This is a genomic window from Paraglaciecola sp. 20A4 (assembly GCF_011378905.1).
In the GTDB taxonomy this organism is placed as follows: domain Bacteria; phylum Pseudomonadota; class Gammaproteobacteria; order Enterobacterales; family Alteromonadaceae; genus Paraglaciecola.
The window spans coordinates 1-49,714 of sequence record NZ_WTPY01000032.1; the positions used below are offsets into that span (position 1 = coordinate 1).

Genomic DNA, 49,714 nt, shown 5'->3' on the forward strand with positions numbered 1-49,714 from the left:
GTCCTCGATTATTATCAAAGACATTATTGTGCGGTGCAGAATTGATATCTAAAAGACGGCCTTTACGAGACGCTTACTATACAATAATATAAAAAGACAAAAAAATAGCCGCGAAATGCGGCTAGTTTAATATTTGAAAGTACGTAAAAATAGTACTTAAATCATACTTAGAAATCGTACTTGTAGCTGACTTTAACCGTTGTGCCGATTGTACGAGTTCTAACTGAAAGACCACTTTGCGTGACTTCTTGATCTTCACCCATAAGGTTTTTAACGGTCAACTTCACGGTTGAGTTAAAATCAGGATAGTAAGAGTAGGTTGCGTCTAGCGAGTGAAAGGGTTGTTCAAATGAATCTTCACGACCATTGATACCTGATGCCAAAATACGCTCACCAAATACGTTGTAAACCAACGAGCCACTGTGGTTGCCATTTGCAGAATCATAACTTAGCTGCATATTAACAACATACTGAGAATGACCTGTCATCCGTTTAGAGGTATTGGTTAAGTTACCCGCTGAAGCGGCGTCAATCTTGACTTCAGAATCACTCAAGGTGATATTACCTGATGTGAAAAAGCCATCTGCTGCCCAACTCAAATCGTATAACCACTCGGCTTCAACACCATATACTTCAGCTGTTTCGCCATTTGTGAAGCCAGCGGTGTAACTTGAGTCACCAACATTGAGTACGGTTTCAATTGGGTTCGCTATGTCTTTGTAAAAACCAGAAATAGCTAAGTTATCACCATCGTCGAAATATAACTCGTAGCGTAAGTCATAATTTTTTAATGTGGTAGAGCTAAGCGTCGTACTACCCGTAGTGCGAATATCGGTTAATGGATCGTTGTAACCAACGGGCACCACTTCACGTAAATCGGGACGAACTACCGTTTCACCATAACCAAAGCGCAATTGATAATCGTCGCCACCTACATATGTCAAACTAAGCGCAGGGTAGAAATCATCATCATTTACTGTGCCATTAAGAATATCTTCTTCACTGTAATAATTGTCAGAATCTTCTTGAGTGAATATCAAACTCGAGGAAGACAAAGAGACTTGTTTGAATGATTCGTATCTTAAACCACCACTGATCCGCCAGATGCCTTTATAAAAAACATCAAAAGCAGCATACCCCGCATCGATTTTCTGCGCGGCTAAGTAGTCATCAGCTTCTGGCGCAATAGGCTCGTTAAAGTTAATCAACATATTCGAATCAATGAATTCGTCCGTCAGGTAGCTTGTGACCGACAGTATGTCTGATTCGTCATCATTCACAACAATCGACGAATTGCTGTTATCAAGGAAGAAGCTTGACGTTGTATACAGACGCGCTCGGTCTACAAAGTCCCAGCCGCCTTTAAGTTCAACTTCTAAGTTACTGAATGTAATGGGTAAAGTGACATTTCCGCCCCAAGACTTCATATTGTCTTCCATATCAACAAACTGGTAGTTCGCACGCCCCTGAGCACCATCAATAAATGACCCAGTATAGGTACCGTCGTCATATGTATCGGTGAATTCGTACGCCACGTTTAATGGATTTTTCGTTTCCGCGCTCGACTCAGTATATTGCCAATCAACGCCCACTCCCATGTAGTCCAGAAACGTGTGTTGGCCTCGAAATTGGTCTACATCTAGCGTGCGTTCTTCGTAGTTAAAACTATGGGTGCGATCGGCTTCGTTGTCAGCAGCAATCGTAATATTTTGACTCGGGTTTTGTGAAATAGAGATTTCCGATTCATCTTCATTATCTTCGATGTAAATCTTGGTATAGCTGACGGTATGGTTCTTTAACTTGTAACCCACGCTCAACAAACCGTTTAAACGCTCTTCCTCGGTGGTCATTTCTGACTCTTCAAAGGTATCAAAACATGAGTTTTGAACATCTTCTGGGGTTAACAGTTTACTGGAACAGTCACTTGTTGGTGTCGCACTCGTTACCGCACTCGAACGGTCTGAATAGGTCCACTTATTGTCGTAGGCTATGGACGCTAAAAAGCCAATTTGACCGCCTAAGAACGCTTCATCAAAACTATTACCTATAAAAGCCTGGGCCGAGTAATTAGGATCTAACGATTCATCTTTTAGTGTTAGGTTTCGAGGAAGCGATTTGGCTAACGTTTTATTGATCACATTCGCTTGGGCTGCAGCAGTCGTATTACCTGTTATCAAGTTATCTTTAGAGATAATATTCGCTAAGCCAAAGTCACCACGATAATAAGGAATAGCATCGGTTAGTGCCTGAGGGATCCCATTATCATTGCGACTGTATGTGTAGCCGTCTGAGTTGTTACTATTACCTTCGACGCCAACTTGAATCCCTGATACAAATTGAGTCGGTATCGCCTTAGTACGAATATCTACGTTACCACCACCAAATGCGGCTGGCATATTCGGCGAGTACGCTTTTTGTACCGACAAACTTTCTATTACATTTGCTGGGAATATATCTAACGGAATAACGTTACGGGTTAAATCTGGGCTGGGAATGCTCGCGCCGTTCAATCGGGCACTGGAGTAACGCTGGCCTAAACCGCGAACATAGATAAACTTGCCGTCTACCAATGTTAAGCCGGTTACGCGGCGAAGGGCCGATGCGGCATCACTGTCGCCTGTTCGTGCAATTTGTTCTGAGCCTAAAATATCCGCTACGAAAGCCTGATTTTTCCGCTCTTCAATAACAGCTGCAGCCGTTCCCTGAAGCCGAGATCCTGTCGCCACGACCTCTTCCATCACTTGGCTTTCTTGCGCAAGCGCTGTGCCTGTACTAACCAAAAGTCCTAGTCCTACTGCGTAGGCGACTTTTTTAACTTTGTATTGATTGCTCACCTTAAACTCCTAGCTATAAATCGAAAAATAGGCGCTACTAGGCGCCTATTTATCTAATACAAAATTGGTTATTCGTCTGCGGCTGCGTTAGTAAACGCGTTGTTAGCCCAGTTGTACCAATCAGAAGTGGTATCAGTGTCAGATACGGCACCAATGAAGTCTGTTGCTTCAAAGAATGCATCTAGCGTCGAGGCATCAAATGCAGGCACTGTAATGTCAGTACTGGTCGTTAAAGTAGCGAAACCATTCGCTGCTAATACGTCAGCGTTTCCGCCAACCACTTCGCTCGAATCCGACTCAAACCACTCTTGTACTGTGGTTGAGTTGCTGCCAGAAGTAACCGTTTCACTGCCCGTATTCGCCAGTTGCGCACAAGCGGCTACAGAGTTATGAATAGAAACGGTGCCGTTAACAATAACCTCAGCTGCATCGCCGCTATAATTAAGACACCATGTTTGTGTTGCAACAGGCTTAACTAATAATGTGTTGTACCAAGTAGCTGAAATCATATCGTCTAACTTAATAGCGATTGATTCGTCATCATCACGGATAGATAAACCGTCAGTCGTCAATACCGTTACATTGGCGATAATAGGTGCTGACGCAGGTGCTTCAGTTGAAGACGTACCTTTAACACCGTCAGATTCAAAACCGCCGTTACCCATATTGACTGTTACGCCACTGGCATTGACGACAGTACCTTGCTTGATAAGGACATACTGAGCGCGACCTTGCCAACCTGCGTCGATATCTAAGCTATCGTCTTGCGTGTCGGTAATAACAATGTGTTTAAGGTCAACTGCCCCGCCGAATAATTCAATGCCATCATCGAAGCCTTGATAGATATCGACATAATCGATTTCAGTGCCAGAACCTACCGCAAACAAGCTAAGAGAGTTCAAATCGTTTCCTGCTTCTTGGCCTGCTGGCAAGCCACCTGCATAGTGAATTTTTACGAACTTAATGGTTCCGCTGTCGTCAGTGTTGTCGGTACCACCGTAGTAGCTCGTTACACCTTCACTTTCAGCGCTACATGTACTCGCTGAACGCTGCGCGTCAGTACACTGATCAGTTATACCAAAACCGTCAATCATCATGCCGCCCCAATCACCGTATTGAGGACCATTGCCGACTGAATCCAGACGGGTAAATTCATTAACAGAGGTAAATGTAATGGGGTCAGCCAACGTACCTACCGCTTCAATATTCGCGCCGCGATTAACGAGTACGAAAGAAGTGGATTGATTAAATGCAACGGTTGCACCTGCATCTACTGTTAAGGTAGGTCCGTCAGTCACGATAGAACAAGTGCCGCCATCAGTGTTACAGCCCTCACCTATTACCAAAGAACCTAAGAAGTAATGGACGCCGTCGTCGCTTAAATCGGCAAGCGTGACATTTGTTGTCAATGGATTACTCGCACTTACGAAAGCGGTAGAATATGAACAATCTTGGCCGTCGTATGTTCCCTGAACCGTCTCACCACTATCATTTTCATAAGAGGCACAAACATTCGTTGTGCTGTTGCCACCACCCGTTGTTGGGTTCGTTACGCTGTTGTCTACACTATTATCGATAACTGTTGGAGTAACATTGATGTCTCCACCACAACCAGCCAGTAATAAAGCAGTGGCTACTGCTGATGCTTTGAAAAGATTCTTAAATTCCATGGTGCTCTCCGATAAACGAGTGTTTTTTTAATGTGTTTTAAAAATTTGCACGAAGATTACCGTGGCTCGGTGACATTTTTGTTACATATAAAAAGTGTCAGAAAAGTTTAATAAAAGTGTCATGCAAAAACGCAGAAAGAAGCAGCGGGATTCAGTGGGATATTAGAAAATTCTTTTTATTTCAGATAACTAGCGAGATGACACTCGATGAGATATAAAAACCCGAGTGGTGTCATCTTGCAACGTAAGTTAGTTAATCTGTTGTTCGACGGACAATTCAGGAGAGAAAGCAAACGAAAACTCACTGCCCTGGGCCACTTTACTTTTAATACGTAGACGTGAGTTATGATGGTTTAACACATGTTTGACGATAGATAACCCCAAACCTGAACCACCCGTTTTGCGCGAACGCGCTTTATCTACCCGATAAAATCGCTCTGTTAAACGGTCTAAGTGCTTCGCCTCAATGCCGTAACCGTTATCGGTGACAATGTAAGTGGCTTGTTGGTCTATAAGTTTCCATTGCACATGAATGGCACCTTTTTCTTGGGTGTAATGAATAGCGTTAAACAGTAAATTTGAAAACGCGCTGCGCAGCTCCGTTTCTACTCCATAAATGCGCAGATTCGGGTCAACGTCCATGGTAATCGTGTGCTGTTTATTGGCGTTTAATGTATCGGCTTCAAGTTTTATGGTACGCAAGATTTGCGGCACATCGACAATACTTTCTGTTCTACGCTCGCTACTTGCTTCAATACGTGACAGCACGAGTAACTCTTCAATCAAACATTGCATGCGGGTAGATTGTGAGCGCATTTCTTCGAAAGCTTTAGCTAAAAAGGCCTCTGGTATATTTTTCGCACCGGGTAGCGTTTCTAAATAACCATTAATGACGGTTAATGGCGTACGTAATTCATGAGACACATTTGCGACAAAGTCTTTACGCATTTTTTCAATTTGAGTTAGCTTAGTTACGTCCCTTATTAACAACAGCAAGTGTTGGTCACCATAGGGCATAATACGGTACTCAAGTATACGCTGGTCGTTAACTGGAGAAGGTACTTCAATGGGTTTTTCATAATCTTTATTATGATAAAACTCAACAAACTGAGGATGGCGAACCAAGTTATAGATCCTGCGACCTGCATCATCCGGCCAGCGTAAACCTAGTTCGATACGCGCCAAACGGTTACACCAAATTATGGCGGCGTTGGCATCGACTACCACTGCAGCATCAGGCAGCGCTTCTGATCCTTCTCTGAAGCGTTTAACTAATATCCCTAGCTCTTTGCGTTTGGCTCTGTTTCGTCGTTGTAGAGTATAGATACCATCGTAAATATGCTCCCATACACCGTTCACTCTAGGCGGCGTTATTTTTTTACTCTGCCACAGCCAGTGATTAAGACGATAGATATTCCAATAGTGACTAGCAAGCAATAGCAATGCGCCAATAGCTACAGCCAAACTCGGTTCTGAGAAATACCAGCCGAGTAGTATAACCACCAGAAAATAGGCCGCTAAGCGACCTAGGCTTCTAAGCCAAGAGAAAGGGTAATACATGGCAGCAACTGTTCTCCTTTGCAGCCGAGTTTAGATACGAAAGCTAGATGTTCTGTGACTACACCTTTACAGAAAATCGATAACCAGAACCGCGTACAGTTTGGATCATGCTGTCGTGACCGAATCGCGATATTGCTTTACGTAGGCGCCTGATGTGAACATCGACGGTACGGTCTTCCACGTAAACATTGGTGCCCCAAACGTTATCGAGTAATTGCTCTCGGCTGTATACGCGTTCCGCATGAGACATAAAGAAATGTAGTAGCTTGAATTCGGTAGGCCCCATGTCTAATGGTTCGTCATTCGCAGTTGCGCGATGAGAAACAGGATCAAGTTTTAAACCGCTAAACTCAATGAGTTCATCACTGGAAGTCGGCGTAACGCGTCTGATAACTGCCTTGATGCGGGCTACAAGCTCTTTCGGTGAAAAAGGCTTTGTCACATAATCGTCTGCGCCAGAGTCTAAACCTCGTACTTTGTCTTCTTCTTCACCACGGGCGGTAACCATTATAATCGGAATGTCCCGGGTAAATTCGTGTTGCTTTAAACGTTTAGCCAATTGCACACCGCTACCACCAGGCAGCATCCAATCCAGTAGGATAAGATCAGGATAAGGTTCAACCACCTTTTCTAATGCGACATCAAAGTCTTCCGCTTCAATGGTTTCATAGCCAGATTGTTCTAAGACAAATTTTAACATTTCTCTGATCGGCGCTTCATCTTCAACCAGTAATACTCGTTTGGCCATTTTTGTTTTCCTGTTCATGACAAAGTCCGCAATTATTCGTTACCTTCGTGACATATTTATTAAAGTTACCATAAAGAGTGTAATAACCTTGCCTAAATCCACTAATATTTACCCTAATTCTGTCATATTTGTGAAATATACCTCTTATTTTCAGTCACTTGCTTTTCATTACAACTAGATTGCAATAATGGATACTGACTTGTTAATTTTATCTATAGCGCATATTCTTAATTTTCATCGCCTTCATGGATTACCAAATGACTAACGAAAAAAGCACGCTATCAAAGAAGCTTTTGACACGTGTTCTGTCTGTTTATTTTATATTAACCCTGATAGTAACAGTGGGACAAATAGTTACCGAGTATGTGAATGCTAAAAGTCACATAGCAGGCGAATTACAAACCCTAAAAAATACTTTTAGTACTAGTTTGACAAGGGCTATGTGGGAATTAAACATGGCGCAAGCTAAGTCAATTGCCACTGGGTTAATGGAATTGCCTATAGTGGAAGGCGTACAAATACGAGACGAAAATGGACAATATATTGCCAATTTAGGCCGCACCGCTGAACAGCCTCAATCCCCTATTCTCAAGGGAACGGTACAGGATAATATCGGCGGAACATTTGGTTATAGTTTTCCTTTAATATTTGAGTTTTCTGGAAGAACGTCGCTAGTCGGCGATGTCACACTTTACTCAAGTGCCCAAATTATTTTTAGTCGAATTGAAGTGGGTATTTTCTTTCTAATTGGCAATGCCATTATCAAAACTGCCTTTTTGGTGTTTTTGTTTATGAGTGCATTTAGAACGATGCTAACTAACCCACTAAATGAATTACGCCAACAAATATCAGATTTTGATATGGACGATTTAGAATCATCGAAACTGCACTTAAATGTTGCTGAAGATAATGAATTTACCTTACTGGAACATGCATACAACGGTTTGGTTGACGGCATGGCTGACTTTCAGAATCGCTTAAACGGTACGCAAGCAGAATTACGTGAAGCTAACCGTATGCTTGACGATCACAATATTTCACTGGAACAAGAAGTCGCTAAAAAAACCGCTACTTTAAGTAAAATAATGCTCGATTTAGAACAACAAAAAGATGAGCTTATTGTTAATCAACGTGAATTGCGTCAGGAAAACGAAAACCGCCAGTTTATCGAAGATGAATTGCGTAAGCGTAACAATGAATTAGCATCATCCATGAACACGCTCCAATTAGCCAAAGACCAGTTGGTTGAGTCAGAACGTATGGCGTCCCTCGGTGGGTTAGTAGCAGGTATCGCCCATGATGTGAATACACCGTTAGGGGTCGGTGTTACAGCCACCAGCTTTTTGCAGGAGCGTCTAAATACGCTTGAAAAGGCTTACCAAGAAAAAACCTTAACTGGCAGCACAATGAGTACCTTTATATCCGATGCACAACAAACCATCACATTGTTGACCAATAACTTGAACCGCGCATCCAACTTAATATCTAGCTTTAAACAAGTTGCAGTCGACCAAGCAAGTGAAGCCGAGCGGGAAATTAACATTAAGGAATATCTTAATGAAGTTATCCAGTCTTTGGCCCCTAGCCTGAAAAAGACGCAACATGTCATCAATATTAGTTGCCCAGATGAAGTTATAATTGTGTGCGCGCCGGGCATGTTGGCGCAAATCTTCACCAATATGATAATGAATTCTATTATTCATGGTTTTGAAGAGATCAATAAAGGCACCATAGATATTAAGATTAGTCAGCAACCTGAAACCTTAACCATTGACTATCGTGATAACGGTAAAGGGTTGCCAAAAGATTCACTTGCTAAGCACTTTGACGCATTCTATACCACTAAACGCGGCAAAGGCGGAAGTGGCTTGGGTACGCACATTATGTATAACCTAGTCACTCAGACCTTAAAAGGCGATATCGAGGTGTTTAGTAAACCAGGACAGGGCTTACAATATTTAATCACCATCCCGCTACATTCTTAACGCTAGGTTTGGCAGTTTTGTTTAAAGACTGCTAGGCTAGCGGCCATTTTTATTTATCGCAAATTGTATTCATCCTTTATCAACGGACATTAATTTATGTGGTTCAAAAACCTTAAACTTTATCATCTTACCCAAGTACTCGATTTAACCGAAGACGACATTCAAGATAAGCTTGCCGAATTTCCATTTCGCCCTTGCGGCTCACAAGAGTTAGCCACCATGGGCTGGACTTCACCTCTTGGCCAAGGTGATATGCTAGTACATAGCGCAGCCGGCAAGTTTTGGGTAACACTGAAGAAGCAAGAGCGTATACTGCCAGCCGCCGTTATCAACGCTGAGCTTGCAGATAAAGTTGCACTTGTTGAAGCAGAAACGGGTTCAAATGTGGGTAAAAAAGCCCAACAGGAAATGAAAGAAGAAATCGTTCAACGTTTGCTCCCTCAAGCGTTTACCAAAAATAGTTTCAGCCACGGCTTTATCTCTACCCAAGACAACCTTGTCGTCGTAGATGCCAGTGCTGATGGTAAAGCGGAAACATTTTTAGCGATGTTACGTAAAGCATTAGGCTCTTTGCCAGTCGTTCCTTTAGCGAAACAAAGTGTGCAAGAAGAGTTAACGCATTGGTTAACTGACAATTCAGTGCCTAATGATGTGGTTATTCTTGAAGAAGCTGAATTGCGCTCTATGGAAGAAGACGGTGCCATTGTGCGCTGTAAGAACCAAGACCTTTCAAGTGAAGAAATCATGAATCATTTAAGCGCAGGTAAAACGGTGCAGAAAATAGCCATTGAATGGGACGAAACCTTCAGTGCCTTATTGCAAGAAGATATGGCAGTCAAACGTTTAAAATTTACCGACGTAATGACTGAGCAAAATGATGATATTCCCAAAGAAGATAAATTAGCCAAAATGGATGCAGATTTTGCGCTGATGTCTGCAGAAATTGTGCGTTTCTCAAAACGCTTGGTCGAAATTTTTAATCTGCAACAAGATAGCGAATAATGCTTTAGCAAAGCAATTCTCGTGAAAAAGCCAGCAAAGCTGGCTTTTTACGTTATGGCACAATACTAGTTCCTGCTGATTCCTATGCAAAAATAGCGAGTGCGCTATCGTATAACTCCTGATATTCATCAGATTGCAGAACTGACAAGTCCTTAAATATTTCTTTTTGCACGGCTAAATTTAGGATCGTATCTTTTTGACTATCAAATTGTCCCGCCATAACAGCGCCTAAACGCGTGAAGTCGAGATATGAGATCAGGTTCGTTTGCACCGACATATCGCTCCAACTTCTGGCGACACTAACAAATTCATTTTCAAAGCCCCATTCACGCATGATACTCGCGCCAATTCGGCCCGCTAGCTTATCGATTGCCACGTTTAAGAACGTCGGGTTAGCAAATACTTCTGGGTGACGTTCTGCTTCAGTCAGAATGGGTAATACACCGATATTGTGTACCAATGCAGCTAAGGTCATGGTGTCAAGATTCAGCGTGCGGTTCTTTGTTTCTTTGATATGCAGTTGCATCACAGCCATAGCGGCAGCCACGACTTTCAAATTCTGTTGCCATACATCGTCCAAATAGCTTTTCACGATGTCATTTTTCGATACAAACAGCTGTTCCATGGCCAGCGCTGTGGCAATATTTTTAATTTGGCGCAGGCCAATACGCGTTACAGCTTGCGAGGTCGAGGTCACTTTGACACTTCGGCCCATATAAGAACTGTTCGAGATTTTGATCATACGCGCACAAAGCGAAAGATCTTGTCCAATGACATCGGCCATTGCATTTAGATTGATATTGGGATCATCAGCGGCTTTACGCACTTTCAATGCGATCGCCGGGAGCGTTGGTAAGACTAACGTATCGTTGTTAATTTTTTCGACCAAGATGGTTAATAACGCATTTTCTGTAGACATGTTCCAACCTATTGAGTGTCACTTAATATTAAGCTAGCTGACCTGTGTCGGCCACCTAGCGCCAATATGTATCCAAGCGTTTGATATTATTGACGAAGCTATTTTTGGAATAGCTTGTGCTGTTTCATCCGCGACGTGCAAATAATCCTAACATAGAATTTTACTTCTACGATGAGACTTTAAAAATATCTGTGCACTTAGGTAATTTACTCGGCGCATTTGTCATGATAAAAGAAACCTTACTTCTATCATCTTAAGGTTTCATTATGTGGAAAAAATCCATTGTCAGCACGATATGCTTAGCCGCATTGACCTCGGGCTGCACTTCGTCAACAAATTCAAACTCAAGCACCTTAGCCAATACTATTGTAGCTACATCATCTCTTAATGTGCTTCCTGATGCCAAAAATCGCTTAGATATATATCAATCAGTACCCTTAACGGCTGACTTAACGTCTCTTTCTAACAATCAAAAAGATATGCTGGCGCTGTTAATCGATGCAAGCAAAATAATGGACGAATTATTTTGGCAACAGGCTTATGGCTCAGATAAAGACCTATTTTTAAGCCGTATTAGCAATAATGACGTGCGTCGCTTCGCAGATATTAACTACGGGCCCTGGGATAGATTGAACGGTGACAAGCCCTTTTTAACCGATACTGAAGCAAAATCTTTAGGCGCAAAGTTTTATCCTCATGATATGAGCAAAGCGGAATTTGAAAGCAGCGATTTTGCCGATAAAACAGGCCTTTATTCTATGGTTGTGCGTAACGAAGACGGTTCATTGAAAGCCATTCCTTATGCACAGTACTTTGCCGCGCCATTACAAAAAGCAGCAAGCTTATTGAAACAGGCAGCCGCACTTGCCGAGGATGCCACTTTTGCGAACTATTTACGCTTACGTGCAGATGCCCTGCTGAGTAATGAATATCAGGCTTCTGATTTCGCTTGGATGGACATGAAAAGTAATCCCATCGAATTAGTCATTGGACCTATCGAAACCTATGAAGATCAGCTATTTGGTTATCGAGCGGCATTTGAAGCTTACGTGCTTATTAAAGATCTTAGCTGGAGTGAACGCCTGAGCAAATATGCGGCTTACTTACCAGAACTGCAAACCAACTTACCTGTTGCTGATATTTATAAGCAGGAAATGCCAGGGGCCAATGCGGACTTAAACGCGTACGATGTCATTTATTACGCTGGTCATTCTAATGCGGGCAGTAAGACAATTGCTATCAACTTACCAAATGATGAACAAGTGCAATTGGAAAAAGGCACCCGCCGCCTACAGCTTAAAAACGCAATGCGCGCTAAGTTTGAGAATATTTTAGTGCCTATCGCTCAACAACTGATGGTACCTGCCCAACGAGCTAATATTACCTTTGATGCATTTTTTGCCAATACCATGTTTCATGAAGTCGCACATGGGTTAGGCGTTAAAAATACGATTAACGGCACAGGCACCGTGCGCCAAGCGTTAAAAGAACATGCATCGGCATTGGAAGAAGGTAAGGCAGATATATTGGGCCTATATATGGTGAGCCAGCTATTAGATAAAGGCGTAATCACTGAAGGTAAGCTTGAAGATTATTACACCACATTTATGGCGGGGATATTCCGTTCAGTGCGCTTTGGGGCGTCAAGCGCACATGGAAAAGCAAATATGATCCGCTTTAATTTCTTCCAAGAGCATGGCGCATTTAGTCGCAATGCGGAAGGTTTATACGCTGTTAACATGGATAAAATGGCTGACGCTATCGACGCATTATCGCGGCAGATACTCACGTTACAAGGAGACGGTGACTACGACGGAGTGAGTGCTCTCGTGGCAGAAAAAGGCATCATTAAAGCCACGCTTGCTAACGACTTACAACGCCTGACTGACGCAAACATTCCAGTCGATATTACGTTTGAGCAGGGTAAAAAGGTGCTCGGTTTGAATAGTCATTTGTCTAATTGACCGATTAATATGCTATAGATATGATTTGCTGTGCTAAATTAATTGTTATAACGGCTGTAAGGAAGTAAATATTATTAACAGCAATCAATCTCTTAACAAAAAAGCCCAACAAGATGCCGCCGCAATGCTATACCAAAATAGCATTGGCGGTATTCTTGTTTCTCTTTTTGCAGCAACCATGCTGGTTTTCGCTTTTGACAGCACCAATTTAGCCAGCTTTAAACACACTTGGTGGGCAGCAATGGTTGTCGTCATTGTTATTCGATTTATCGATTCAATCTGGTGGCGCATTAAACAAAAAGGCCAAGAATATGACGGTCGACGTGCAATTCTACGTTTTATAACAGGTACTTTTGCCACCGCAATAATGTGGTGTGTTTACTGCTTAGGTGTCTACGCATCCGCGGATACCGTAGAGTTAGCGAGTACCATAATAATTGTCTCCGCTATGGCAGGCGGGGCAGCCAGTGTACTGGCTGCCCATAAAAAAACCGCGATGTCTTATTCGTTTATCTTGTTAGTGCCTTTTTCCGTCGCACTGTTACTCTCTAGCGATGATTATCGCCAGGTGTTAGGTGTACTAGGTATATCCTTTGGCTTAGTGATGAGTATTAGTGCAAAAAAGGCGGCTGAATTTACTAGCCAAGCAATACGCTTAAAAAACGAGAATGCGTTGCTTGTACAGCATATGGAATCACAAGTAGAGAAACGCACTCGTAAAATCTATGAACTTTCAAACCTCGACCCATTAACGGGCCTGTTCAATCGCACAGCGTTTTTAAATCACTTAAAGTCGACTCTTAATATTTGTATTGAGAAGCACCAACCCATGGCATTGCTTTTTATTGATTTAGATGGTTTTAAAAAGATTAATGACACCATAGGTCATGACGCGGGTGACCAAATACTCACGCAAACCGCCCTGCGCCTCAAAGAGCATTGTAAGGATCAACAATTATTGTGTCGTTGGGGGGGCGATGAGTTCTTAATTGCCTTACCCAATACGCAACAATCTGCAGCGGTCGCCCAAGCAAAGACCTTAATCGATTTTATATCAGAGGCGTATTTATTCGACAATGCTCAGCTTTCTTTAGGCGCTACAATAGGGATCTCCCTTTATCCCCAACATGCCGACAATGAGCTAAAGCTTATTCAGCTTGCTGATATGGCTATGTATCATCAAAAGAAGCGCGCAATTTCCACCTCAGGAGTATTTTCAAAGGAATTGGGTAGCATGCTGATGCGCGAGCAATTTCTTAAAGACGGTTTGGCAAGAGCGCTAGAAAATAAAGAGTTAAGTTTGTGTTTTCAACCGATTATGGCTTCTGACAGCAGTGAAATATGTGCATTTGAAGCACTCTTACGGTGGAAAAAAGATGAAGAGAATATTTCTCCAGTGGAATTTATTCCCATTGCCGAACAACACGGTTTAATTCGCAAAATTGGCACCTGGGTATTAAATAGGTCGTGTATTGTCGCCGCCTCCTGGCCTAAACCTATAGCGGTTAGTGTAAACGTATCGGTCAGCCAATTACAGACAGATGACTTTATAACCATTGTTGAAGAAGCATTGCTCGCCAGTGGACTGAAGCCGACACTGTTGCACTTAGAAATCACCGAATCGGTCTTTTCATTTGATAAAGACATTATGATAGACCGGATTAAAATATTACAAAGCCGAGGTATTAAGGTCTCAATTGATGACTTTGGTACCGAGTATTCGTCTTTATCTGTTATGCAAGATTTGGCTGTTAATACGGTCAAAATCGACCGTTCATTTATTAGTCGCTTAGACTCAAGTGGATTAGCCATTGTGAAAGCGGTTATCAATATTGCCCATGCATTTGATTATTTAGTGGTAGCTGAAGGAGTGGAAACCAAAGAGCAAGCAATAGCACTACAAAAACTAGGTGTGCACTTTTCCCAAGGTTTCTATTTTTCTAAACCGATAATCGAGCAGGACGTTGCGAGCTTTATTAAGAAGCCGTGTATTAAATTAACGGAACAAAGTGCAAGTATTACGTCTTAGTGAGCAAGAATAGCTAATAGGAAAGGAAATTAAGGCAAAGAAACATTTGCATGATGTTACTTTGCCTGTTTACTCGATTACTCGATTTTCAGCTTGTCACTATATGGCGGCCAACCAAGGGGCTTTCCAGCTAAAACGTGGAGGTGAATATGGTAGACAGTTTGCCCACCATATTCGTTGCAATTCATTACCGTTCGAAACCCTTGTTCCGCTAAACCATGCTCTTTTAGTACATGAGCTGCAACCCATGTTAAATGCCCAACCAACTCTCGATCTTCTCGTTCAATATCATTGATAGTAGCAATGGCTTTTTTCGGAATAACTAAAAAGTGCATCGGCGCTTGAGGATTAATATCTTTAAACGCTAAAGCGATATCATCTTCATATAAAATATCTGCGGGGATGTCTTTGTTAATGATCTTAGTAAAAATAGTGTCGCTCATTCTAATACTCCTTTTTTGTCGCCGTTAAGCGAATACAAACCACAATAGGATCGCACCCAATACCATACGATAAATCACAAATGGCGTCATGCCCATACGTGAAATCCACGTTAAGAAGAGATAAATACATGCATAGGCGCTAACAAAAGATAACACTGCACCGATAAGTAATGCATTCCAATCGACGGCATCTGGTGAACTCACTAAATCCAGTGTCGCCAGTAACCCAGCACCTAGGATCACCGGTATTGACAACAAAAATGAGAAGCGAGCGGCGCTTTCTCGGTCTAGGCCTAACATTAACCCTGCGGTCATGGTTATCCCTGAACGTGACGTACCTGGTATAAGCGCTACAGCTTGAGCCATGCCAACAATAAGGGCGCTTTTCCATGTCATGTCGTAGATATGTTTATTCAGTGCTGCTTTTTTATCGGCATACCATAATAGCAAACCGAAGCCGATGGTTGTGCACGCGATGACTAATGCCGACCTTGCATATTCCTCAATAAAGGCTTTGCCAGCAAAGCCAAAAATTAACGCAGGAATCGTCGCAATAATAACCCACCAGGCTAGACGACTGTCGTCAGTTTGATTGCGGCTAAAACCAGAACCAAACCACGCTACCAACATGCGACCTATATCACCACGAAAGTAAATCATAACAGCGAGTAAGCTGCCCACGTGCACAGCAACGTCGAATGCCAACCCTTGGTTATCCCAACCTAATAATACCGATGGTAATATTAGGTGAGCTGAGCTAGAAATAGGTAAAAACTCTGTAATACCTTGAATAATTGCAAGAATAATAATTTCAGTAAGAGTCATTGGCGACTAGCGCTCCATGTAAATTCAATTGGCCATAACTGTTGTTGGGACTTATCGTATTGTTGCCAAAGCGAAAAGTAACTTTTTTTAACCAGCGGATGCTCTATTTCAGGTGCGATCTCAGCTAAAGGCTGCAGTACAAACGCATTGTAGAGGATCTCTGCACGAGGAAGTTCCATTGGTACTTGCATAATAACATCGTCAAATGTCAGTAAATCAAGATCAAGTGTGCGCGGGGCAAACTTCTTACTTTCCCGTGTACGTAGATTTTTCGATTCAATATTTTTTAAAATATTAACGACTTCAGCAATTGGGTGTTCTGTGTTTGCTTGAACGACTAAATTATAAAAATTATTGCCGTCAAACCCTACCGACTTGCTTTCATATACCGATGACATGGTGAGATCACCAAACGCCGCATGCATAGCATCTAGACCTGACCTTATATGCTGCTCTCGGTCAATATTGCTGCCTACACTGATAAATATATTGTGCTGAGATGCCTGTTCGCTGATCATTCTTTACGCTCACGAGTAAACTCTACCGCCACATTTTTAGCTGTCGGCAGAATATCTGGCTTGCTTAGTTTAAGAGCGACTTTGTGTACTGGAAATTGTTTGAATATTTGCTCGATCATGGCTAGCGCTAACGCCTCGATAAGTGCAAACGTGCTATTTTCGGCGACATCTGACACGGTATTAGCCACTTCAGCGTAGTTTAGCGTGTCAACTACGTTGTCACTTAACGCCGGCTTATTTAAATCACTAAATAATACAATATCAACCAGTAATCTCTGTTTCGCATCCCGTTCCCAATCGTACACGCCTATTAGAGACTGAACCTCTAAGCCTTCAATGTAAATTTTATCCATGAAAGATCCGCGCTGTTATTGGTTAACTTTTAAGGTAATCTTTAAGAATTGTACCTCGTTTACAGAACATAAGTACATGACGTCACTTAGCATTTTAATTTTTTGTAGCGCTTATCTTTTAGGCTCAATATCTAGTGCAGTATTGATCTGCCGTTTATTTAGGCTACCAGACCCACGAAATACAGGCTCTAATAACCCTGGAGCCACCAATGTACTGCGTATTGGCGGTAGGCTTCCTGCAGCCTTAGTGCTTATTTTTGACGTACTTAAAGGCACGCTGCCGGTTTATATAGGATATTTTTTGGGATTATCGCCCATTGTTTTAGGGCTAGTAGGTTTAGCAGCGTGTTTGGGGCACATTTACCCGCTGTATTTCAATTTTAAAGGCGGAAAAGGTGTGGCGACCGCGATCGGTGCGATGTTGCCATTAGGTTGGGAGCTATCGAGCATTCTGCTTGGCTGCTGGTTAGTGATGATCTTTATTAGTGGTTATTCATCATTGGCGGCCATAATTTCGGTCGGCTTGGCGCCGATTGTCACTTGGTTTATTAAACCGGACTATACCGTGCCAGTCACTATGCTGTGCTTACTGATCATCATCCGTCATAAACAAAATATTATCCGCTTACTAAACGGTCAAGAAAGTAAAGTCTGGGACAAAGGCAGAACTAAAGAATAACCCATTGGCCGAAGCTTCTTTTTTCGCTCACCGAACATTAACTACAATGTTTAGCATTAATCACGCAACATCGCTATTTTATTGACATTGACGTTGCGCGTTGTTTAACGTCACGCCCTTAAATGGCGGGCAAATCCTCTAAAGACCAACGAGGCTGAGCCTTCGTCGATAAGCCTTCGTGTTCACCAGCTTTAAGGCGTTTTAAGCCCGCGTAAGCAATCATAGCCCCGTTATCGGTACAAAATTCTAAGCGCGGATAAAAGACCGTACCTTGCAGCTTTTTCATCATTAAATCGAATTCAGCACGGAGTTGTTTGTTAGCACTGACTCCGCCAGCAATAACGAGTCTTTTTAAACCTGTTTGCTTCAAGGCTCGCTTACATTTGATAGCAAGCGTGTCTACTACTGCTTCTTGAAATGCAAAGGCAATATTCGCTTTGGTTTGCTCTGATTGGTCAGAGCTACGAATAGTGTTTGCTGCGAAGGTTTTCAAACCACTAAAACTAAAATCTAGCCCTGGACGGCCTGTCATTGGTCGAGGAAAGGCATAATGACCTGCTTCGCCCTTCTCTGCCATTTTAGCTAACAGCGGCCCACCAGGATAATCCAAACCAAGTAGTTTAGCCGTTTTATCAAACGCTTCTCCGGCCGCGTCATCGACAGACTCACCTAGAATTTCATATTGGCCGATACCATCAACACGCACCATCATCGAATGACCACCTGAAACGAGTAAAGCAACAAATGGGAACTCTGGCGCAGGCTCGTCTAACATAGGCGCGAGTAAATGGCCTTCCATATGATGTACACCGATTGCAGGAACATCCCAAGCAAACGCTAAACTGCGCGCAACAGATGAACCCACTAACAAAGCACCCACTAGTCCAGGCCCTTTGGTAAAGGCAATACCATCAATGTCTTTCTGTGTGCAGTTGGCATCCAATAACGCTTGCTTAATAAGTGGAACAATTTTCCGAACATGGTCTCGAGATGCGAGTTCAGGCACAACACCACCATAATCTGCATGCAGCTTTACTTGACTATAGAGTTGATGGGATAATAAGCCCTGATGTTCGTCGTAAACGGCGATACCTGTTTCATCACAGGATGTTTCAATACCAATAACGCGCATAGTAGAAGTGGTGTTCCGAGTTAAGTTTGGGCGCACATTCTACCTTTACCAAGATGATTTCACCATATTAGAGTGAATAATCGGCGTCTATTCCAATATTTCCCATATCGGGTCTTTACATTGTTAGCGTATATGATTAAAATTCCGCACCATTTTTAACCGAGCCGGTTATTTTTTGCGCTGGCAGACAAAGTATTTATTTTTGAGGTGAGATTTTAATGCCAATCGTTAAAGTTAGAGAAAACGAACCATTTGACGTAGCGTTGCGTCGTTTTAAACGTTCATGTGAAAAAGCAGGTGTTCTTTCAGAAGTTCGTCGTCGCGAATTTTTTGAAAAACCTACTTGGGAACGTAAGCGTAAGAAAGCAGCAGCTAAAAAACGTCTTTTGAAGAAGTTGTCTCGCGAAAACGCACGTCGCATAAGATTGTACTAATTCTCTCCTAGGGTGTTTGTAATATTAAACGCCCTTTGCAGTTTTATCTTAGGTTCATTTTAAGTATTTCTTCGAGTCAATTTCATGTCCTTGTTAGATGATTTAAAAAATGCCCAAAAAGACGCAATGCGAGCTAAAGACAAAATTCGTCTTGGTACTATTCGCATGGCGTTAGCAGCGGTTCAACAGCGTGAAGTTGATGAGCGTATAAAGCTTAATGACAGCGATGTTATTGCTTTGCTTACTAAGATGGTAAAACAGAGAAAAGACGCTGCGAGTCAGTTCGGACAAGCCGATCGCCAAGATTTAGTGGCGATAGAGCTTGCCGAAATCGATATTTTGCATACTTTTTTGCCTCAACCTTTGAGCGAAGAAGAAATCAGCACCTTAATTGACCAAGCTATGGTTGAAACACAGGCGAGCGGAATGCAGGATATGGGCAAGGTCATGGCGTTGCTAAAACCTAAAGTATTAGGTAGAGCTGACATGGGTAAATTGAGCGGTCAAATAAAAGCTAAGTTAGCTTAGCTAGAACCCTTGATACAGCCTGTATATTTTTATAGGCGCCCACATAGTTTACTGTAAACAAGCCGCATTTATTTGCGGCTTGTTTGTTTATGCAGAGCACATATAGTGCTGTGCTGCATGATTTTATGTAGTGACACGATTATATTGAGAAGTTGACATGAACGGCCGTATACCTCGTGAATTTATTGATGATCTTATTGCACGCACCGATATAGTTGAGGTGGTGGATAACCGCGTTAAACTCAAAAAAGCGGGTAGAAACTATCAGGCCTGTTGCCCCTTTCATAATGAAAAAAGCCCTTCTTTCACCGTAAGCCAAGACAAACAGTTTTATCACTGCTTTGGTTGTGGCGCGCATGGCAACGTAATTTCTTTTTTGATGGAATACGATCGTTTGGAATTTCCTGAGGCGATTGAAGAATTAGCTCAGTATCATAGTATTGATGTGCCTCGAGAGAAAAACTCGACTCCCGCGCCAACGCCCGCGCAAAAGCAGCAAAAATCCGATGACTATGAGTTAATGGAAACCGTATCTCGATACTTCTCCCAGCAGCTTAAAGTGCACGTTGATAAAGATAAAGCAATCGGCTACTTGAAGAATCGTGGATTGAGTGGCGAAGTTGTTAAAGCGTTTGGGATTGGCTATGCCCCCACTGAGTGGGATGCTGTTCTGAGTACATTTGGCCGTACACCTGAGGCTCAACAACAATTACTCGATCTTAAATTGATTACCGAAAACGATAATCGCCGTCGTTTTGATTTCTTCCGCGAACGCATTATGTTTCCTATTCGGGATAAACGCGGGCGAATTGTAGGTTTTGGTGGTCGCGTATTAGGTGACGGTACACCTAAATATCTTAACTCCCCTGAAACCCGTATTTTTCATAAAGGCAATGAACTTTATGGCTTTTATCAAGCTAAACAAGCTTATCGTAATTTACCTCGCGTGATGATAGTTGAGGGGTATATGGACGTGGTCGCCCTCGCCCAATTTGACATAAAATATGCAGTGGCCTCTTTGGGCACCGCAACTACGGCTGAACACATACAGATGCTTTTTCGCAGCACTAGCGAAGTCGTATGTTGTTACGACGGTGACAGAGCTGGTCGCGAAGCAGCCTGGCGCGCACTGGAAAATGCACTACCTTATCTAAAAGATGGGGTTGAAATGAAATTCTTATTTCTACCCGATGGTGAAGACCCTGACACATTAGTGCGGCAAATTGGCAAAGATGCTTTTGAACAAAAATTGTTGGTTGATGCTGTTCCCTTATCAAAATTCTTTTTTGATAATTTGCTTCAACGTCACCATATTGGCAGTGCGGAGGGAAAAGCGGCTTTAAAAGCGGAAGCAATGCCCATGATTGAACAGATTCAAGGCGATAATCAGCGTACTATTTTGACGTCTGAGTTGAGTAAGCATATGGGCGATCAAAATCGTCATCGCTTAGAACAGGACGTTGCCAAAGCGGGCCAACATAAGGCGGGCGCTAAGCTGGATTTTACCGCGCTTAATAAAGCTAAAATATCGCCGGTCAGAATGATGATCCGTTTGTTGTTAGATCAACCTGGGATTGCAGTGCAGTGTGTGCACACGAACCCAGCTGCACTGGGCAATATGCAAGTACCTGGATTGGATTTTCTTAACGAACTTTTTCAGTTTTGTCTTGCTAAGCCTAATGCCAATACCGCCCATGTTTTAGAGTATTTTAGGGATCATCCTCAAAGCAAAAACTTGTCTAAATTATTAAGTTGGGAGTATGCCGAAGAAAATCAGGTTATGGTCTTTAAAGATAGTTTTGCCAAGTTACTGGATTGGCATTTTAAGAGTAGAATGGATGAGCTATTGTCAAAATCCCGCTTAGGAAATCTTAGCGTAGATGAAAAACAAGAGCTAAACCTACTTGTAAAAGAACAAAAATGACCCAACATATAGCCCAAGGGTGGTCGAGTCTGCTATACTGGCTAATTCGCTACAGCCTCGAGCCCAAGCAAAGTATTTAGCGTTTTGAGTGTGTTTCATCACACTCGGGATGCATTTTTAACCCAAATCGAGAAGTGTAAGGTATATGGTGCAAAGCAAGCAATCGCAGATAAAACTCCTCATTGCAAAAGGTAAAGAACAAGGCTACTTGACCTTTGCCGAAGTAAATGATCACCTGCCACAAGACATAGTTGACTCAGATCAGATCGAAGACATCATTCGTATGATTAACGATATGGGAATTAAGGTGTTTGAAAACGCACCTGATTCTGACGAACTATTGATGCAAGAAAACGCGCCTGATGAAGAAGTCGCGGAAGCAGCAGCCCAAGCCTTAGCAACGGTCGAAAGCGAAATTGGTAGAACCACTGACCCTGTCCGTATGTATATGCGTGAAATGGGTACAGTCGAGCTACTAACACGCGAAGGCGAGATTGTTATCGCCAAGCGCATAGAAGAAGGCATTAATCAGGTTCAGTGTTCTGTTGCTGAATACCCTGAAGCCATCACCTATTTACTTGATCAATGGGATATGTTTGAAGCCGAAGAAATTCGTCTGAGCGACATCATTGTGGGCTTTGTGGATCCTAACGAAGCTGATAATATTGCCCCCACCGCGACCCACGTCGGTTCTGAGTTATCTGAAGAAGAATTAGATGACGAAGATGATGATGGTGATGACAGCGACGATGAAGACGAAGAAGAAGAAGACACAGGCCCTGACCCAGAAGAGGCTCGTGAGAAATTTACCGAACTTCGTGTGCAATATGAAAAAGCTCGTGACGTTATCGCTTCTAAGGGTCGTTCACACGCGAATGCACGAAAAGAAATAGATGCCTTAAGTGAAATTTTTAAAGAATTTCGCTTAATACCTAAGCAATTCGATCGCATGGTTAAAAACATGCGTAGCATGATGGATCGTATCCGTGTGCAAGAGCGCATAGTGATGAAACACTGTGTTGCTACGGCTAAAATGCCTAAGAAAGACTTTATTAAAGCCTTCTCGGGTAACGAGACCAGTACCGTTTGGTTATTTGAAATTCTTTCTTCTAATGCACCTTATGCTGAAGAAATGAAAGTTCATCAAGAAGAACTTGAACGTGCCATCGGCAAAATGAATTCTGTTGAAGAAGAAACCGGTCTAATCATAGCTGACATAAAAGACATTAACCGTCGTATGTCGATTGGCGAAGCAAAAGCTCGTCGCGCTAAGAAAGAGATGGTTGAAGCTAACTTACGTTTAGTTATCTCTATTGCGAAGAAGTACACTAACCGTGGCTTGCAATTCTTGGATTTGATTCAAGAAGGTAACATTGGTTTGATGAAAGCGGTTGATAAGTTTGAATACCGTCGTGGCTATAAGTTCTCAACTTATGCTACTTGGTGGATACGTCAGGCTATCACGCGTTCAATTGCAGATCAGGCTCGTACAATTCGTATCCCTGTGCATATGATTGAGACCATCAATAAGTTAAACCGTATTTCTCGTCAAATGTTGCAAGAAATGGGGCGCGAACCAACACCAGAAGAATTGTCAGAACGCATGATCATGCCTGAAGACAAAATTCGTAAGGTATTGAAGATTGCTAAAGAGCCAATCTCAATGGAAACACCAATAGGCGATGATGAAGATTCGCATTTAGGTGACTTTATTGAAGATAGCACGATTGTGCAGCCTCTTGATTCTGCCACTGGTGGCAGCTTGAAGAACGCAACACAAGAAGTTTTAGCTGGTCTAACCGCTCGAGAAGCGAAAGTACTGAGAATGCGTTTTGGTATTGATATGAACACCGATCATACCCTTGAAGAAGTAGGCAAGCAGTTTGACGTTACCCGTGAGCGTATACGTCAAATTGAAGCTAAAGCACTTCGTAAATTACGGCACCCTAGCCGTTCTGAGCAGCTACGTAGCTTCTTAGACGAGTAATCAAGACGTCTGATATGTTGTAATACAAAAAACCGGATTTAATATCCGGTTTTTTTTCGTCTATTTTTTACCTATAGCACCCGCTGGGTATCAAAACGATAACCATGTCGCCAGCAAAGAATACCTATTTTGTTTAATATTTACACTGCAGATTCAGACTCATTGGGATACTCATATATCTGTATCAACGTTTTATCACCTGTGAATGCATTGAGCGGTTTATTATTTATAAGATGCAATATGCCGCCAGATAAAAAAAAGCGGCTTAGGTTACCCTAGCCGCTTTGATAATAAAGTGAGTAGATTAGAAATCATCGCCTTTTTGATAGGGAATTTCTTCTTCTAGCTTTTCTAATTTCTGGGTAATGACCAATGGCGAACCTGTATTTCGTGCTAACCAGTAATAGGCGGTCGGTACAACGAAAAGCGTTAGTAGAGTTGAGACTAATACCCCGGCAAATATCACCATGCCAATAACAGTTCTGCTTTCAGAGCCTGCACCACTAGCAAAAACCAATGGTAGAGAACTGAATACAGTCGTAAAACTTGTCATAACGATGGGACGTAAACGTAACATCGCGGCTCTTTTGAGAGCTAATTCAAACTCGACGCCTGCGTCACGTAATTGATTGGCAAACTCAACAATTAAAATACCATTTTTCGCTGCAAGGCCTATCAACATAACTAAACCAATCTGACTATAAATATTTAAGGTCATACCGGCAAAATAAAGACCAATAAACGCGCCGACTAAAGCAAGGGGGACCGTAAGCATGATCACCAAAGGATGAACCCAACTCTCGAATTGTGCAGCGAGGATTAGATAAACAATGACCAATGCCATAAGGAAGATAAACAAAATTGAGTTGCCCGACTCTTGATAAAGTTGGGATTCTCCTTTGTAATCCACTGATACGCCTTCAGGCAACTGCGTATCAACAATATTGTTTAAATACGCTAACGCTTGTCCTACTGTATATCCTTCAGCTAAGTTAGCGCTGATGGTAATACTGCGCATACGGTTGTATCGATTTAAGCGTGATGATGTAGCGCGCTCTTCGACCTTGAGCAGGTTATCCATCGGAATAAGCTCACCAGTGCGGAAGGATCGTACATACAAGTTATCGATACTTTGCGGACTACGGTAATCTTCTCGGCGTCCTTCGAGTATCACGTCATACTCTTGGCCTCTGTCTAGGTAGGTTGATACACGACGTTGGCCTAGCATTGTCTCTAATGTGGTTCCGATATCACTCACCGAGACCCCTAAATCAGCAGCACGCTCGGTATCAATATTGACCAACAGTTGCGGCAGCGTTTCTTTATAATCTGAATCTAAGCGCAACAGGTTAGGGTTTTCTTGCGCAATAGAAAGCAATGTATCTCGCCATCCTACAAGTTCTTCATAGGTATTGCCTTGCAAAACAAATTGCACTGGGCGCCCTACACCTCCTCCACCAAGACTCGAACGCATAATAGCAAATGCTCGGACATCGGGAATAACCGAGAGTTTTTGACTTATTTCGTCCATTAACTCAAAGGAAGAACGTTTTTTGTCTTCTCCAATTGGCGTGCCAATGATCGCAATACCAGCACTACTACCAAACCCTGGTAAACGAACAAGTACTCGCGTTGCATCGCCGCTATCTAAGTAAGGCAGTATGATTTCTTCAACTCTTCTCATGCTCCTACTATTTTCTTTAAAACTTGCACCCTCAGCAGATTGAATTTGAATAAAGAAGTTGCCGCGGTCTTCCTTGGGTACAAATTCGCTTGGTAAAACTTCTAGTAAACGTAATAAACCTAAAATACTAACAATAATAAGCAACGTCATTAGAATAGGCTGATGAATGGTTTTCCCTAAAACTTTAAAATAATTACCTTCGAATTTAGTAAAAGATCTGTCCATCCATGCACTGAAACCCGTTTTATGCTGGCTTTTCTTTAATAACTTAGAGCTAAGCATCGGAATTAACGTCAATGCCGTCACGCTTGAAAATGCCACAGCAGCTGCAATAGCCAAGGCGAACTCGGTAAACAAACGCCCAATGTTACCTTGTAAAAATACCAAAGGAACAAACACAGCAATTAACACTAATGTCGTGGCTATAACCGCAAAACCTACCTCGCGGGCACCGCGATACGCAGCCAGCAATGGGGGTTCACCGAGCTCTATCCGCCGAGAAATATTTTCAAGTACGACGATTGCATCGTCGACCACCAGCCCAATTGCAAGCACCAAGGCCAATAGAGTGAGTAGATTTATTGAAAATCCCAGGGCATACATCACTGTAAATGCTGCAACGAGTGAAACAGGGACCGTTACAGCGGGAATAATAGTGGCCCGTACATTACCGAGGAAGATGTATATAACAAATACAACCATCAACATAGCGATAGCAAGCGTCTCATACACTTCATTAATTGACGCCTCAATAAAGACTGAAGAATCATAACTTGGCACAATGAAGATATTATCCGGCAAGGTTTGTTTAATGTCTTCAATAGCCGCTTTCGCTGCTCTTGCAACCTCTAGCGTATTGGCTTTTGACTGTTTAGTAATCCCTAAACCAATCATATTTACACCATTACCGCGAAACTCCGTCTCATCGTCTTCAGCGCCTAACTCGACCGTCGCCACTTCGCCCAGTCGAATCAAGTAACCGTCGCTACCGGCTTTAACAGGTAGCCTTGAGAAGTCATCTGGGCTCAAGTAACTACGTGCTACGCGTACATCAAAATCTCGTTGATTCGATTGCACTTCTCCAGCGGGTAGCTCAACATTCTCCGATTTAATAACCTGCTCAATATCAGAAACAGTAATTCCTCTTGCAGCCATGGCGTTGCGATTAAGCCATACTTTCATAGCGTAACTGCGACCGCCGCCTAGCCGAACATTCGCCACCCCTTCAGCCACCGACAAACGATCAACCAGATAACGGTCTGCGTAATCGGTTAACTCCATGACACTCATATTGTCGCTACGTAGGTTGTACCAAACAATCACATCATCATCTGAGGTAGATTTTGATACTTCCGGAGGATCGGCTTGATCAGGTAAGTTATTCAGTGCGCGGCTAACGCGTTCTCGTACATCATTCGATGCCGCATCAATATCACGAGAAAGATTAAATTCAACATCAATCGAGGAGCGTCCGTTTCTGCTACTCGACTCGATATTTTTGATCCCTTCAATACCGCTAATGCGGTCTTCTAATAATTGCGTAATACGGCTTTCAATAATGGCTGCAGATGCCCCCGTGTAGGTAGTGTTGATTGACACGATGGGAGGATCAACATCTGGATATTCACGCAGTGATAAAAACGTTACTGCGACAATTCCAAACACGACGAGCAGTAAATTGACTACAGACGCAAAAACTGGACGTTTAATTGATATGTCAGATAACAGCATAAGAATTACCCTTGCGACGTGTGCGTGGAAAGTACCTTAACGGCGGAACCTTCCCGAAGACGAAGGGCTCCCTCGACAACAATTTTATCGCCTTCTTGCAAACCAGAAGTAATTTGTGCAATTCCGGGCTTACGTAAGCCTACTTTTACTTCTTGGCGTATAACTTTGTCATCTTGAATCACGAAAACGAATTGCTGATCTTCAATCGGTACCAATGCTCCTTCTGGTATCGTTAACGTATCGAGTATTTCTTTTTGCAGATTTATTTGTAGAAGCATACCTGGGCGTAGTTTTAAGTCTTCGTTATCGATTGTGGCGCGGATTTGTATTGCACGTGTCACGGGATCTACCCGAGACGCAATACTTGATATTTTACCTTCAAAACGTTGCCCAGGATAAGCAACAGACGTAGCGGTAACTTGCTGACCTTTTTTGACACTCGCTAAATGCGACTCTGCGATGGTGAAATCCATCTTGATGACATGCAAGTCGTCTAAGGTAGCGATTAGATCACCCGGCATAATTAACGCCCCAACACTTACCATACGTACACCCAGTAATCCGCTGAACGGTGCGCGAAGCTCCAACTCGTCCAGTTGCGCTTTCGCTACCTCTAGTTGCGCTTTAAACGCTTTTACATTGGCTTCCTGTTCATCAAGTAATTGCGCCGAAGCGGCACTTTTTTGGGCCAAATTATCAATTCGTTTCAACTGCCGTTTTGCTTCTTGCAAATTGATATCGAGTTCGTTTAATCGAGCCCTCTCTTCCCGATCATTGAGCTTTATTAACAGTTGGCCTTTTTCAACCATGTCTCCATCATCAAACTCAATTCGTTGCACAATGTCTGATTTTTGCGCCGTCAGCATCACAGATTCGTTCGCATTTGCAGTACCGAGCGCTTCTACGATTACTGGGAATTTCTGCTGAACCACAGTGTACGCTGTTACAGGGGTTGCAGTTGATTCACGTTTCTGTTGCTCCACATCAGTTGGCAGATATAAATAAACCAATAAACCACTAACCAAAATCAGTGCGATTAAGATAGGTGAAAATGAAATTCCTTTGGACATGGAGAAACCTTTTTATTTGTTGAGTTTTGAGTGTATGTTTTCTACGACTAAAGTCGCTATTTGGCTCGATATTACGTTAATTTTTTGACGATATTAGTAACATTTACGCTTTCTTACACTTTTAAATAAAATAAGCTACTGGGCTGAAAAATAAGTAATTTCACCGCATTTTATAAAGTAAATAGGGTGGTGAATTATAGAAGGCTTTTCAAAATGGAGGAATTAACGTCCCATTATTTTCTTAATTTAGAATTTTTAAAAATAATCTCATAAAAAAGGGCGCTCAAATGAGCGCCCCTTTAACACCGCACGGATCAGTGCGAGTTTATAGCTTAATTAACTGCGCAACGTGAGCGAGTACACATACCTTGCAACAATCTTACGTCGGTATACGTCACTTGTCCGTCCTCGTTAAAGTCGAAGCTCATATCAATGTCTTGACGAAGTTGAATAGCTCTTATCAATGCCCGTATATCAAGCATATCGACATCGCTATCGCCATCCCAATCACCTGCAACTGCTACAACCGCATTATCGTTGATAGGGCTGACCGCCATTTTCGTACCTATATTATTAGGCAAAGTAGACAGAGCCAGCAACTGGATAGGACCGCCAACATTATCTTCAGTAACTTCAAGGGTAAAGGTCAATAACTTGGTATTGTCAGGATCTTGCAATGTGAAACACATTTGTGAACCTGAAACAATATCGGTCTCAATATTACCAATTGGTGCACTTGCAGCGCCTACATAATGAGTCGTTAAGCCAGATTTACCGTCTATTGATTCATAACCAATCGAAGTGCCCAGCGAATCAGCATTAGCATGTGTCACATCTCCGTAGGAGAATATAATGTCAGGTTCATTTCCAACTGGCGCATTGTTAAAGACCACTTGAAAATCTAGACTATCAACATCACCACTGTATGGGCGCATATTATCCCACTCAACAAAAGTGAAAGCGCCGGCGGTTGCTACTGTGATACCTGAATCATTAGCTGTATCGAGTACCATATCGCGCCAGAATGGAGCAATCACACCATTAGCAGGATTTTCATCGGGCATTAGTTGATTAACCCAAGGCGTCGTCCCTTCATTACCGCTAAAGCTGATAAAACCGTCATCTGTTACACCAATTGAATCATATGCTTGGCCCAGTAACGAAGCTGGAACATTAAAGTTTGCCGTTACTGTGTCACCGTCAGCATCAGAGAAACCAATGCCGAATGCAGCCAAATCAATATAACCAGAACCCTGACCAAAGTTAGGGTTTGCGCAAAATACATCGTTTTCGTTAGTAGTAACAGAGTAGGAAGCATCTTGACCTTTAATGGAATCTTGTACCACGTTCCACGTTAAGGTGCCGTCATCAGCAACCGTACCATCAGCTAACGAACCTTCTACAAGTTTTACGCCGTCTGGCAATGATAAAGCAATCTCATATAAGCGGTCTTCAGAGGTAAAGTTTGCTCCCACTTGAATGGCGTAATCTATTTGATCACCGGCGACTAAAAACCCATCACGACCACCAACGACTTGAACATCATCAGCTGTTCTATCGAGATTTACGACGACCAGACCAAAGTTACCGGCTTGATCAGCACTGGAGCCCACATCAAATGCACCAAAGTATTTGTCACCTGCAACTGCATCAACATCCCAGCCAACACGAATGTCAAACGGGGTTATTGCCGCAATGGAAGATGGCGCATCCACGGTAAGGTTATCTCCTAACTCACCATCGACTAACGCGGTAACAATGGTAAATTCATCGCTGGCGCCTGGCGCTGAAGCACTCCAATTTTGGGTTACGATCAAATATGTACCAGACTGAGGTTCAATTAGACTGACTTTTTCTAAAGCCGTGCCCGTTGCACTAGAGCCTACAATTTCATTTGTCTCAGGGATCCCGTTTTCATTGGCATCAAGGACAACAAACAAGTCTAAATCAGGGGATTCAGAAGCGGTAATTTCAGCCACTAGATATTTAGCGTTCTCAGGTACATTAAGGGTAATAACGTGTACACCATCGTCCAAATCGTCCAAGGCACTACCATTACTGGTGTCTTCTTGAATACTTTCGGTGACAGCTGTCGCTTTAGTTAAACCATAAGAGCGCGCAGTAAAGCCATTTATCTCAACCGCGACGATGTCAGATATCAAACGGGTATCCGCATTTCTGTCAGCTGAAATATTAAACTCATTTGGTATATTACTGGTTGTCGCAATCACCGCAATTGGCATATGCAAATCAGGCGAGCTATCTGAGGTCAGATTCAACTGAGCGAATAAGAAGTCTTCACCACTTACATCAGCCGATGCTGTTACCGTAATTTCTTGACTTGCCCCAGCCACAATATCGAATGTCTCAGGACTGACCGTAACGCTTACACCATCAGAAATACCCACACCTGAAACAGACCACGAACCGTCTTTTGTAGCCGTTACCGTTCTAGTCCAGCGGCATGCACCTACGCAGTTATCATCTGCCATACTGGGAATATTGAGTGTTTTAGGATCCCCTTCTTCATTCGGGTTAGCCGCAAGATAATTTGCGCCTAATTCATCCATCACCAAACCGGTCTGATTAGCCAAGTCTACCTGGATTCGCCCAGAGCCCATGTCAAACCAATCGGCCGGCGTTTCACCGTCTTCTTTACGCATATTAGTGGTTGCTGTCATCATCATCGCAGACCGGATATTGTCTGGAGTCCAACTAGGATTTGCCGCCATTAGCAACGCTGCTGCGCCTGCTACGTGAGGGCTAGCCATAGACGTTCCACTTAAAAATGCAAAATCACTCGGGTCTGCTATATGGCCATCGTGACCAAATTTTTGGTCAGCAGAAGCCGCGTAAATACTTACCCCCGGCGCCGCAATTTGTGGCGTGATGGTGCTGATTGAAGGGTTAGGTCCTCTGGAAGAGAAATCAGCTAAGTCGTCTCCTGCAGATAGGATCAATTCTCCTTCTGAGGGAGTGATAGTCGCCATATGGCCTTCACCACTTGCAAGCCAGCTGCGCAGTAATTCTGCTTGTGCTGCGTCGATATGGATACCAGGTATCACGTACGCGTCGTTATCGACGCTACTGCCACCGTTAAGCACGTTGCCTAATACAAAGCCTTCTGCGCCACCAGCAGCAACATTTTGCGCTTTTTCAACACGTGCAATTGCGCCACGGTCACAAAGGACTATTTCTCCGCTGAAGGTACCGTCGGGGAAAGGCTGTAAACATTGAGCAGGGTCTCCCGCTGGATCATTGGCGTTAGTATAATCCCCTGCGTAAACGATAGAAGCAGTGATACCTAGCGAGTTACTGTTACCCGTTAAGGTTCCTAATTCGCTATCACCACCGGTAAATTGGCCAATTTCTTTTGAATAATCGATTTCACGTCCATGAGTCGATGCTGCAACAGCGGTATACCATGGAGCATGTTTGGAGGTTGTGGCGGCATCAGGTCCTGAATTACCAGCCGAGGTAGCCACAAATATACCGGCATTTCTAGCCGATAAAAATGCCATATCAACATCACTGCTCCAAGGGAATCCACCGCCACTAATAGAGTAGTTCATGACATCGACACCATCCGTTATCGCGTCCTCGATACCGGCAAGAATGGCCGCCCCAGGACAATCACCATAGGTATCACCCGCATCAGAACGTCCCGGATAACAAATTTGATAAGCAATGATATTGGCATGGGGCGCAACACCAGAAATTTGCGCAAACTCAAACGATCCAGGAATACCGTGACTTTCTTCACCAGCGCCTGGTGTTAAAACAGGTACATCATGCAATATATTGCCAGCAAAGGTACCCGCAGTGTGTGAACCATGACCGCTGTAATCTTCACCATTTCTAGGTAAGTTTGGGGGGAAAACATCGGTATCCCCATAATCGTCAGTTATTCGGGTATAGCTTCGCACCCCAATAAGTTTGTCATTACATATCTCGGGATAATCACCTGCGCAATCTCCTACGTAGACACCCGCACCGCGAGGGTTAGTATGATCGTAACCATCATCACCAATATCTGCGAATGAACGGCTACCGGTATTTACACCTGAATCTATGGTGGCAATAATAATGCCTTCACCGAGCGTACCCACGCCGGAATTAGTGACTGAGCCATCCCATATATTTGGAGCGCCTATTTTCACTGGACCGGTATCAGTATCCATTTTATACATTGCTTCACGTTCAACACGCTCAACGCCTGGCAGCTTGGATATCGCTTCAGCTTCATCAGGGGTAACTCTGATCGCTACGCCGTTTACGCTGTATTTATACGACTCAATAACTCGTAAGCTATTTGCGACTCGAGAGGCTCGAGTGATAAATGAACTCTGCACGCCCTTAAGGTAAGACACATAGGCTTTTACCTCTGGGGCTTCTACATCGAGTTTGGCGCTTTTCTGGGGGGCTTGCACTCTAGCGGATGCTGAGGTCGTTTTTTTGGGATTAGTGGCTTGTAGATCTTTAATTCCACCATCATATGTCGCCACTGGCTGGTCTGTTAATCTTACAATGTAGACATAAGGTTTATTCTCTATGCCTTTTTCTACTACAAACCTTTGAGCAATATTAGCTACAGGTGCTTTTTGATTCTTGTTTTTATTGACCGATGTTGCCTCTACGCTTTTAATTGCGGCTGATGAGACATCAAATTTCGATATTCCTTCAGCTAACTCATTAGCCGAGTGCGCTGACATAGACATCAATGCTGCAGATACAGCTATGGACAGTGTATGTTTCATTTTATCTCCGTTTCCCTGATGGGTTATTTTATAACCTTGTTATTAGATTTTTATTTCAAAAGTACGGATAATTAAAATGCCTTGATATTTTCCATCATGGCTACAACAGTAGTTTACCCGAACGGGTGTTAGCATATTTTTAACTTACATATTACACAATTGCAACTCAGTAAGTTGAATATGAATGGATTTACCTTTAATTAAATTGTATTGCCAAGTTTGCAGTCAAATGACATCTTGATCGCCCTCAGCATAACGCATTTTTGGGTAGCAATAATAGGCGTTATTAATATTAAAATTTCAAAAAAATTTTAGAAAAAAAGGCGATTAATCAAAGATTAACCGCCTTTTTGTCAATACCTCAAACAAATCAAAATCACTCACTGTGCGTGTATGATTTTGACTTGGGGTTTACATTTGTACTTTACGTCTAACACCCATAAAGCCTAAAACGGCTAAGCCCATAAAGGCCATAGAGCTAGGCGCAGGTACGGCAATGCTAGTAGCCGAGGCGCTGGTGTCGAGCGTTCTGCCAATAATATCATTTTCTTCGTAGACAGTTGCGGTCGCCAATGAAAATGAAGACTGTCCTTCACCAATGGCCAGTAAATCAAATGTTGCAACTAGGTAATCGCCAGCGCTATAGATTTGAGGGAGGAAACCTTCCCATAGAGTAATAGAAACAAGTCCAGCAGCTGCAGTGTCCACATCCAACCCACTGAATGTAGCGTAGTCAAAAAGTGGGAAGTCAGAGCTGGCGCTATCTTCTACATATGCAAAAAGACTGCTGTCGAATAAAAATCCAGAGAAGAAAGATGTAAAATCTTCCGTAATCCCAGTCATATTGATATTAACAGACACTGTATCCCCAACTGATGGGTTTACATTATCCAACTCGATATTGATCATATTGGCGTTAGCGGTGCCAAAAAACATTGTACAAACTAGTAAAAGTACTTTTTTCATTTTTATTTTCCTACTGTTTAGTTAACGGGTACAACTTATTAAATAGCGCAAAACGTGCGAGTACACATACGTTGCAATAATCTTACGTCGGTATAAGTTACCTGACCATCTTCGTTAAAATCAAAGCTGTTGTCTATAGTTTGTCGAAGTTGAATTGCACGTGTTAGTGCACGAATATCCATAATATCCACATCACCATCAGCATCAAAATCACCTTCCACGACTTGAACATCTGACTCTAGCTGTAGCGAAATCACAACAGGATCGTGATCAGACATACGATAAGCGTCAGGTGCAAAATATTTTACTTGCTGAACTGCAGACTGAAAATCAAGGTTATAATCCAACACCACTGGCTCATCTGCATTGATGTGCCATTCGGTAGTATCAACGACACTGTCCAGCATACTGGCGCTGGCTAAAGCGTGATCTAGATACCCTAACTCACCATTAAACGAATACGAATAAGCTTGCTCACCACCAAAGTAGTTTGCTAGATCAGTGTAACCCGCTCCCTTAATGGCGCTGATAGGATCTTCTTTAGCATACGAGTTCAAGTCACCAATAATGAGTGCAGGTGTTTCAGCAAACGTCTCGGTAATAAAGGCTGTAAGTGCTTGCGCAGCGCGCGTACGCGTAACATTACAGTTACCCTGTCCAGTGGCCGTGTCATCATCTCCTGCTCCACAACCTGATCCTTTAGACTTAAGGTGATTAACGCTTACAACTAAGGTTTCACCGTTTTCGACTAAAGCAAATTTCTGCGCTAAAGATGGACGGTTTTTACTGTCATCAAACAGTGCTCCATTGTCGTCAGTAATCGAGTTCTCACTCGTTAAGACTGCCAACTCTCCGCTTGGGGTTACCGACGCGGGTTTATAGATAAGTGCAACCGTTATGGCATCCGTGCCAATGGTGCTGCCACCATCAACCACAGCGTAAGTGCCCTCTCCCATTAACGCATTAATGCCTTCAACCAATTCTACAATTGCGCTGTCAGGACCAAAGCCATCATTTTCAATTTCCATCAAGCCAACAATGTCAGCATTCATTGCCACAATGGCAGCGACAGTTTTAACTTTTTGACGGTCGAATTCGCTTAGTCCATTTGTATCAGTGCCAATATCATCTGCACCACGACACTCAACCCCCCCCGTAGGACCACATATATTCTCCCCAGCATCTATGGTGTTGAAGAAGTTCAAAACATTGAGGCTAGCGACTTTGAGGTTACCTAGGGTTAATTCCGGTTCGCTGGTGCGTGGATTCGTTGCAGCAAAAGTCGGCGCTTGTGTCGGGATAACGCGATATTCACTAAAGCTGTAATCAACGACGCCCGTTAATGCAGAAACCGTATCTCCCATTCTTAGGGTATTATCTGCCGATAAACCGCCTGTGGGGAAAGGGACAACATCTGGGTTGCTGGTGTCGTTGCCATCATCTAATAACAGACGATTTAGACTATTGCTGGCAGCTAATGATACCGCTTCAGCAGAGCCAGGCGTGAAGATGTTAGTGGGATTGTAAAGACGCCCATTAGATAAGGTAAGTTGACCAAAACGCCCTAACGTGAAGTTATCTGTTACCGTTAAATCCGCAGTGCTAGTCACTAACATGCCTTCCAACGCTTCAAGATCGTCTAATGATGTAACAGGCAAAGTGAAATTAGTGGCCGATACTGTAGCGCTACCACAAACCAATGGTGCGGAAGTGAGGGTTATTTGAGTACGATCAAAGAACTCAGAGACCGTGCCTTTCACTGATACCACATCCCCTACCACTGGCAGGCTAAACGCGCCGCTGTCGTTAAACACTAATACCCCTTCGGAGGTAGTCGGGTCGGCGTCAGTATCAGCGTCTTCTTCTTGTATATAGAAAACGTTAGAATCAGCTAATACCGCTGTGACAACCGCTTGTACTAACACGGTTTGGTCCACTAATGCACTTGCACTGCCGCTGCCTTGCACCTCATGTATAAAGGTATCTGACGCATTACAAACTAATAGTTCTGCGGTACTGAAGCTAGTCGTAAAGTCAGCTGCGAGCATATCTGGTGTGCCGTCTACGTCAACTACTGAGTCAGCAGGTAGAGTAAAGGTACACGTTTCATTGCCGCTAAGCTCTGTGGCTGGTGTTAAGGTAAATTCACTGCCACTTGATACGCCCTCTAAAGCTACGTCACCGCTAGTACTGCACACTAGGCTAGGCCACTGTGAAACATTTACTGTTTCACTAAACGTAAGTCCGATTACGCTGTCTACGCCCACATCGGTCGCACCATCAACAGGTGTCACATTAACAACTGTTGGCGCTAAATCAGGGATAGTACAACCTTCAAATTTGGTTCCATCGAGCTTGGTACCTGGCGAAAACAACGCACCATTTGCGTTAGCTACCTCTGAGTGTTTACTGAAAGACTCACCCGTTACATCAGGATCTCGCGTTAATGATTGATTGTCAGAACCTTCGCTACCGTAGGCTACTTCGAATGTCGTTACACCATTAGAAATAATAAGACTATCGCCACCATTATTAAGGCCAACTGTATTAGAAGATGACGTTTGCACGAGTGCGCCTCCGAACACGCCTTGAGGTTGGCCACCACCAAATACAACAATGGCACAACCTGGTTCAATTGTGGAGTCAGCAGGGAATACGTGTCTTACGTCCACTGCATCACTAAATGTCCAACCACTTAGATCAACAGCCGTTGTCCCATTATTGACCAACTCAAAAAATTCGTCTTCTGAAGAATCACGGACGCCATCACCGTTAGCATCACCGGCAATATCATCGCTGGCAGGATCTGCCAGAAATTCGTTAATCACTAAATCTATGGTGACACTTGGGTCTACAACCGTGAAAGAAATCGTATAATCTTCGTCCATGTTGTCAGGCAGTTCGTCTAAATCAGTGACGTCAGCGGCGTTTAGTGTAAACGTACAGGTATCGCCTGCCGGAAAGTTACTGTCTGGGGTTATTACATGGGTATTACCGCTACCACTAAGCGATACAGAAATAGACTCTTCCGTCGAACAGCTCACCGCATTGGTCGCGCCTATGACCACGTCCTCGTTAAACGTTAAGGTAATATTGGAATCTAACGCGACATTTGTGTCACCGTTGGCAGGGCTAGAAGCAGTAATGCTAGGTGCGCTATCCGTGACGTCTGCGGTAAAAGTTTGCGTATTATTTGCAGCATTAGGTGTTTCTGCGGCAGGTTCTACCCATATAAAGTCACTGTATTCGCTGCCACTACCGGATAATTGTAGAGAAAATCCAATCGGCGTAGAGCTAAGTTCACTTACTCCGATATCAGTACTTGTAAGACCATTGGCAGCTCCGTTAGTCGCAGCCAAAGAACCTTCATAGCTTAGAAACTGTACAACATTGCCAATACTATCTACTAGCGCTATACCATCAGGCGAACCATTTTGAATACTGCTAGGTAGAATAGTTAGAAATGAGTAGTTAGCATTTTCAACAGGTGTTTCTATCGACAAGTCTAAAGTGTTATATGCAGTACCGTTGCTACCGTTATATAACACAACTGACCAGCCGGTAAAGTCGGTACCAATAGGCGCGGCAATTTCTACAAATTCGCCTACATCCCCACCAGCATTGTCATAGTGAATTTCATTAATAAAGACGCTGGTCGCTTGTGCCGTGGACGCACAAAACAACGCCAGCAGAGCTGGGTATTTTAATTTCATAGTTTCTCCTGAGATTTTATTGCCAGTTATCCGGCTTTTTATAATTTTTAAGGCGCAATGTTCTTATATTTCTATGACATCTCTATGACGGTCAACTAAGCGTCAATACGCAGCACCTATTCTCGATATTGTCACAGCATTGTTTAATATTCCAGCACACTTGACCAAATAGTCAGTAATCAGCTGTATAACGCCAAGTTTCTTTACCCATCAATGGGTTACTAGTAGAAAAAGATGCTGTTTTTGAGGAGGAAATAATCGATTAAGCGTTAAGATAACGTCTATGGAAAAAATTTATTGCATGAGCATGAGAATGATAACTGAAATGGAAATGTAGCGTTTTAAAACGGGTGCTTAACTTGCGTATTAAATAACACCCGTTTAATTTATTCATTCGCTATAAACGCTTAGCGAATTCATTTTTTGTTTAATCTAAATAAGGCAAAGGGTAATAACAACATGGCTAACCAACCCGCACTGCCACCACTTGCTTCAATGACTACCACATCGGGTTCAACATAAATAACTTCGTTGTTCTGACTTTCAATACTGATAAGATAGAGATCTGCATCACTGTATCCGTCGGCGACCGCTAATAACTCATGGGTAAACGCGTCGTATATCTCTATTAAAATTTCATAATCATCAGGATAAAAACCGCTTAACAACTCCGTTTCAACAGTCAGTTGATCATCGGTACTATCCCCATCGATATGAAAATCTGCGGTGGTATGATATTCACGAAATTCCTCATCAACACCCAAGTATAATCTTGCGTAAACATCACTGTGCTCATATATTGTGTCGACATCAAAATCTACACTAAAGTGATGATAGTAACCGTCGTAGTCACTGTCTGTATGTAACGAAACGTAGGCATCATAAACCCAATATTCTTGATTAACTTGCGTTGCTGCAGGTCGAGCAGCCAATTTCAACGCAACTTGCCCAGGGAGTACACCCTGTGATGCCGTTTTTTGTGCTGGGCTTGGATTGTCTTGCTCAGAGCTGTGGGCACTTGTTTGCTGCGCTAGGGTGACTAAATCGGTAGGATGGCTGGAGAGTGTAGAAGACTTTTCTAGCGTCGCTAATACGTTGCCAGCTTGGCGGTCGGTAGATTTAGCCGACCAAGGTAATTCATCTGCCTGTGCAGAAAAATTGCATATGGCAAACAATGCGCAGTACTTAACAAATGATATTTTCATGATGCACTCCCTTAAAAGATATAGGGAGTGTGATATTGATTGCATGAACAAAGACTGAAGATAAACTTACGCTAAGTTAATACGCCTTTGCACAAGTAGGCTACGCATCCGAAAATGTTGCCATTCACTCTATAAAATAGGTACCCCAACCGTCAAAATGTACTTTTTGTTTTTTCGCTATCGCCAATAACTTTACCGTGTCGGCATTGATCAACTCGACGTCGAGTAAACGCTCTACTACCGCGTCAAAACAAAAAATCGTGCCACCATCATCAAGCATTAACTCTTCGGCATCACCCACTTCAAAACCGGCTTTAAAAGCGTCGACTGCGGCTTTTTCCAAAACATCGAAATCATCGCCAGCAAAGTGATACTCAATAGTATGCGGCTTAGTGGCATCACTGCCGTCTTCAATCAACGCTTCGACAGTCTCTTGATTAAATTCAAACCATTCTGCTTGTTCGTCTTCACTCATGTGTAATCCTATGTTCAATTAAGGCCGCTAGTTTATCTGTTGCTTGCGTCAACTTCACTGTCTAATTGCGCTATTTTATCCTGCATCACTTGATGAAAGTATTCTGTCCACTCTCGCGTGGTTCGGCTGTTGTCGAGCTCATAGGGCTTACCCACATCAATGATCAACGTGCCATTATCCCATCGATTTAACTTAATTTTATTCTCTAGGTTGCTAGCAGCAACGATAATAACAGGCCGTTTGGCCAATTTTGCAATACGAAATGCGCCAGATTTAAATGGCAATAAACCACGTCCATAACTGCGTGTTCCTTCAGGAAAAAACCATACGGAAAGTTTACGTTTGCCCATTTTGTTAACGGTGTTTTTGAGTGTATCCATAGCGCGGCCTGAGTTTTTCCGGTCAATCATAATATTGCCTGACAACCAGTAGACTTGGCCAAAAATAGGGATCCACTTAAGGCTCTTTTTACCGACAGTAACCGTGCCCTTTAATGCGGCGGCACAAATGGTAAAAATATCAAAACTATTTTGATGATTGGCGATAAAAACGTAAGGGCCACCTTGCTGCGCTTCTGGCGCTATTCGCACCTCCAATTTAAGGCCAAGCAGTCTGCTGGTAGAACTATATAATTTTCCAGCCAAATGCACGTTGTCTCGGTGAAAGGGACGACAAAGGCAAATCAACACCAGTAATATATTGATTAAAAGAAAATAAAAGAAAACAGAAATTATTCGTAGCAAAGCCAGCACGCGAGATCCTATGGTTTAAAAGACGAGTTGATTATAACGTCATTTTCAAATTAGGATGTCTGATCAGTATCGTCTTTTAGTGGTATAGCGTTGATTTTAAGTTAAAAATCTCATTATTCTCGATTTATAGCCGATAATAATGAATATTCGTATCGTATACATACCTGAATTAGGGCTCGAGCATACATGCAACAATTTACTCACGAAGATCTTGATGACGACATTCTCACCGACTTACTCGAAGAAATTAACGAGCTATACGAAGCCAGTGAACAGACCCTAATTGAACTGGAAATAAAGCCAAACGATAATGAGCTGCAACGTGCGTTATTTCGTTCGATACATACAATAAAGGGTGATTTGGGGCTGGTTAATTTCACGCCAATGATCCCGTTATTGCAACATGTCGAAGATTTACTCGACTTTCTTCGCAAAGGTCAAATTGAGTACACCAGCAATATGAGTGACTTGGTGCTCTTGAGCATGGATCGCGTAAAAATATTTGTTGAAAACTGTATTCAAAATGGCAAGGCTGAATATGACGCGAGTTTATTTAATTTACTGATCATCCAAATTTCTAAAATATCTCCTAGCAATAGTGCTGAACACGACAAGATTTTATCTGAAGCAGTATTGTTACTCGATCCTAGCTTAGATGTTCGAGCCTTTAGCGCAAGCCAAGAGGATGGTGACAACCGCCCCCCGCCTTCTAAGCTCGCGACAACAGGGATCCCCAAACATCTGAGTCAACAAAAACATGGCGACATTTTATTCTTTCGTGAATTAATGAAACCAATAGAAAAACGCTCAATGTATTGGAATGGACGAGGCGATCGTATCGCTAAATTAGCCGCCTATGTGAACAAAGTAGCCGGCATGCCAATTGACGAAGACCAACTGGCTGTTGCTTGCTACATGCATGATTTTGGCATGGCATTTATGCCTATTGAAATCCTACATAAACAGGGAAGAATGACCGAAACTGAATTTAATTTGATGCGCTCTCATGTGTATAAAAGTGCTCGTCTGCTAGAGCATTTAGACCATTGGAATGAAGCACGAAAAATAGTTATGCAGCACCACGAACGTATGGATGGAACTGGCTACCCACTTGGCTTAAAAGAAGCGGATATTTGCGACGGTGCTAGGCTGCTGGGTATATTAGACACTTTTGATGCGATTACCCATAACCGAGCCCACAAAAGTCATGTGGTACATCCAAAAAAACGCGCCGTCATAGAAATAAATCGTATTAAAGATGGACAATTTTGCCCTAAATGGCTGGGTATGTTTAATAAATCGATGGCAGTCTTACTGACAAAGTAAGCTTGTATGCAGATTCAGCATTGAAAGGTAGTGTTATCAATACTGAATCTGTTTTATTTACATATTAAGTTCTTTTAGTTTTCGGGTTAGGGTATTTCGGCCCCAACCCAATCTCTTCGCTGCATCCTGCTTATGCCCATGAGTGTGAAAGAGCGCTCGCTCAAGCAATACACGTTCAAATACCAACATCGCTTCATCTAGAATATTGTTGCGTCCAGATTGCAGTTGCTCGTCAGCCCACGTCGCGAGTAGAGTTTGCCAGTCACCTGAGGCTTCATGCTGGTCTTTGCTAAGCGGTAACTCATGAATTTCGGGTGGTAAGTCGTGTGGTAACACTTCTTGTCCGCTAGCCATAACGGTAAGCCAGCGACAGACGTTTTCTAATTGACGAACATTGCCTGGCCAAGGAAGTTGCATCAAAATTTTCTTGGTCTCTTTGCTTAAACTTTTAACTTCAACACCTAACTCAACTCCTGCTTTTTGTAAGAAATGCGCCGCTAACAACGGCACGTCTTCTTTTCGCTCAGTCAAGCGGGGGATATGAATACGAATAACATTTAACCGATGAAATAGATCTTCCCTAAATTTACCATCAGCTACCCGTTGCTCTAAATTTTGGTGTGTTGCAGCAATAATACGTACGTCAACGGTAACCGGATTATGGCCGCCTACTCGGTAGAATTGCCCATCTGCAAGCACCCGTAGCAAACGCGTTTGCACATCAAGTGGCATATCGCCTATTTCATCTAGAAATAAGGTACCACCATCCGCTTGTTCAAACCGACCTTGACGCGCATTTTGCGCACCTGTGAAAGCACCTTTTTCATGGCCAAATAATTCTGACTCGATCAAATCAGCCGGGATTGCAGCCATATTCAAAGCGATAAATGTTTGTTTGGCTCTGGGACTATGACGATGTAAAGCTTGAGCGACTAACTCTTTACCGGTACCGGATTGACCGTTAATTAATACGCTGATACTAGAGCGAGATAGACGTCCAATCGCTCTAAACACCTCTTGCATAGCGGGCGCTTCACCAATAATCTCAGTCGCGGTGGCTAAAACGGGTCGATGATTACTTTTAGCCTGTTCACGCACATGAGTTAACGCCCTGCGCACTAGTCCTACTGCTTCTTCTATATCAAATGGTTTTGGCAAATATTCAAAAGCGCCGCTTTGATACGCATTGACTGCACTGTCAAGATCCGAGTGCGCGGTCATAATAATAACGGGAATAGACGGATAACGTTTATGAACTTCTTCAAGTAACTCCATGCCATCCATTTGTGGCATACGTATATCTGAAACGATTACCTCTGGCGGCTGATCAGTCTGCAATTGTAAAAGTAAGTCTTCAGGATTCTCAAAACTAAAACAGGGTATATTGGCTGATTGTAGGGCTTTTTGTAAAACCCAGCGGATAGAACTGTCGTCATCAACAATCCAAACTGATTCTGTGCTCATGAGGTAAGCTCCTTCCTGTTAATTGGAATATATATCGTAAATTCGGTATGTCCTGACCAACTTTCAACATCAATTTTACCTTTATGATGGTCAATCAACGTTTGTGCAATCGACAGGCCTAATCCGGTTCCTTCTTTTTTGCCTGTCACCATGGGATAAAATAGGGTGTCTTTAAGTTCAGCGGGGATCCCTGGGCCGTTATCAATCAAGCTCACCTTCATTGCTAGAGGATGGCGTTCGCCATGTATCGTCACTTGTCGCTCAATTCGCGTCACTACGTTGATTTTTCCGTCGCTTTGACCACTTTGTAAAATGGCTTGTACACTATTACGCATGATATTTAGAACAGCTTGTAGCACCATATCTTGGTCAATATTGCTTTCAGGTATACTCGGGTCGTAATCACGTTCGATAGTAATTTCGTGACTTAAATCAAGCTGCACTAAGGTGATTACCTTCTCAAGAACCCGATGTACGTTATGACTTTGAAAATTAGGTCTTGAATTAGGGCCCAGTAATCTATCAACCAAATTACGCAATCTGTCAGATTGCTCAATGATCATGCTGGTGAATTCTTTTAAGCCTTCTGAGGGCAATTCTCTTTCTAATAATTGCGCCGCCCCGCGGATCCCACCAAGCGGGTTTTTTATTTCATGGGCAAGACCGCGTATTAATTCTCGTGCGGCTTGTTGTTGAGCCCATTGCTGTGTTTCTTGACTAATTTTCTTTTGTTTTTCGATCAAGCGTATTTCTAGCAGTAACGTCACACCAGAAGAAGTATGAAGGCAACTTACCGTCACATCGGCATGGGTATGACGGCCATCAGCAAAACTGATCTGCACATCTCCATCGGAATACCCTTCACCGTGCTGCATATCTTGGGTAAAACGAACGAAATCTAAACTCGAATCGGCGATAAGCTGCTTAATCGGGCAATCTAAGAGTAAATTGAGACTACGCTCAAACATGGCTTGGGCTGCATGATTGGCTTCAATAATCACCAGCTGTTCATCCAATAAGATGACAGCAGTTGATAAATTATCCAGCAAGGTGTCTGTTTTAATATTAAACGGCATAGGGGCAACATATAATTTCGCACCAATTTGGTGCTTAGATATCTATATCAGCTCAATACAACCCCATGGTCAAGTGAATGATCCTACTTAGGACGGTTTAGCGCTGAAGCTTGGTGCAAATAAAATGTTTGCGTAGGAGTAGATGCAAGGATCTTGCCCGACTTGAGGGCAAATTCGATATAAAAATTATAAACACCCCGATCTAATGCAGTCAGCTGAAAAGTTTCACTATTTTGGCTAATTACCCGGTCATTTAAGTGCAAACTATAAATACCTTGCACCTTAGGCGTAACTGCCGCTTGAATTGCTAAGTCGCCGTTATTGTTATGGATAGTTTGCTCAGGTCTTGGAGAAATGACCGTGAGCTGATAACGGGTCTTGGGGCTTTGTTTTATAGTTTGATTTAGAGAATCATTACTTGAATTGGTCATTAACGTTGAGGTTATCGTTGAGCCATTGGGCAACTCAATCTGTTTACTATTCCCCAACGGCTTATCGGTATAAATGATTTCACCGTCCTTGGAAGTAACTTTGAATATGTTATCGCTTTGTCCGTTAGCACCTAATACAAAAAGTAATAATATCCATCCAATAATGACTTTCATAATTTTGGCTCACTAGAGATAAGGCATTCAGTTTACCGCAATAATAAGCTGGTCGTAATGACCCTATCGCATTAACTACATTACCCCTAATTGTACTGATAAGAGTTTAACAAATGGTACTGCTTGCAAAGTGACACTCTGCATGGATGGCGCGCATAAAAAAGCCTGCTCAGAGCAGGCTTTTTAAGCTAAACATTACATGTCAGATCAGTTGAATATTTTCACCCGATCGTAACAATAGTCAGCATTAAACGCTGTAGTACATGTCAAATTCAACCGGATGTACCGATATATTCAACAATTCTACTTCTTCACTTTTAAGTGCGATATAAGCGTCGATCATGTCGTCGCTCATTACGCCACCGGCAGTTAAGAATTCACGATCAGTATCTAGCGCAGATAAAGCATCCTCTAATGAAGTAGCAACAGTTGGAATTTCAGCTGCTTCTTCTGCAGGAAGATCATAAAGATCTTTATCCATTGCATCGCCAGGGTGGATTTTGTTTTTGATCCCGTCAAGGCCAGCCATAAGCATGGCAGAAAATGCCAAGTATGGGTTAGCTGTTGGGTCAGGGAAACGCACTTCAATACGACGTGCTCTTTCACTGCTAACGTGAGGAATACGAATGGAAGCTGAGCGGTTACGTGCTGAATAAGCAAGCATTACTGGTGCTTCGAACCCAGGTACTAAACGTTTGTACGAGTTGGTTGATGCATTTGCAAATGCATTAATAGCACGAGCATGTTTGATGATACCACCAATGTAGAACAAGGCATCTTCAGACATACCGGCATATTTATCACCGGCAAAAATATTCACACCATCTTTAGAAATAGATTGGTGACAGTGCATACCAGAACCATTATCGCCAACAAGAGGTTTAGGCATAAAGGTAGCGGTTTGACCATAAGCATGGGCTACGTTATGAACAACATACTTATAAATTTGAACTTCATCAGCCTTTTTAACTAGCGTGTTGAAAAGGAATGCAATTTCATTCTGACCAGCCGTTGCCACTTCATGGTGATGAGCTTCAACTGTCAAACCCATTTCTTCCATAACCATACACATAGCAGCGCGGGTGTCGTGAGAAGAATCAACAGGAGGTACTGGGAAGTAACCACCTTTTACACCTGGACGGTGAGCCATGTTGCCATCTTCAAATTCAGCACCTGAATTCCATTTAGCTTCTGAAGAATCAATTTTGAAGAACGAACCAGCCATATCTGTATGGAAACGAACATCATCAAATAAGAAAAATTCTGGTTCAGGGCCAAATAAAACCTTATCACCGATTCCGGTCGACTTAAGATATTCTTCTGCTCGGCGAGCAACAGAGCGAGGATCTCGGTCATAGCCCTGCATAGTGTTTGGCTCAAGAATGTCACAACGAATGTTTACTTGTGTTTCTTCAGCAAATGGGTCAACAACAAGAGTGTCGGTATCTGGCATTAATACCATGTCAGATTCATTGATGCCTTTCCAACCTGCGATAGATGAACCATCAAACATTTTTCCTTCTTCGAAAAAATCTTCATTTATTTGATGGGCAGGAATAGAGATATGCTGCTCTTTACCTTTAGTGTCCGTAAAGCGCAAATCTACAAATTTAGCTTCGTTTTCTTGTATAAACTGTAAAGCCTTTTCTACTGACATTTCGTCCTCCAGATTAAACGGTAATGTAAAATAACGTTGATATTGGTTAACTTAGCAATGCTCGAAGCGATAATCATGCCAACCACAATATTGGCAAAATCGCTGATATATGGGCTTTTAGAGTAGACACGGCTCGCTGCGCCTAGCACGATTGCACCAATCGAGTGATTATGCGCACCATTAAGGTGCGTAACAGGTAGTATCCCACTTACGCGCTCGCAAAGGTGACGCTTATTAGTGCAAATATATATTTGTAACGTTAAATATATATAAACACTAAATGGTGTTCGCAAAATGCACATTAAAACTGTACAATCCGCGCCCTATAAATTCAGTTAATGGTGGTTAAATCCACCCATACAAGAGAAACTACTATGAGCGCATCGCAAACCTCGACTGCCAACTTGAGGAACATAGCAATTATTGCCCACGTTGACCATGGAAAAACCACCTTAGTTGACAAACTTTTACAACAGTCCGGAACTCTTGAGAGCAGAGGCGTTGCTGAAGAACGGGTTATGGACTCTAACGATATCGAGAAAGAGCGCGGTATTACCATACTTGCTAAAAATACTGCGATACGTTGGAATGACTACCGCATTAATATAGTAGACACTCCTGGACACGCCGATTTCGGTGGAGAAGTGGAACGTGTAATGTCTATGGTTGATTCCGTATTGTTGCTCGTTGATGCGCAAGAAGGCCCTATGCCACAAACGCGTTTTGTGACACAAAAAGCATTTGCTCAAGGTCTTAAACCAATCGTAGTGCTTAATAAAATCGATAAACCTGGCGCACGGCCTGATTGGGTTATCGATCAAGTTTTTGATTTGTTCGACAACTTAGGTGCCACTGATGACCAACTTGACTTCCAAGTTGTGTACGCATCAGCACTTAACGGCTGGGCAAGTTTAGACGCTGACCAACCTAGCGAAGATATGACCCCGTTGTTTGAAACTGTCGTTAAACACGTTAAACCACCTAGTGGCGATATCGATGGTCCTTTCCAAATGCAAATTTCTCAACTTGATTACAACTCTTATGTTGGCGTAATTGGTGTTGGTCGCATCTCACGTGGTTCTGCTCGTGTTAATCAGGCAGTTACGGTTATCAGTGCTGATGGCACAAAACGTAACGGTAAAATAGGCCAGATATTGGGCTATATGGGGCTTGACCGGACTGAAGTTGAAGTTGGTACTGTTGGCGACATCGTTGCTGTTACCGGTGTAGGCGAGCTTAAGATTTCTGACACGATATGTGATCAGAACAATGTTGAAGCTTTACCTCCCCTGTCTGTTGATGAACCAACCGTAACAATGACATTCCAAGTAAACAACTCACCATTTTGTGGTAAAGAAGGTAAATACGTAACGTCACGTAATATCCTTGAACGTTTACAAGATGAATTAATTCACAACGTAGCCTTACGTGTGGACGAAACTGCCGATCCGGATAAATTCCGTGTTTCAGGTCGGGGTGAATTACACTTAGGTATATTGATAGAAAATATGCGTCGTGAAGGTTACGAGTTAGCAGTATCACGTCCAGAAGTAATTTTACGTGAAGTTGACGGCAAATTAGAAGAACCTTTTGAAACAGTGACCATCGATTGCGAAGAGCAACATCAAGGGTCAATTATGGAGCAAATTGGCTTACGTAAAGGTGAGTTAACAAATATGTCTCCAGATGGTAAAGGCCGTATTCGTATGGACTTCATCATTCCTAGTCGTGGCCTAATCGGTTTCCAAACTGATTTCCTAACGATGACTTCTGGTTCAGGTTTGCTTTACCACACATTTGATCATTATGGTCCGCATAAAGGTGGAAACATCGGTCAGCGTAAAAATGGTGTGTTGATTGCCAACGCTACAGGTAAAGCCCTTACTAACGCCTTGTTTAACTTGCAAGAACGTGGACGTATGTTTATTGGCCACGCGACCGAAGTATACGAAGGCATGTTAATTGGTATTCATACTCGTGAAAACGATTTGACGGTTAATGCCCTTAAAGGCAAGCAATTAACTAACGTTCGCTCTTCAGGTACAGATGAGGCACAAACTTTAATACCGCCTATCGTTATGTCACTAGAGCAAGCTTTAGAGTTCATTGATAATGATGAGCTGGTAGAAGTGACCCCTAAAAGCATTCGATTACGTAAGAAACTTCTTACTGAAAATGATCGTAAACGTGCCGGTCGCTCAAAAGAGTAATTATTAAACCCCATTAAAAAACGGCTCTCTTGAGCCGTTTTTTTATATCTATAAAATAGGTCTTTTTACTTAAATATCTTTCTTCTGAAACCTAATATAGCCAACACTATTAGCCCCCATAACCCAACACTGCCGCCAGAACCTCCAGAGCTCGAATCACCACCGCTATTCTGTCCTAGCGAAGTGTTTGTAGCGGGTGCTAATTCAGAATGCGTCACGATAGCTGTATCAACTACAACTACGTCACTAATGATAATCAAATTATCACCAGAAATAGCCACCCCAGCTGTAGCTTGTGCTTGCGTGTAGTCACGCAAAGGTGCGGCACTGGCAGCACCTCCCAGATTAAATCTATCCAGAGCAGCAATGGCATCAACGATATCCATGCCCTCACCTAAAACTTGACCGAATACGGTAAAGCCACCGTTTTGCATATCTAAGTTGATACTATTATCACTGACGTTAATAAACCATTGAGAGGTGGCACTATCGGCATTACCTCCCAGTTTAGCCATAGCGATTGTACCTCGTCGATTAGACAGCAGAGGTTCATTTCGTACGGGACTGCCAGTCGGCACCGTATCCAAGGGTAGAATAGCGTTATATTGGAACCCACCTGCTTGCACTACAAAACCAGGCTCAGAACGATGCACTACATTATTGGCATAAGCTCCAGAATCCACATAACTCAAAAAATTCGCAACCGTTTGCGGAGTTGTATTATCGAACAGGTTAACGTTCACATTACCAAGCACCGTTTTTATTTGTACTTCAGTTGCATTCGCTAGTCCTACTGACACACTGGATAACGTAGCAACGATGGCTAACGTGTAAAATTGAAATCTCATAAACAGCTTATACTTCGCATATATTAAAGTATCCTTATACTAATAGATTCTGATCATAGAAAACTTAACAATTTGTAATCATTTTTAGAAATCCCTAAGCGACAAATAGGCAGTGGGTATCCCTAAGATAATTTAGCGAATACTTGTTTGCGCACAGATAACAACATTATTGCTTTATATGCACAGAAATTGTTTTCTAGCGATGCAAAACACCTGACAAAATGTACTCACAAGACTAATTTGGATCCGCCATTTCCGAATACAGATTAGTATTTACTAATAGATTCGATTTAGCTTGGGTTCATTTTTTATGTCACTTAGCATGGTAACCGTTAATACCACAGGGGTTAACGTATCGGATACCGCGTATCGGATACCGCGTATCGGATACCGCGTATCGCATACCGCGTATTGGGACGACATTATTCCAGACGTAAAAAAAAGGCTACCTCGGTCGCGGCGCGATTGAGGATAGCCCTTTCTTTATTGGGAGTCTGGCAGTCTCTTCCGCCAATATCGATTGTCTTAGGTATTTTTTCGCGCACAACGAAAAAAGCCACCCGATTTGAAGTGACCCCCAATAGTTGGACATTCCAATTACTGGGGGTCTTTTTATGTCCAAACATCATAGAGTATTTAAG

At 42.7% G+C, this 49,714-nt stretch carries 35 protein-coding genes; 11 read left to right on the forward strand and 24 right to left on the reverse strand.

The window, feature by feature from the left end; translation table 11 throughout:
* Positions 1-167: 167 nt before the first annotated feature.
* The 4 genes from GQS54_RS19780 to phoB form a co-directional block, all read right to left on the reverse strand.
* Positions 168-2,834 carry a TonB-dependent receptor gene (locus GQS54_RS19780; protein ID WP_166425648.1) on the reverse strand — a complete coding sequence of 889 codons (2,667 nt, stop codon included), beginning with the start codon at positions 2,832-2,834 and terminating at the stop codon, positions 168-170.
* A 68-nt stretch (positions 2,835-2,902) separates the two neighbouring features.
* Entirely contained in the window at positions 2,903-4,504 is a 1,602-nt protein-coding gene (locus GQS54_RS19785) for a hypothetical protein (RefSeq protein WP_166425649.1), read from the reverse strand.
* Between the two features lie 249 nt (positions 4,505-4,753).
* On the reverse strand, positions 4,754-6,064 hold the full coding sequence (gene phoR / locus GQS54_RS19790) for a phosphate regulon sensor histidine kinase PhoR (RefSeq protein ID WP_166425650.1): 1,311 nt from the start codon (positions 6,062-6,064) through the stop codon (positions 4,754-4,756).
* A 58-nt stretch (positions 6,065-6,122) separates the two neighbouring features.
* Positions 6,123-6,812 carry a phosphate regulon transcriptional regulator PhoB gene (gene phoB / locus GQS54_RS19795; protein WP_166425677.1) on the reverse strand — a complete coding sequence of 230 codons (690 nt, stop codon included), beginning with the start codon at positions 6,810-6,812 and terminating at the stop codon, positions 6,123-6,125.
* Positions 6,813-7,069: 257 nt separating this feature from the next.
* Between phoB and GQS54_RS19800 the strand changes: the two genes are divergently transcribed.
* The gene (locus tag GQS54_RS19800) at positions 7,070-8,797 is read left to right on the forward strand and encodes a HAMP domain-containing sensor histidine kinase (RefSeq protein ID WP_166425651.1); all 1,728 of its coding nucleotides are present in this window, start codon (positions 7,070-7,072) and stop codon (positions 8,795-8,797) included.
* A 96-nt stretch (positions 8,798-8,893) separates the two neighbouring features.
* Positions 8,894-9,799 (forward strand): recombination-associated protein RdgC, encoded by a 906-nt coding sequence (gene rdgC, locus GQS54_RS19805; protein WP_166425652.1) that lies wholly within the window; start codon positions 8,894-8,896, stop codon positions 9,797-9,799.
* 82 nt (positions 9,800-9,881) lie between these two features.
* Here rdgC and GQS54_RS19810 read toward each other — a convergent pair whose 3' ends face one another.
* The gene (locus GQS54_RS19810) at positions 9,882-10,718 is read right to left on the reverse strand and encodes an HDOD domain-containing protein (protein WP_166425653.1); all 837 of its coding nucleotides are present in this window, start codon (positions 10,716-10,718) and stop codon (positions 9,882-9,884) included.
* A 266-nt stretch (positions 10,719-10,984) separates the two neighbouring features.
* Here GQS54_RS19810 and GQS54_RS19815 point away from each other — a divergent pair, with 266 nt between their 5' ends.
* Together GQS54_RS19815 and GQS54_RS19820 are read left to right on the forward strand one after the other, a co-directional pair.
* Positions 10,985-12,682 (forward strand): Zn-dependent hydrolase, encoded by a 1,698-nt coding sequence (locus GQS54_RS19815; protein ID WP_166425654.1) that lies wholly within the window; start codon positions 10,985-10,987, stop codon positions 12,680-12,682.
* 124 nt (positions 12,683-12,806) lie between these two features.
* Positions 12,807-14,711, forward strand: a complete 1,905-nt coding sequence (locus GQS54_RS19820; protein ID WP_166425655.1) for an EAL domain-containing protein — start codon at positions 12,807-12,809, stop codon at positions 14,709-14,711.
* Between the two features lie 77 nt (positions 14,712-14,788).
* Here the strand turns inward: GQS54_RS19820 and GQS54_RS19825 are convergent, their stop codons facing one another.
* Genes GQS54_RS19825 through folB form a run of 4 tightly spaced genes read right to left on the reverse strand, consistent with a single transcriptional unit; the run spans position 14,789 to position 16,850 of the window.
* Positions 14,789-15,154, reverse strand: coding sequence for a histidine triad nucleotide-binding protein (locus tag GQS54_RS19825; protein ID WP_166425656.1), 366 nt, complete (start codon positions 15,152-15,154; stop codon positions 14,789-14,791).
* A 24-nt stretch (positions 15,155-15,178) separates the two neighbouring features.
* Positions 15,179-15,979 (reverse strand): undecaprenyl-diphosphate phosphatase, encoded by an 801-nt coding sequence (locus GQS54_RS19830; RefSeq protein WP_166425657.1) that lies wholly within the window; start codon positions 15,977-15,979, stop codon positions 15,179-15,181.
* Positions 15,976-16,494, reverse strand: a complete 519-nt coding sequence (folK, locus tag GQS54_RS19835) for a 2-amino-4-hydroxy-6-hydroxymethyldihydropteridine diphosphokinase (RefSeq protein ID WP_166425678.1) — start codon at positions 16,492-16,494, stop codon at positions 15,976-15,978. Before folK ends, GQS54_RS19830 begins: the two co-directional genes overlap by 4 nt.
* Complete coding sequence (gene folB, locus GQS54_RS19840) at positions 16,494-16,850, reverse strand: dihydroneopterin aldolase (RefSeq protein ID WP_166425658.1); 357 nt, start codon at positions 16,848-16,850, stop codon at positions 16,494-16,496. The genes folK and folB overlap by 1 nt, the downstream gene beginning before the upstream one ends.
* A 76-nt stretch (positions 16,851-16,926) precedes the next feature.
* On the opposite strand from folB, the gene plsY reads away from it, so the two are divergent.
* Entirely contained in the window at positions 16,927-17,529 is a 603-nt protein-coding gene (gene plsY / locus GQS54_RS19845; protein ID WP_166425659.1) for a glycerol-3-phosphate 1-O-acyltransferase PlsY, read from the forward strand.
* 118 nt (positions 17,530-17,647) lie between these two features.
* Here plsY and tsaD read toward each other — a convergent pair whose 3' ends face one another.
* A complete protein-coding gene (gene tsaD, locus GQS54_RS19850) occupies positions 17,648-18,661 on the reverse strand; it encodes a tRNA (adenosine(37)-N6)-threonylcarbamoyltransferase complex transferase subunit TsaD (RefSeq protein ID WP_166425679.1) in 1,014 nt (337 codons plus the stop codon).
* Positions 18,662-18,879: 218 nt separating this feature from the next.
* Between tsaD and rpsU the strand changes: the two genes are divergently transcribed.
* The 4 genes from rpsU (at position 18,880) to rpoD (ending at position 23,534) form a co-directional block, all read left to right on the forward strand.
* Positions 18,880-19,095 (forward strand): 30S ribosomal protein S21, encoded by a 216-nt coding sequence (gene rpsU, locus GQS54_RS19855; protein WP_006991319.1) that lies wholly within the window; start codon positions 18,880-18,882, stop codon positions 19,093-19,095.
* An 84-nt stretch (positions 19,096-19,179) separates the two neighbouring features.
* A complete protein-coding gene (locus GQS54_RS19860; protein WP_166425660.1) occupies positions 19,180-19,623 on the forward strand; it encodes a GatB/YqeY domain-containing protein in 444 nt (147 codons plus the stop codon).
* A 157-nt stretch (positions 19,624-19,780) separates the two neighbouring features.
* Entirely contained in the window at positions 19,781-21,547 is a 1,767-nt protein-coding gene (dnaG, locus tag GQS54_RS19865) for a DNA primase (protein WP_166425661.1), read from the forward strand.
* A 145-nt stretch (positions 21,548-21,692) separates the two neighbouring features.
* The gene (gene rpoD / locus GQS54_RS19870; RefSeq protein WP_205967853.1) at positions 21,693-23,534 is read left to right on the forward strand and encodes an RNA polymerase sigma factor RpoD; all 1,842 of its coding nucleotides are present in this window, start codon (positions 21,693-21,695) and stop codon (positions 23,532-23,534) included.
* A 304-nt stretch (positions 23,535-23,838) separates the two neighbouring features.
* Here rpoD and GQS54_RS19875 read toward each other — a convergent pair whose 3' ends face one another.
* From GQS54_RS19875 to GQS54_RS19910, 8 genes are all read right to left on the reverse strand, one after another.
* Positions 23,839-26,949, reverse strand: a complete 3,111-nt coding sequence (locus GQS54_RS19875) for an efflux RND transporter permease subunit (protein WP_166425662.1) — start codon at positions 26,947-26,949, stop codon at positions 23,839-23,841.
* Positions 26,950-26,954: 5 nt separating this feature from the next.
* Complete coding sequence (locus GQS54_RS19880) at positions 26,955-28,019, reverse strand: efflux RND transporter periplasmic adaptor subunit (RefSeq protein WP_166425663.1); 1,065 nt, start codon at positions 28,017-28,019, stop codon at positions 26,955-26,957.
* Positions 28,020-28,351: 332 nt separating this feature from the next.
* The gene (locus GQS54_RS23465) at positions 28,352-32,776 is read right to left on the reverse strand and encodes a S8 family serine peptidase (protein WP_166425664.1); all 4,425 of its coding nucleotides are present in this window, start codon (positions 32,774-32,776) and stop codon (positions 28,352-28,354) included.
* 411 nt (positions 32,777-33,187) lie between these two features.
* Entirely contained in the window at positions 33,188-33,742 is a 555-nt protein-coding gene (locus GQS54_RS19890) for a PEP-CTERM sorting domain-containing protein (protein ID WP_166425665.1), read from the reverse strand.
* A 38-nt stretch (positions 33,743-33,780) separates the two neighbouring features.
* Complete coding sequence (locus GQS54_RS19895) at positions 33,781-37,455, reverse strand: ExeM/NucH family extracellular endonuclease (RefSeq protein ID WP_166425666.1); 3,675 nt, start codon at positions 37,453-37,455, stop codon at positions 33,781-33,783.
* A 416-nt stretch (positions 37,456-37,871) separates the two neighbouring features.
* Positions 37,872-38,660: a choice-of-anchor H family protein gene (locus tag GQS54_RS19900; RefSeq protein WP_166425667.1), complete on the reverse strand. Its 789-nt coding sequence runs from the start codon at positions 38,658-38,660 to the stop codon at positions 37,872-37,874.
* Positions 38,661-38,784: 124 nt separating this feature from the next.
* Entirely contained in the window at positions 38,785-39,135 is a 351-nt protein-coding gene (rraB, locus tag GQS54_RS19905; protein WP_166425668.1) for a ribonuclease E inhibitor RraB, read from the reverse strand.
* Between the two features lie 32 nt (positions 39,136-39,167).
* A complete protein-coding gene (locus GQS54_RS19910; protein ID WP_166425669.1) occupies positions 39,168-39,887 on the reverse strand; it encodes a 1-acylglycerol-3-phosphate O-acyltransferase in 720 nt (239 codons plus the stop codon).
* 186 nt (positions 39,888-40,073) lie between these two features.
* Here GQS54_RS19910 and GQS54_RS19915 point away from each other — a divergent pair, with 186 nt between their 5' ends.
* The gene (locus GQS54_RS19915) at positions 40,074-41,213 is read left to right on the forward strand and encodes an HD domain-containing phosphohydrolase (protein WP_166425670.1); all 1,140 of its coding nucleotides are present in this window, start codon (positions 40,074-40,076) and stop codon (positions 41,211-41,213) included.
* Between the two features lie 57 nt (positions 41,214-41,270).
* Here the strand turns inward: GQS54_RS19915 and glnG are convergent, their stop codons facing one another.
* From glnG to glnA, 4 genes are all read right to left on the reverse strand, one after another.
* The gene (gene glnG, locus GQS54_RS19920; protein WP_166425671.1) at positions 41,271-42,677 is read right to left on the reverse strand and encodes a nitrogen regulation protein NR(I); all 1,407 of its coding nucleotides are present in this window, start codon (positions 42,675-42,677) and stop codon (positions 41,271-41,273) included.
* Entirely contained in the window at positions 42,674-43,753 is a 1,080-nt protein-coding gene (glnL, locus tag GQS54_RS19925; RefSeq protein ID WP_166425672.1) for a nitrogen regulation protein NR(II), read from the reverse strand. The genes glnG and glnL overlap by 4 nt, the downstream gene beginning before the upstream one ends.
* 83 nt (positions 43,754-43,836) lie before the next feature.
* A complete protein-coding gene (locus tag GQS54_RS19930; RefSeq protein ID WP_166425673.1) occupies positions 43,837-44,358 on the reverse strand; it encodes a DUF4124 domain-containing protein in 522 nt (173 codons plus the stop codon).
* 247 nt (positions 44,359-44,605) lie between these two features.
* On the reverse strand, positions 44,606-46,015 hold the full coding sequence (glnA, locus tag GQS54_RS19935; protein ID WP_166425674.1) for a glutamate--ammonia ligase: 1,410 nt from the start codon (positions 46,013-46,015) through the stop codon (positions 44,606-44,608).
* 374 nt (positions 46,016-46,389) lie between these two features.
* Between glnA and typA the strand changes: the two genes are divergently transcribed.
* A complete protein-coding gene (typA, locus tag GQS54_RS19940) occupies positions 46,390-48,225 on the forward strand; it encodes a translational GTPase TypA (RefSeq protein WP_166425675.1) in 1,836 nt (611 codons plus the stop codon).
* Between the two features lie 65 nt (positions 48,226-48,290).
* On the opposite strand, the gene GQS54_RS19945 is transcribed toward typA, so the two are convergent.
* Positions 48,291-49,073, reverse strand: coding sequence for a peptidylprolyl isomerase (locus tag GQS54_RS19945; RefSeq protein ID WP_166425676.1), 783 nt, complete (start codon positions 49,071-49,073; stop codon positions 48,291-48,293).
* 422 nt (positions 49,074-49,495) lie between these two features.
* The coding region (locus GQS54_RS23095; RefSeq protein ID WP_205967854.1) for a hypothetical protein at positions 49,496-49,714 on the reverse strand (219 nt) is incomplete at its 5' end.

What these genes read in the sequence shown, in the direction of transcription:
- GQS54_RS19915 (WP_166425670.1), top strand. Translation starts at nt 40,074, where the DNA reads ATGCAACAATTTACTCACGAAGATCTTGATGACGACATTCTCACCGAC.
- folB (WP_166425658.1), bottom strand. Translation starts at nt 16,850, where the DNA reads ATGGATAAAATTTACATTGAAGGCTTAGAGGTTCAGTCTCTAATAGGC.
- GQS54_RS19875 (WP_166425662.1), bottom strand. Translation starts at nt 26,949, where the DNA reads ATGCTGTTATCTGACATATCAATTAAACGTCCAGTTTTTGCGTCTGTA.
- glnL (WP_166425672.1), bottom strand. Translation starts at nt 43,753, where the DNA reads ATGCCGTTTAATATTAAAACAGACACCTTGCTGGATAATTTATCAACT.
- GQS54_RS23465 (WP_166425664.1), bottom strand. Translation starts at nt 32,776, where the DNA reads ATGAAACATACACTGTCCATAGCTGTATCTGCAGCATTGATGTCTATG.
- GQS54_RS19815 (WP_166425654.1), top strand. Translation starts at nt 10,985, where the DNA reads ATGTGGAAAAAATCCATTGTCAGCACGATATGCTTAGCCGCATTGACC.
- GQS54_RS19820 (WP_166425655.1), top strand. Translation starts at nt 12,807, where the DNA reads ATGCTATACCAAAATAGCATTGGCGGTATTCTTGTTTCTCTTTTTGCA.
- rpoD (WP_205967853.1), top strand. Translation starts at nt 21,693, where the DNA reads ATGGTGCAAAGCAAGCAATCGCAGATAAAACTCCTCATTGCAAAAGGT.
- dnaG (WP_166425661.1), top strand. Translation starts at nt 19,781, where the DNA reads ATGAACGGCCGTATACCTCGTGAATTTATTGATGATCTTATTGCACGC.
- phoR (WP_166425650.1), bottom strand. Translation starts at nt 6,064, where the DNA reads ATGTATTACCCTTTCTCTTGGCTTAGAAGCCTAGGTCGCTTAGCGGCC.
- rraB (WP_166425668.1), bottom strand. Translation starts at nt 39,135, where the DNA reads ATGAGTGAAGACGAACAAGCAGAATGGTTTGAATTTAATCAAGAGACT.
- GQS54_RS19830 (WP_166425657.1), bottom strand. Translation starts at nt 15,979, where the DNA reads ATGACTCTTACTGAAATTATTATTCTTGCAATTATTCAAGGTATTACA.
- GQS54_RS19800 (WP_166425651.1), top strand. Translation starts at nt 7,070, where the DNA reads ATGACTAACGAAAAAAGCACGCTATCAAAGAAGCTTTTGACACGTGTT.
- GQS54_RS19880 (WP_166425663.1), bottom strand. Translation starts at nt 28,019, where the DNA reads ATGTCCAAAGGAATTTCATTTTCACCTATCTTAATCGCACTGATTTTG.
- GQS54_RS19900 (WP_166425667.1), bottom strand. Translation starts at nt 38,660, where the DNA reads ATGAAAATATCATTTGTTAAGTACTGCGCATTGTTTGCCATATGCAAT.
- glnA (WP_166425674.1), bottom strand. Translation starts at nt 46,015, where the DNA reads ATGTCAGTAGAAAAGGCTTTACAGTTTATACAAGAAAACGAAGCTAAA.
- GQS54_RS19945 (WP_166425676.1), bottom strand. Translation starts at nt 49,073, where the DNA reads ATGAGATTTCAATTTTACACGTTAGCCATCGTTGCTACGTTATCCAGT.
- typA (WP_166425675.1), top strand. Translation starts at nt 46,390, where the DNA reads ATGAGCGCATCGCAAACCTCGACTGCCAACTTGAGGAACATAGCAATT.
- GQS54_RS19895 (WP_166425666.1), bottom strand. Translation starts at nt 37,455, where the DNA reads ATGAAATTAAAATACCCAGCTCTGCTGGCGTTGTTTTGTGCGTCCACG.
- rdgC (WP_166425652.1), top strand. Translation starts at nt 8,894, where the DNA reads ATGTGGTTCAAAAACCTTAAACTTTATCATCTTACCCAAGTACTCGAT.
- rpsU (WP_006991319.1), top strand. Translation starts at nt 18,880, where the DNA reads ATGCCAATCGTTAAAGTTAGAGAAAACGAACCATTTGACGTAGCGTTG.
- tsaD (WP_166425679.1), bottom strand. Translation starts at nt 18,661, where the DNA reads ATGCGCGTTATTGGTATTGAAACATCCTGTGATGAAACAGGTATCGCC.
- GQS54_RS19825 (WP_166425656.1), bottom strand. Translation starts at nt 15,154, where the DNA reads ATGAGCGACACTATTTTTACTAAGATCATTAACAAAGACATCCCCGCA.
- phoB (WP_166425677.1), bottom strand. Translation starts at nt 6,812, where the DNA reads ATGGCCAAACGAGTATTACTGGTTGAAGATGAAGCGCCGATCAGAGAA.
- GQS54_RS19860 (WP_166425660.1), top strand. Translation starts at nt 19,180, where the DNA reads ATGTCCTTGTTAGATGATTTAAAAAATGCCCAAAAAGACGCAATGCGA.
- GQS54_RS19930 (WP_166425673.1), bottom strand. Translation starts at nt 44,358, where the DNA reads ATGAAAGTCATTATTGGATGGATATTATTACTTTTTGTATTAGGTGCT.
- GQS54_RS19810 (WP_166425653.1), bottom strand. Translation starts at nt 10,718, where the DNA reads ATGTCTACAGAAAATGCGTTATTAACCATCTTGGTCGAAAAAATTAAC.
- GQS54_RS19890 (WP_166425665.1), bottom strand. Translation starts at nt 33,742, where the DNA reads ATGAAAAAAGTACTTTTACTAGTTTGTACAATGTTTTTTGGCACCGCT.
- glnG (WP_166425671.1), bottom strand. Translation starts at nt 42,677, where the DNA reads ATGAGCACAGAATCAGTTTGGATTGTTGATGACGACAGTTCTATCCGC.
- plsY (WP_166425659.1), top strand. Translation starts at nt 16,927, where the DNA reads ATGACGTCACTTAGCATTTTAATTTTTTGTAGCGCTTATCTTTTAGGC.
- GQS54_RS19785 (WP_166425649.1), bottom strand. Translation starts at nt 4,504, where the DNA reads ATGGAATTTAAGAATCTTTTCAAAGCATCAGCAGTAGCCACTGCTTTA.